We start from the raw sequence: 55,490 nt of genomic DNA on the forward strand, positions 1-55,490 counted from the left end.
ACAGATAGCTAATCTGCGAAACACCGAAAAACATTCGTGTATTCGTGGTAAAAATAAAACACAATGAAAAAATCATTTATACTCACAGCAACATTCCTTTTTGGAGCGCTCCTCTCCTGCTCCAACGACGAAAAAGCTGATGGCTACGGAAATTTTGAAGCTACTGAAATCACAATCTCTTCCGAAGCAAATGGAAAATTGGAGTTTTTAAATTTAGAGGAAGGGCAAATTTTAGAAAAAGGAGCACTCGTTGGACTTGTTGACACGCTGCAGTTTCATTTAAGTAAACAACAATTGCTTTCTTCAAAGGAAACGGTGGCATCAAAATCGGGTGGCGTTTGGTCGCAAGTGAGTGTTTTGAATCAGCAATTGCAAACTGCAAAAACGGAGCAACAGCGTGTTCAAAATATGTTTACTGAAAACGCCGCAACCCAGCGCCAATTGGATCAAGCCAACAACCAAGTGGATGTATTGAAAAGCCAAATTAAAAATGTGGAAACACAAAACTCTCCAATTGTAAATGAAGTGAAATCTATCGATGCTAAAGTGGCGCAAATTGAGGAACAGATATCAAAAAGCAATATTACAAACCCGATAAAAGGTACCGTTCTCACTCAATATGCTGAACCGGGAGAAATTGTTTCGTTTGGAAAACCACTTTATAAAATCGCCGATTTGGAAGAAATGACATTGCGAGTTTACGTGAGCGAAACACAGCTTCCAAATATTAAAATTGGGCAGCAAGTAACCGTAAAAATCGATTCCGGCGAAGAAATGAAAGATTTTCAGGGAACTATAAATTGGATTTCAGCTTCGGCAGAATTCACACCTAAAATAATTCAAACTAAAGAAGAACGGGTTAACCTCGTTTATGCCGTGAAAGTGACAGTAAAAAATGATGGTAACCTAAAAATAGGGATGCCTGCAGAAATGTGGATTTCTGAAAAGTAAAAAAACTAATAATATGGAAGAAAACACAGACAATTTAGATAACTATTTAGACAATCATTTTATACATAGAAGTAATTGGTTAAGAGCGGCTGTACTTGGAGCTAACGACGGTATTTTGTCTACCGCAAGTATTGCAATTGGGGTCGCCGCCGCGAGTGATTTACGAGATCCAATCGTATTGGCAACAGTTGCAGGATTAGTCGCTGGAGCCTTATCCATGGCCGCAGGTGAGTACGTTTCTGTAAGTTCCCAAACAGATATTGAAAAAGCAGATATAGATCGAGAGCGAATTGAGCTTGCCGAAATGCCAGAAATAGAGTTGCTGCGCTTAGCAGAGATTTATGAGAAAAGGGGCCTGAAAAAGGAAACTGCCTTAATCGTTGCAAAAGAATTTACAGAAAAAGATGCGTTGGCAGCCCATGTTAGAGATGAGTTGGGCATTAATGAAATAAGTCAGGCGGCACCCATACAGGCTGCACTAGCTTCTGGCGCCTCATTTATTGTTGGTGGGGTTCTTCCACTTATAGTTACGCTGTTTTTGCCTTTAAAAACTATGGAATATACCTTATATGGTTCCGCTATTTTTTTCCTAATAATTTTAGGGGTGGTAGCTGCCAAAACAGGTGGTTCAAGCATAGGGAAAGCAATACTTAGAATCACCTTTTGGGGGACAATAGCGATGGGTATTACCGCTTTAGTTGGGTATCTATTCGGAATAAATATTTAATAAACACAATTCGATATAACTTAATTTAAAACAAAGAAAATGAAAAAAATAATCTTAACAACAGCAATCGTTTCAGCTTTATTAATAGGCTGCAACGAAACCAAAACGAAAGAAGAAAGCACCGACATCGTTGAAACTACTGAAGGAATCCACGAACATGAAATGGAAGAGATGCCCGCCGAAATGCATTCAATGAACAATGCTTGGGTTAACGAAATAAAACTTAACAATGGTAACAAATGGCAAGCTAATATGGAAACAACTGATGGGGTTTACAAAATGCTTAGCATGATTAAATCCAGCGACCTAAAAGCCGTGGATGATTATCACAGTTTGGCTACAGAACTAAACGAGGTAAAAAACTTCGTTGTCAAAGAATGTACAATGAAAGGACCATCGCACGATAATTTACACGTTTTTCTACATCCGCTTATTGAGAAAATTGAGGCTTTAGGAAAAGTTTCAACTACAGACGAAGGTGCTGACGTTACCGCGAGCATCAAAGAAAATCTTGATGGATATTATAACTATTTTCAATAGATAATAATTTAAAAACTAATGAGCATTTCCCTCAGCAACATCAGCAAATCCTATAAAAAGGTAAAAGCGGTTCAGGACATTTCGTTCGAGGTGAAGCCGGGGGAACTCTTTGGACTCATCGGACCCGATGGCGCAGGAAAAACAACCATTTTCAGAATTTTGACCACGCTTTTAATTCCTGATAAAGGTACTGCTTCAGTGGCTGGGTTTGATGTTGTAAAAGACTATAAAGCTATCCGAAATTCCGTGGGGTATATGCCTGGAAGGTTTTCACTTTATCAAGATTTGACGGTGGAGGAAAACCTGGCGTTTTTCGCTACAATCTTCGGAACTACGATTCAAGAAAACTACGATTTAATCGAAGATATTTACGTTCAAATCGAACCTTTTAAAGACAGACGCGCGGGAAAACTTTCAGGTGGAATGAAGCAAAAACTCGCTCTTTGCTGCGCGTTGATTCACAAACCGAAAGTACTTTTTCTGGATGAACCCACTACGGGTGTAGATCCTGTTTCGCGAAAAGAGTTTTGGGAAATGCTAAAACGGTTGCAGAAAAAAGGAATAACCATTTTGGTTTCAACTCCGTATATGGATGAAGCCGCTTTATGCGATAGAATCGCGCTGATTCAAGATGGCGAAATATTGGACATTGACACACCCGAAGCAATTGTAAATAAATTCCCTAAAACCATTTACAATGTGGGGGCAAACAATATGTATAAATTGATAAAATCGCTTCAGAGTTATGAGCATTTGTACAGCGTATTTCCGTTCGGAGAATTTGTGCATTATACAGACAAAAGAGATTCTTTCGAAGCTGCCGATTTAAAATCCTATTTGGAAAAGTGCGGTTTAACTGATGTATACATAGAAACTACCCAGGCCAATATAGAGGATGCATTTATGGAATTAGCGAGATAATGAAAGAGGAAAACGTTATAGAAGTTGATCAATTAACCAAAACATTTGGTGATTTCACTGCTGTGAATACCATTAGTTTTGAAGTAAAAAAAGGTGAAATTTTTGGGTTTTTAGGAGCAAATGGCGCGGGTAAAACTACGGCGATGAAAATGCTGATAGGAATTTCCAAACCTACATCTGGCACAGCTAAAGTTGCAGGATTTGATGTTTATACTCAAACTGAATCTATCAAGAAAAACATAGGCTATATGAGCCAGAAATTTGCGCTTTATGACGATTTAACGGTAAAAGAAAACATCACTTTTTTTGGAGGCATTTATGGATTGTCTCGAGCAAAAATCAAAGAGAAAAGAGAGCAATTAGTTTCCGAATTGGGATTGGAGAATATTAGCAATAAGTTGGTGGGCTCCTTGCCGTTGGGTTGGAAACAAAAGTTATCGTTTTCAGTATCACTTTTACACGAGCCGAAGATTGTTTTTTTAGATGAACCCACTGGCGGCGTCGACCCAATTACCCGAAGACAGTTTTGGGAAATGATTTATAGAGCGGCAGACCAAGGCACCACTATTTTCGTAACCACGCATTATATGGACGAAGCCGAATATTGCGACCGAGTTTCCATAATGGTGGAAGGAAAAATTGAAGCTTTGGATACACCGAAAAAATTGAAAGAACAGTTCAACGTAGATTCGATGAACGATGTGTTTTTGAAATTGGCACGAAATATTGAATAATCCAGACCTGTCAGGTTTCAAAAACCTGACAGGTCTAAGCATACAACATGAAACGATTTAAAGGTTTTATAAAGAAGGAATTCTACCATATCTTCAGAGATAAGCGGTCGTTGTTTATACTTTTCGGTATGCCCATTGCCCAAATATTACTTTTCGGGTTTGCTATTACCAATGAAATAAATAATGTAGATATTGCGATTTTGGATCATTCAAAAGATGCCACGACTGAGGAAATAATCAATAAAATTTCAGCTTCAAAATATTTCACTATTGAACAAATAATTGCCCGTGAGGCAGATATAGAACCTGCTTTTAAAAAAGGAAAAATAAAGGCAGTATTGAATTTTGAAAAGGATTTCAGTAAAAATCTTATTAAAAATCAAAAAGCTACAATTCAAATAATAACCGACGCCACCAACCCAAACACCGCGAATTCGATAAGCAACTACATTAATTTAATACTTCAAAATTATCAGCAATCAAAAAATAAAGGGATTGTTGTGGAGTATCAGATAATTCCGCAAACACGGATGGTTTATAATGCAGAACTTAAAAGTGTTTTTATGTTTGTTCCGGGGGTAATGACCATTATTTTAATGTTGGTTTCGGCAATGATGACTTCAATATCCATCACTCGTGAAAAAGAATTAGGCACGATGGAAATTTTATTGGTATCACCCCTAAAACCATTCCACGTAATTATCGGAAAAGTGGTTCCGTATATTTTTCTATCGGTCATTAACGCTTCAGTTATAGTACTTCTGAGCATTTTCATATTTAAAATGCCAGTACAAGGCAGTCTATTTTTATTGGGTGCCGAAAGTGTTTTGTTTATAATCACTTCATTAACATTGGGGATTTTAATCTCAACAATCGCAGAAACACAACAGGCTGCAATGATGATTTCGTTAATGGGTTTAATGCTTCCGGTAATATTACTTTCTGGATTTATTTTTCCAATTTCTAGTATGCCGGTACCGCTTCAAATAATCAGTAACATTATTCCGGCAAAATGGTTTATTATCATTATAAAAGGCATTATGCTAAAAGGTGTTGGAATGGCTTATATCTGGAAGGAAACTTTAATCTTGGTTGTAATGACCATTTTATTTATTGGATTAAGTGTGAAAAAATATAAAATCCGTTTAGAATAATGAAGACTATCGGCTACATCATACAAAAGGAGTTCAAGCAAATCTTTAGAAATAAAGGGATGCTGCCTATTATATTTATCTTGCCTATAATTCAGTTGGTTATTCTATCAAATGCAGCTACTTATGAAGTGAAGAATATAAAGTTTGCATATTTAGATTACGATCACACCTCAACATCTCGCGCCTTGATTGAGCGGTTTAATGCCTCTACTTATTTCGTTGTTTTAACCGATTTTCCTTCGCAAGAAAAAGCAAGCGCTGCAATGCTAGCTGGCGAAGTTGATGTAGTACTGGAGATACCAAATCACTTTGAAAGAAATTTACTGAAAGAAAAAGCCACCGATTTATCTATAACCATTAATGCCATTGATGGCGCTGCAGCTGGCGTAGAAAGTGGTTATGTGAATCAGATTATACAAAGTTTTAATAAAGATGTAAAAATGACTATCATGGATACATCTAAAAAAATTGTACAACCCTTGACAATTGAGAGTATTCCTTCTTTTTGGTACAATACAACTTTAGATTATAAAACTTTTATGGTGCCGGGGATTTTAGTTTTACTAGTAACGATGATAACTCTATTTCTCTCGGGAATGAATATTGTTCGAGAAAAAGAAATAGGCACTTTGGAACAAATTAATGTAACGCCTATTCGCAAAAGCCAGTTTATTATCGGCAAATTATTTCCGTTTTGGGTAATAGGAATGGGTTTATTAACCATAGGACTAATACTTGCAAAAGTAATTTTTAATGTTCCAATGGTGGGCAGTTTAGTACTGCTGTATCTGTATACTTCTATTTATATTTTGGTAATTCTCGGGATGGGACTGCTAATTTCGAATTTTACAGATACCCAACAACAGGCCATGTTTATCGCATGGTTTTTTATAGTAATATTTATTTTAATGAGCGGCTTATTTACCCCAATAGAAAGTATGCCTAAATGGGCACAGATAGTTACGGAATTTAACCCTATAAAGTATTTTGTAGAGATTGTAAGGATGGTAATGCTTAAAGGCTCCGGATTTATGGATATTTTACCACAGCTGTGGAAAACACTGTTATATGCCGTTGTAATGAACGGACTGGCCGTATGGAGTTATAAAAAAGTAAATTAATGGAAAAAGAACCTAAATATTATTTAATTTAAAGCTCAAAAACCTACAGTGGTTATAATTTTGCCACTAGATTGAAGTCTATTTCAATCTCTTCTTTTATCACAATTAAACCAAACATTTTTTTAGGAGGTTCGAGATTAAAATCATTTATATCTAATTTTAGTTTGCCAACAAAACGATTTAATGGCGCAGAAAAAATGTCTATCAGGAAAGTGTATTCTTTTTTCGTTCCTGCAATGGTAATTAGGACATTCGCACTGGCTTTCTCACCGTTTTTCAAGGTTATTCCAGTTAATTCTATGGTGATATTTGGATACTCTTTGGTGTTGAGCAAGGAATGGAAGTCTTTGTTTATACCTCTATTGCCACAATCAAAACCGTTATTTTTTAAAGAAAGGACTGCATTCCTAAAAAGAATATTATTCCCGTTTCTATTAAACTCTACTTCTCTACATTCCTCTAAATAAAATGTGTTGAATTCACATCCAAACTCGCTAATGTTGGTATCTCCTTTTATAGAAAGTTCACTGCTCGCAAGGATTTTAAAGGTTTTTGAAACAAAATCATTTTGAGACCAACCATCAAGGCTGAGCATAAAAACCAAACTGTATAGTACAAAACGGTTCATAATTCATTAATTTATAAAGGTGGAGAAATTTTATTTCCTCCACCTTTGTTTATTGATGTTGACTTTTTAGAAACTTATTACAGCTTCAAATACAACTCCGTCAAATTTACCTCCATTTCTGATATCGTTTGCTAGGAAGCCGTCGTATTTCTGGTTTACATATTCAAGTTTGGCAAGAATATTTTTGGTCATAAACCATCCAGCAGAAAGGTTGAATCGTGTAATATCCACATCTGTTCCACCTATCATTTCTCCTTCAAGAAGGTTATAACGCCCACCTACATATAGATTTTCGTTGGTTCCGAAGCGATAGATAAGTTCAGCAGCGTATTGGTTGAAACTTCTTGTTTCTAGTTCTGCATCTGCTTTTCCAGAAGCCATTTCATAAGTTCCGAAGAATTCAAGTCCTTGGTATTTTACAAATGGATTTATCATAAATGATGTAAGTTCATTTTTTAATCCAGGATTGAATCTACCTGAAGTAAAATTACTTGAGGTTGAAGCCCCTTCTTCTTCCATTACAAGATAGTATCTTGAACCGGCTCTATCTGCACTGTATAAATATGCGTTTGCACTTTTATTGGTACGGTATAAAGACCCTGTAAGTCTAACTCTTAAATCATCATTAATATAATCGTCATACCCTATTTTAGCTATAATAGACGGATCTGTTTTTCCAGGGTTATTTACGCCTTGGTTTAATTTACCATTGGTAACTCCTAACATACCAATAAAGCCACTTTTAAAGTAATATACCTCTGCTCCTACTTCTGTAGTAAAAGCGTCCATAATTAGGTTTCCAACAAATGGATTATAAATTGCCTCCGCATTATCAGTTCTTCTGAAATGTGCATCACCATAGTTGTTTTCCATATGGCCTATTTTAACTCTAACATTTTGCATAAGGTCTTCCATAAAACCTTCACTTACAAAATCTAGTTTATCGATTTGGATATACCCTCCCTTAACATATGGTTCTGTGTGGTGACGTGAAGACAAATAGGTTCTTAAGTGCATAGATACACCATCGTACAATTGCACATCAAAGTCAAGGTTTGCTGTAGGTAGGTTAAAGTTATTACCTATTTCAATCAACGAAACTGGATCGCCATCGGCATTTACAGGTGTACCCGTACTTTCGTGGTCTATGCCCTGAAATTGAATTGCGAATGCTCCTCCTATGCGTACTTTCACCCCGTCAAAGGTAGTAGCCGTGTCTTTTTTGGCTTCAAATTGTTCAATTCCGCGTTGGTCTCGATACCTAAAGTTATCTAAATCGCGTGCTTCTTTTTCTTGTGCAATTGCCTGAAATCCAAACAGCAATATCATCGCTGTGCTGAAATAATTAATTAAATTTTTCATATTGTTAGTTTTAAATTTGGGTTAAAATTGTTATATATTATTTTGTAAAGTTTGATTCAAATTTGATGTCAAGGGCATCGCCGGTAGTAATTGTTCCAAAAATTGCCGTTGGCGGATCCACTCCAAAATCGGTCATTTTGATAGTTTTGCTTCCTGAAAGAGCTATTTCAGACTCCCCAATTTTCATATCAAAAGTGATTTCAATCGGTTTGGTTTTGCCAGCTATTGTTAGATTTCCAGTTGCAACTACATTACAGCTATTACTGGTAGAACAGTTAATGCGCTTCACCTTAGTTAGCTTAAAGGTTATTTGCTTGTACTTTCCTGTATTTAAAGCTTTATAAGTATTCTTGTCCATGGAGGATTTTCCACTTTTTAAACTTTCAGCCTTTACAGTAAAATCCAGTTGCTTTATTGCAATGAGTTTTCCGTTTTCAAAACTTGCTGCAAGCTTGCCTTGTTGGCTTTCTGCAGTTATCTGCCAATCGTGAATATTTGATGTGCCGTCTATTGTTAATGTGGAAGCAGCATTGTTTAATTGGTATGTTTGAGCCACAGAAATTTGCGAAGAAAAAGCCATTACTATTAGGCTTGCGGTTACTAATTTTAATTGATTGAGGGTTTTCATAATTTACTTTTTTAATTCCCTACAAAGATAAATTTTGGCTTCCTGTTGAATTATGACAATGGTCATTAAACACTAGTATTTACGGCGTATTTAGTATTATTTAATCAAAAGAAATTCAAGGAATTTTAGGTAGTATCGGGAACCCCTATTAACACTATAAAAGCTAATCTGAATGTTAAGAAAGAAAGATGGAAAGAGTGTATTTATAAATTGGGAATGTGGATAGTATAACCACAAAATTGCTCCCCTATTTTTTATATATAATATATAGGAGTAGAAGAAAAAACTAAGATGAAAAATTGAGAGGAAATAAATACGCAATTAATAATGCGAAAGCAGAGTTGGCTATACTGAAATCTCTTTAATGCTATAGAGTTTGGGAATACTAACTTTCCAACCATAAGTATCATGAAGCTTCACCCTTAAAGCATCCTGAGCACTAGCTTCGCCATGAATAAGAAATACCTCTTCAGGAGCGTTCTTCATGTTACTTGTCCAGTCTAATAAACCTTGTTGATCTGCGTGTGCCGAAAGACTTTCTATATGTTCTATTTCCGCTTTTACAGGATAAAATTTACCGAAGAATTTTAGTTCGTGCGCTCCTTCTAACATTTGTCTTCCGCGAGTTCCTTCGGCTTGGTAACCTACTAATAAAACTGTAGTGTTAGTTTTGTCTATTAGCTGTTTCAGATAAGTCAAAACTCTTCCACCAGTTACCATTCCACTTCCCGCAATAACTACTTTTGGCTGTGGATTATCTATGGTTTCCCAAGTTTCTTTATAGGAAGTAATAATATTCATGCGTTTATTCATCGCGTTGAAATCCTTCATTGGCAGCTTATGCCAATCCGGAAAATTCTGAAATACCGAAAGCACATTGTTACCCATCGGACTATCAATAAATATTGGAATATTTGGAATTTTGTTTTCGTTATACAGTTTCCAAAGTAGAAACATTAGTGTCTGCAAACGTTCCACTGCAAAAGAAGGAATAATTAAATTACCACGATTGTGGATGGTTTTGGTAATGAGTTCCACCAGTTTTTCTGAAACACTTTCCTGCGGATGTAGCTTATTGCCGTAAGTGCTTTCTATAAAAAGATAGTCAGCTCTTTCGGGTTTTTCTGGTGGGAAAAGCAATAAATCTTCCTCCCTACCAATATCTCCAGAAAACACAAATATTTTGCCATAAATATCAAGTTCTATAAAAGTGGCACCAATAATATGCCCGTTATATCGAAAACGATATTTTATGTTTTCCGTAAGTTCAATCCATTGGTTTTTTTCTTCAGCTTTAAAAAAACCCAGTGTAACCTCAGCTTCTTGTAAGCTATAAAATGGTTCGGTGGGTTTGTGTTTTGAATAGCCTTCTTCGTTGGCCTTTTCTGCTTCCTCTTCGTGAATTTTGGCACTGTCCAACAGAATAATTTTTGTGATTGCAAGCGTTGGCGCAGTACCAATAATTTTGCCGCGGAAACCTTGTTTTACCAATCGTGGTAAATAACCAGTATGATCTAAATGACCGTGCGTCAATAATACCACATCAATTTCAGCAACATCAATCGGCAGGTGTTCCCAGTTTTTTTCGCGGAGTTCCTTTAAACCTTGAAACATTCCACAATCTATCAAGAGATTTTTCTTGGGAGTTTCAATCAAAAATTTTGAACCAGTTACGGTGCCAGCAGCGCCCAGGAAATGGATTTTTATATTTGGCATAACTATTTTTTATTGCACAGAAGTTTAATTTCATCTAAAATCCGCTCTTTTCGTGTTTCGGAAATTCCCAAATGATCTAGGTAGAAAGCGTCATTTATTAATTGTTTACAAAGCACAACATCGCGGCTAAGTAGAAATTGCTTTTCGCGCTCACTAAGCAAAGTGGAAACGGTTACAGGATAAAGGCCCAAACGGTCTATGCGATCTCTAATTCCGTTATCTTTTGGAAGATCCCAACTTAAAAGATAAAGGTTTGCGCATTTTCCGTACGTTATGGCATCTTCGGTAAAACGGGTATTTGTAACAACCCAACCTTCGTTCGGTTTTTCAACATTATCATTTTCACCAAAATTATTGAGAATGTCTCTATAGCGCGAATGGATATACAATGGAATTTTCACATTGCAATTATTACCTTCATCACTGTGAAATTTGCATTCAGCCACAATATATTGGCCGTTTTTACGTGCAACTACATCTACTTCGTGGGTTACACATTTTCCTTGAAAAAACTGACCGGTTTTTACTTCATAACCGCTATAAAAAAGTAAGGCACCCACAAATTTTTCAAAAGGAAAACCTGTGGGGCCTAATTCATAAATTGCTTTTTTCAGCTTATATTTTGAAGCGTAACCTTTTTTCTTTTTTTTAAGAAGTGCAAAAGCACGATTGTAAATCTCTTTTGTTGAAATACCTTGATAAAGTTCATCGCGAACGTTGCTAGAAATTTCCTTCACCATTGATTCTTCCGCGCCACTTTTTCGAAGGGAGTTTTCTAATTTTTCAATTGAAAATTTTGCTTTTTCTCCAGAGTATTTTACAACTTCAATATTTGAACTGTTTTTAGCCATCAAAATTAATTTCTCAAATCGTGCATTGCTAGTAGCGGAACAGTAGTGTGCATACCAAGTTCTTTAACCAATGGATTTGAAAATATACTTCCAAAGAAGTTGTGTTTTTTATTAACGAAAGCAATCATTTCACTTTCTCGGCTCTGCACAAAGCAACGCACGCCATCTTGCAAATCTATATCGTAAAGTTTGTGATTGGTGAAATCTGCTCCACCCAGAATTCCTTCTAACAAGGCCTTATTAGCTAGCTGAGCATCACTTAATTTTTTGCCTTTTTGAACGTGCAGAATACGAATTGGTGCATTTGTTAATCGTGATATTTCAACCAAAGTTTCCAATTCTCTTTCTTTATAATGTGTTTTAAAACTGGTTGGAAAAACAATCTCATTCGGATCTTTATATAGCGTATTTGCAGGAATGGCAAGCACTGGGCAGTTTCTTATCTCCTCCATTGCATTAACGGAATTACTACCAAGAATTACAGTATTATCATCCGTTTCTCCGCGGGTTCCCATAATTACAAGTTTTATATCTTCCTTTTCAATGGTTTTTTTCAAAACGTCGAAGAAGGGACCAAATTCATTTTTAAAATTAAATTCGTGATTATCATTTTTATCATAAATATCCATCTGAAGTTTCAACATCTCCATTCTTTTTTCAGAATTTTCCTTAACCGTCATTTGTGTTTTCTCGGACGGTTTAGGAACTAAAAGATTATCTTTAGAATACCCAGAATGGTAATATGTATGTAAAATAATGAACTCACAAGATTCTCTTTTATAAAGCTCCATTGCGTATTTAATAGCATTGTAGGCGTTTTTCGAAAAATCTGTAGGGATCAGAATGCGTTTTTTCATCTTTTATATTTTTAATTATTGCTTAATTTTCTTTGTAAGCTACTAATTTTTAATGGGAATAACCAATGTGGGCACATGTGTATGTTTCCCTACCCTACTAACAACGGGTTCACGGAACAGTTGTTTTAGAAATGCGTGCTTGTGATAAACCAAGGCTAATAAATCTATATTTTCGTTATCTATAAAGCTGTGAAGTGTTTTAGAAATATTTGTCTTTTTCAGAACAAAGTGAAATTCAGTATCATATTCCGATAGGTCATTTTTATAGTGCTCCAGGTTTTGTTGTTGTTTAGCGTCCAATTCACTTTCGGCGCCAATGTGAACTAAATGTATGATGGAATTATACTGGCGTACCAAACGAACAATAGGTCGTAAATTCGATAACTGGTAAAAATCGTTGTAGTCTGACGCAAATGCAATTTTTGTTGGAATTACAAAATCCACCTCGCGCGGTACGATAAGCAACGGACAACCTTCCAGTGATTTTGTGATTGTAACAGTGGTACTTCCCACTAAAACATCTTCTGCTCCCGTGCGACCTTTACTACCCATTACTACAAGGTCTATACCTTCGGTAGAAACTAATTTATTTATAGTTTTTGCCAAGCTTGCAGGTGTAGAAATAACTTCGAAATTATGCGGAACCTTAGTACTGTCTAATTTAATTTTATGCATTAATTGAATCCCATCTTCTTCAGAATGACGATACAGTTTTTCGATTATATTATCTGAACGGCCAATATCTATACGGCTTGTAAGTTTACCTACTTCTTCCCCAAAAGAGTGTAGAATGGTTATGTGCAATGCTTCATCACTAAAAAGCTTTGTAACATAAAATAATGCCGCATACGCGTTTTTAGAGAAATCGGTTGGAACAAGAATTTTTTTCATATGTATAAAAAATTTAAGATAATTGAACTTGAAATACCCAAAATACTTATTTCAGTCGCGCTAAAATTTGAAGGTGAGAATTTCATATTTATGATTTTTAAAAGTTTTATCGGGGCAAATTTTGAAGTACTAAAAATGGAATATCAATCTGTAATCCTATTTTTTCGACAGTTGATTGATAAAGAATATTTTCCAAATATGAATGTCGAGTATTTATTAAAACCAGCATATCTATTGGGTTTTCAATAACAAAAGTGTTGATGGTGTTTGTAACATCGCTTTCTGCCGCTTGATGAAATTGAATCTGATTACCTTCAAAAGAAACTTTCAGAAAATCTTTATTATCCTGCTGGCGCAATGACAATGATGGAAATTTGGAGACGTAAAGAAAATCTACTTTGCACGCAAAGCATTTTGAAAAAGTGCTTACTAGTTTTAATTCGCGTCTTTTGTACGGTAATTGAAAGTCTGTTGAAAATAATATATTCTTCGGTTGCACATCGCCATAACCTGCTGGAATAGCAAGTACGGGGCATTTTACATATTTAATAACCTGAAGCGTATTGCTGCCAAAAGTGAGTTTTTTATCTGCAGTTTCACCCTTGGTGCCCATAACTACCACATCAATATTTTCTTTTTCAACCCAATCGTTGGTAGCATCTACTAACTGTCCGAACTCTGCAATTGTAAGAATTTTATGTTTCGGGTTTGGGGAAATTTCAACAATTTTAGCTCGAAATTCCTCCAAAGCTTCCTTTGCCCTCGCAAGCGTTTTTTGTTGAAGTTCTTCAAAGATTTCATTTGCTAATCGTGTTTTTGCGTCATACACTTCATCAGCAAAAGCGTGGAGTAGATAAATCTCTGCATGGTCATATTTAAATAGCTCCGAAGCGTATTTAATTGCGTTCAGTGAGTTTTCAGAGAAATCAGTTGGTACTAATATTTTTCGCATGGAGATTTATTTAAATTTAACTACGTAAAGATAACCAATAGAACACCCTTAAAATATGACAATTATCAATCAATAGCTTGATTTTTAGCGAATAATTAATAAAGAGCAACTTCAATATTTTGTAAATTGTACTAAAAAAATAATGAAGCCTTCTCCATTTACATACTTAGCCATAACCACGCTAATACTTGTTACGGTTGCAATTTTTGCCGCAATGGGTTTTCCCTTTTCTTTGGTGTTTTATCTCACAGTTATTGGTCAGGTATTTTTGGTGTTTTCAGTTGTAAAAGTTCTAAAAGACGATTATACTACAGACAAAACCTTTGAAGATTTTTATGAAGATTTTCCTATTGATCGGGAGGAAATGTTTCTATAATATTTTTCAAGCTAAGCGTATTCAATATTCAAATTGAAAAATTACTCGTGCAGTATTAAAAACGGCACTTCGTATGGAAAAGAGATTGATTTGTTTAGCTGTTTAAAAAGAAGTCGTTGTGTTAAATTTAAATTTTTTGCCACTAACGCTATCAAATCTATTTCCCAAGTTTCTACAAAATCTTGTACTCCGGATTCAATATTTTTATTTTCTAAAAAATGAAAACTGTGTTTAGCATCTTTGAAGAAATAGTGCAAAAACCCTTTATTATCGGTTTGCGATGCGGTCAATACAGCATTTTGAGAACGAATGTGAAGAATTCTAAGGGCTGCTTGTTGCAATTGTAGCATCTCTGATAGCCCGCTGGTCACTTTGCTGCGGTATATGCAGTTGTAATCTGTTAAAAACGCAATGTTATTTATTTTATTAAACCTTGCATTTTCAGGAATTACAAATACTGGGCATTTCACTTTAGTTATTACTGCGCTGGTATTACTGCCTATTTCGTTTCTATCAATTTTTGAAGCCCCTTTTGTTCCCATCAAAATATAATCAATCTCCTTTTCGTAAATATGTTTACGAATGGCCTCCACTAAAAGTAAATTTTCGTGAATACTATAAAATTGATGCTCGGGGTTTTTAGCCAACAGCAAGCAGGACTTTATTTCTTCCTGCATCATTGCAAATGGCCCTTTAATTATATGCTTTTCTGTTCCTGTTTCAAGCAACAAATCTGGCTCTTCATCTTTTTGTAACGAATCTTTCAGTGAAATGTGAAGCATATAAAAATTCACTGGTATATCTGCAAAATATTCCAACGCATAGCGAATTGCATTGTGTGAGTTATCGGAGAAATCCGTTGGAATTAATATATTCATCATTACATCAAAATCTTACCGACAAAAATATTTGTATACGTCGGTATAGGAAATGATATAAATCAGTTTAAGAAAGTTTGTCCTTAGATTATCGTTGAAAACAACTGTAAATGGTGAAAAATAAAAGATTATTCAATATTGCGTAGACTTTCCAAATCTATAATACGAATGTCGCGACCTTCAATTTCAATAATACCTTGCTTTTTAAAATCTGAAAGGGTCCGTATTAAACTTTCAGTAGCAATACCAGCAGTTGTGGCAAGGTCATTACGCGAAATTTTAAGCGGTGTATCGGGTCTTTTATTCATTACCTCCACAAACAGAAGAATGGTAGCAGCTGTTTTTTTACGAACAGAACTGTAAGCCATTTTCACCAATTGTAATTTTATGTCGGAAAGATTATCGGTTAACAAATTCATCAGTTCCAAAGAAATATCTTGACTTTTTTTCAAAATATCTTTTACATATTTCTTTGAAATGCCAACAACTTCCGTTTCTTCCACGGCTGTGGCAGTTTCATTATAGGGAATATTATCGTCAAAAGATGTAAAACCCAAAAAGTCGTCGGCTTTATAGAGACCAGTTATTAATTCTTTAGCGTTAGCATCCATTGTGTGTGTTTTCACAACACCTTTTAGGATGAGAAACATACTGTTTGAGTGATCGCCCTTTTGATAAACAGTTTCTCCTTTTTTATATTTTGCAGCTGTACCTTCATCGCAAAAATAATTTTTTAACTGATTAAGGTTCTGTGGATTTTCATCATCTTCAGCTGAAACTTGCGATTGATTATTTGAACGCATCGCCATAATAATCGCTCTAGCTAAACGGCTTTCCACGGCGCTTATCAACTCCTCTTCATCAAAAGGTTTGGTTAAGTAATCATCGGCACCCATATCCATTCCTTTTCGAATTTCTTTGTGCTCCGTTTTTGCAGATAGGAAAATGAAAGGAATATGCTTCGTTTTTTCTTCCGAAGAAACGCTTTCAAGTACTCCATAACCGTCAATTTCGGGCATCATGATATCGCAAATAATAATATTTGGAATTTCCTTTTTGGCTTTATCAATACCAATTCTTCCATTTGCTGCCGTGATTACACTATAACCGGAAAGCTCCAAAAGTTCAGCAGTATTCTCTCTTAATGCTATATCGTCTTCAATAAGAAGTATTGTTGTCATATTAATTTAAATTTTTATTTGTGGGGAACGTAATTGTAAACTTGCTCCCTTTGCCTATTTCACTTTCAAAAATAATTGTACCGCCCAAACTTTCTAAGTGGCTTTTTACAATATTTAAACCTATCCCTGTGCCTTGGGTGAGTAAAGCATTTTCTGCACGAAAATATCTATTGAAAATAAACTTCTGCTCCTTTTCTGGAATACCCATTCCTTCGTCTATAATTTCTATAGTAAGTAAATTATCTTTTGGAATTACAACCACATCAATTGTTGTAAATTCTCGGGAGTATTTTATAGCGTTATTTATTAAATTGGTAAGAGATAATTCTAAGATTTTTTCGTCAAAATGAACCGTAATATCGTCAACATTATTTGGATAGCCAATGCGTTGACCATCTTTTAATAACATGTTTGAATTATAGATTACCTCGTTAACTACTTTGCTCAACGGGAAAGTATCAAATTTATACGTGGCTTTACCCGATTCTAAGCGTTCTATGGATAAAAAGTCATTCAGAATATTATTTAAATACTTTACTTTACTATGAATGGTTTTTAAATGCTTCTCTCGTTTCTCCTGTTGATCGGTCTCCGTGTATTTACCCACAAGTGTAGCCGAAGTAAGAATGCCGCTTAAAGGTGTTTTAAACTCGTGCGAAACAAGCGATAGAAACTTTGTTTTCAACTCATTCAGTTCCCGTTCCTTTCGAAGCGATTCTGTTATTTTGTATTCTGCTTCTTTACGTTTTGTTACTTCTTCTTTTAACTCGTTAATAGTATTATTCAGCTCTTTGGTGCGGTCATTAATCTTTTGCTCCAAATACAAATTAAGCTCTAGAATTTCCTTCTCTTGGTTTTTACGAACAGAAATATCTGTTACAAGCGCCATTACATATTTGCTTCCGTATGCCTCAAATGGGTTAAGTCCTGCCTCTACAGGAAAAACACTACCATCCTTTCGCAAGCCATAAAGATCACGCCCATGTCCCATCTGTCGCGGGTCACTTTTTTCCAAAAATCCATCCACTTGTTTGTGATGATTTTTAACATAATCTTTCGGAATCAATACATCTAATTTCCTGCCGGTAAGTTCATTATGCTCATAGCCGAACATCATATCGGCAGCCTCATTAGACGTTACAATCTCTTGTTTCTCATTAACAATAACAATACCTTCAGAAATTGCTTCAGATAGAATCTTGAAAATATTCCCTTTTTTTTCCTCAAATACCTTCATTCCCCAAAAGTAAGGATTTAAAACAGTTTTCGAGAACTGATTTATGTCATAATATTTCAGAAAAATTCATCTTAGTTTTACATTATTAAAAATCATTAAAAATATAAGATCATGGGCACAGAGGATAAACCGCAATTGCTGTTTTACCAAAAGATGGGAGAGCTTTTTTATGCAATCGCAGCAGCCGATAAAGTAGTGCGAAAAGCAGAATACAGCACATTGAAAAATATTGTAGCAGAAGAGTGGAAAAATCTTGATGATTATGAAGATCCATTCCATACCGATGCCGCATACCAAATAGAAATTGTATTTGATTGGTTTGATTATGAGCAACTTGACGCCAATGAATGTTTTGAAAGTTTTGCCGATTACCACGCAGAAAATTCCCAGCTTTTTACAAAAGAAAGAAAAACGCTAATTTGGAAAACAGCAAACGCAATTGCAAATTCTTTTTCGGGTAAAAACAAAAGTGAGGTGATAATGCTCGCCAAATTGAAAATGCTTTTTGAAAATTAAAATAACTAAATAGACATTCCTTTTTTTCGCACTAATTCTTTCCCTATTTTTATGATTCAAAACCCAAAAAACATGAAATTTTTTCTGTCAATCGTATTTCTTTTCACATTAATCGCTTGTAAAAACGATCCTAAAAACGAAGAAATCGACACTTCTACTCCACTAAACAACCAAGAAGATATTGTAGATTCCTTAAGCGTTTCCGATAAGAATTTAGAACTGCAACAAAAAACACTCAACTTAAAACGAACCGAATTATTAGAGAAGAGAGATTCAAAAGTTGAACTGGAAAAACTCCTTATTTCGAAATCGTTTTTAAAAGAAGGTAATTGGTATACACTGGATTTTAAATATCCATATCTAAACGAAAAAATTAAGCCACAATTTGAAAATTTCAACGAATATATAAGCAAGTTTTACTTAGATGCCAAAGGTGTTGAAAAACAAATTTTGGAAGAAAAACGACTGTGCGATTCCTTAGGTATTCCGAAGCAAAACGAAAAGCGTACGGTAGATTATAAAATTTACAACCTCAACGATAGACTTATAAGCGTACTTTTTTACAAAGAAAATCAATACACTGGCGCAGCTCATGCAGCCTATACTTTTGACTGTCTAAATTTTAATTTAGAAACGGCTGCTTTTATGAAGTACGAAGATTTCTTTAACAATGGCACCGAAGAAGAGTTACGCGAAATATTAAATACGCTGTTAAAAAATAAAATAAATTCTGGCGAAATGTATTACGATTGTTGGGCTATTTCTGCCGACGATTTCTTTAACGCAAAAAACAACTTTGTTATTAACGACGATGTGGTAGAATACTATTTCGACGATTGTATTATCTGTCCTTCCTACACGGGTACGTATTCTATTCAAATTCCGTTGGAAATGTTGATGCCTGTTTTAAGAAAATATAAAAAGAACCCACTTCTTGGCTAAAACCTATTATTATGAAAAGCAATTTTAAAGAAATAATAAACTCCGAAACCCCAGTGTTAGTAGATTTCTTCGCAGATTGGTGCGGCCCGTGTAAAATGCTGGCGCCGATTCTAAAACAAGTAAAAGAAGAATTAGGCGAAAATGTGAAAATCGTAAAAATAGACGTTGATAAAAACCAACCGTTATCGGCGCAATATCAAGTGCGCGGTGTTCCTACAATGATTTTGTTTAAAGACGGAAAACAGCTTTGGCGACAGAGTGGTGTTCTGCAAAAAAACGAAATAGTTGCTATCATTAATCAACACAAAAATTGACGAAACTTAGTAGCTATATCGACCACACTTTATTAAAAGCTACTGCTACACCCGAGGACATTATAAAGCTTTGCAACGAAGCGAAAGAATATAACTTTTATGCGGTTTGCGTAAATAGCTGCTACGTTTTATTGGCTGCAAATGAATTAAAAAACAACGCTGTAAAAGTTGCAGCGGTTGTTGGTTTTTCACTTGGAGCAAACAGTTCTAACGCCAAAGTTTGCGAAGCAAAACAGTGCGTAAAAGACGGCGCAGACGAAATAGACATGGTGCTAAACATAGGTTTGCTAAAGGCAAAATCGTACAAATTAGTACGCGATGAAATTGCTGCGGTTAAAGCAGCAATAGGCAGCCGAACTTTAAAAGTAATTCTCGAAACCTGCTATTTAACCGACGTCGAAATAAAACTAGCCTGCCAAATAGCCGAAGATGCGGGCGCAGATTTTGTAAAAACCTCCACTGGTTTTGGAACAAACGGCGCTACGGCACACGCAGTAAAAATAATGGTTGACGAAGTAGGCAACACTTTAAAGATAAAAGCCTCCGGCGGAATAAAAGATACCGAAACTGCTAAAAAATATATTGAAATGGGCGTTAGCAGAATTGGCACTTCTTCAGGAATTGAGATTGTAACTTCCACAAAAAAAGATACAGATGAGCACACATATTGAAGCCAAAGCTGGAGAAATTGCAGAATCGGTTCTCCTTCCTGGCGACCCAATGCGCGCCAAGTGGATTGCAGAAACTTTTCTTGAAAACGCAAAATGTTATAACGACGTTCGCGGTATGTTGGGCTATACGGGCACTTTCCAAGGAAAACAAATCTCGGTGCAGGGAACTGGAATGGGCATTCCTTCGGCTCTAATTTATTGTCACGAGCTTATAAAGGATTATGGGGTAAAAAACCTAATTCGTGTGGGTTCTGCGGGTAGCTATCAAAAAGATATAAACTTGCGCGATATTGTTATTGCAATGGCAGCCTCCTCTACTTCGGGAATTAATAATACACGCTTTGTAAATTGCGACTACTCGCCTACTGCAGATTTTGATTTATTTATGAAAGCTTCAATGTATGCGAAGGAAAATAACATTCCTATAAAAGCTGGCAACGTACTTTCCAGCGATCAGTTTTATGAAGATGATTTCAATAGTTATAAAAAATGGGCAGATTTTGGCGTGCTTTGCGTAGAAATGGAAGCCGCTGGACTTTACACGATTGCAGCAAAATTTAATGTGAAAGCGTTAGCTATTTTAACTATTTCAGATTCTTTAGTAACTGGTGAAACCACTACTGCCGATGAACGTGAAGGAAGTTTTTCAAAAATGATTGAAATTGCGCTAAACACAGTAGTTTAGAAATAAAAAAGCAGGAACTCAAAATTGAAGCTCCTGCCTTTACGTTAATTGATGTCGATAGCAATTAACTATACTTTAAATGTGATTACTGGCAAATCTGAGTGGTTTACCACATCTTCCCCAATACTTCCACTGAAGAAATGAGCTAAGCCCTGACGCCCTTGTGTAGGCAACGAAATAATATCTGCATTGCTTACTTGGCTATAACCGAAAATTCCAGCTTCAACAGAATATTCATTGTATTGAACAACTTTGTTCAAGCATTCCAACGGATTTACTTCACCTGCGATTTTCAAGAAGTTGAGAATTCGTTTTTCAATTTCGCGTGTACTACGGAAATCGCCAGCAAGATTTATATAGAGCATTTGCATGTTAATACCCAAAGCAGCAAACAATTTTTGCGCGCGTCTGTACGGCCCAACTGAGTTCTCTAAAAAGTCGCAAGCAAAAACTCCAAATTCTGGATTAAATTTTTCGTGACGATGCTTAATTACTAGCACAGGAATTTCAGAAGTACGCACTACTTTTTCAGTGTTACTACCTACAAATACTTCCTTTAGGCCAGAACTTCCGTGAGATCCCATTACAATCAAATCTGCTTTAAAATCGATTGCTAAGTCGTTAATTTCACTGAAAATTTTATAATTGTGCACAGTTTCGGTAATCTTAATTCCCTCCAAATAATCTTTGTCTAGGAATTCCGCAAAAAGTTTTTCTGCCAATCGCATATAAAACATTGCCTCAAAAACCTCTTTGCTTTCATCTCGAGTTACAACAGAATCTGTTAGACCCATCATGTGTACCGCAATTATTTCGGCATTTTGCTTTTTGGCAATCGATGCGGCTACTTCTAAAGCGTATTCAGAATGTTCGGAAAAATCTACGGGTACTAATATTTTTTTCATCATTTTTTAATTTTAATGAGTTGTGAATTTTGCTTTGCGTTTTTTAAGCTGCTTTTCTAAATCGAAAACAGTTTCTTTTGCTGCCGCTTCAAAGGTTGCTTCTGTAGAAGTTGCAAAAATTTTGGGCCCGGGAAGGCTTAGTTCCATTTCGCAAATGTTGCCTTTTCCGTAAACATTATTCTCCATTTTAAAGCTAACATCGGCTCTAATTAGCCACTCATATTTTTCAGCAATTTTCTGAAGTTTTTGCTCCACATATTCATTCATCGCCTCACTCGTAGGCATCTTCACGTATTGAATGTTTATAGTCATAATACTTTTGATTGGTTAATAATTCAAATATATCCAGAATTTGTGAAATTTAAAATGATTAAAGTCATATTGCAATAGTATTGCAAGCATCGTTGTTTTAAACGCACAAAAAATCCCGCTTACAATTATTTGTAGCGGGATTTTTTTTAATTAATATGAAGTTAGTCAGCAGTTATGCACAACAACTCTCTCCTTCGTCTTTTACGCCAAGCTTTTTTAATATCTTCTCCATCAAACACCATTTTGTAAATGATGATTGTAGTAAGTTGACACCCACAAAACCTGTGAACCACAACCAATTTATATTTACATAAACAGCCAAAATAAGACTGATTATAATAAAAATTCCGGCAATTGCTCTAATATATCTGTTAATCATAATTTTTAATTTTTTGAATTATATACTTCGTTCTATTGGCACCACAACCGCATGAATGGGATTGTTAGTTTCTATTTCTTTATTAAATTTCGTAACCAAGTCGAAAAACACATCTATCTTTTCGTCTTCAGTGAAAGAGAAGAACATAATGCTTTCTGCTCCACTTTTTTGTGATGGAAACCAACTGGTATCCATCATAAATGAAGAAGTTCCGTTTTTATAGCCCTCAATTTCAGAACCACTAAAACTTTCAATTTCGGACTTTTTAAAAAGCTGCAGCATGTCCTTCTGAAATTCGTCTACAACAGTTACAATTAATAGTTTCATTGGGATATTTTTTAATGGTTATTATTATTTTTTATTGGCTCCTAATTATTCCTTTTTCAGTCTCAGATTCTTCCTCACATCTCACGTCTAAAATCATAAGTCTACTTAAAATTCTTCTTTTCTATCATATAATAAACCAACGGCACCACAAGCAATGTAAGTACTGTGGAAACAATAGTTCCGCCCATTAGCGAAATTGCCAATCCTTGGAAAATTGGATCGAAAAGAATTACGAAAGCACCAATTACAACCGTTCCTGCTGTTAACAAAATTGGGGTTGTTCGCACTGCTCCCGCTTCAATAACAGCTTGTTTTAATGGTACACCTTCATCGGTTCTAATGTTTACAAAATCAATTAAAAGCACTGAGTTTCGCACCATAATTCCCGCTAAAGCAATCATTCCAATAAATGAAGTTGCAGTAAAAAACGCACCCATAATCCAGTGACCGAGTACAATACCAATCAATGAAAGTGGAATTGCAACCATCATTACGATTGGCGCTCTAAAGTTCTGGAACCAGCCGACAATTAAGATGTATATGATTATAATTACTCCTAAAAATGCAATTCCCAAATCGCGGAATACTTCCAGCGTAATCTGCCATTCTCCATCCCATTTCACTGTAAAATCGTCTTCAAATTCTGGCTGCTGTAAATACAGTTCGTTCATTTCATATCCTGCTGGCAACTTAATTTCATTAAGCTTTTCTGTCATACCCAAAATAGCATAAACAGGGCTTTCAAGTTCTCCAGCCATATCTGCCAAAACATAAACCACCCGTTTTTGATTTTTGCGATAGATGCTTTTGGCGCTCGTACTTTCTTTAATATTCACCAAATCGCCTACCGATACCATATTGCCTTGTTTAGAGGCAATTTTCAATTGTGAAATATCTTGAATTGTAGATTTCTCCTTTTCATCTAAAGCAAGTAATATGCCTACTTGTACGGCTGCATTTTCATCGTAAAGATGTGTTACTGGTTTATCTGAAAGTGCCATATTCATTGTGTAAACAATCTGCTGCGGGGCTACTCCGTAACGCATCGCTTTCTCTTTGTCTATTACAAATTCATATTCCTTTTGGTCAGCTTCTACCATCCAATCTACATCTACAACATCTTGAGTTTCATTGAGAATATTTTCAACTTGTTTTGCTACAGCAATCTGTTGATCATAATCTGGTCCGTAAACTTCAGCTACAATGGTTGAAAGAACTGGGGGGCCTGGTGGAACTTCAACCAGTTTTATATTAGCTCCAAACTTCTTTCCAATTTCTTGAATATGCGGACGCATTTGTTTTGCTATGTCGTGACTTTGTGCGTCTCGATTTTCCTTGCCAACAAAATTCACTTGAATATCGGCCATATTGCTCCCTCCTCGAAGATCGTAATGGCGTACTAAACCGTTAAAAGTTATCGGTGCTGAAGTACCCACATAATTTTGATAATTCACTACGAGTGGTTGTGTAGAAAGATATTGCCCAACTTCACGGGCAACTACGGCTGTACGCTCCAAGGTTGTTCCTTCGGGCATATCGATCACCACTTGCATTTCGTTTTTATTATCGAAAGGAAGCATTTTTACTGCAACCGAGTTTGTGAAAAACAACATTACAGAACCTAAAAGCAATACTATGGTAGTTCCTAAGAACAACCAACGTGTTCTTTTGTTTTCAATTAAAGGAGTTTCAAATTTTGAATAAATTCGATAGATTAAAGTACTTTCCAAAGGCTTTTCGGGCTTCGGTGCTTTTCCTTTTTTATCTTTTTCACGCAAAAATATATAACCCAAATAAGGGGTAATTGTCAACGCTACGAACAATGATAATATCATCGCAATAGAAGCACCAATTGGCATTGGCGACATATATGGCCCCATCAATCCAGAAACAAATGCCATTGGCAATACGGAGGCAATTACAGTAAGAGTAGCCAAAATTGTTGGGTTACCCACTTCGTTTATTGCGTAAATAGCAGCTTGCTTAAACGGCAAACGTTTCATCTTGAAATGCCGGTGCATGTTTTCGGCAATAATAATGGAGTCATCGACGACAATTCCTGTAACAAAAACCAAAGCGAAAAGTGTGATTCTGTTCAACGTATAATCGAGCAGGTAGTAACTTAATAGCGTTAATGCAAAGGTAATTGGCACTGAAAGAAATACTACCAAGCCACCTCTCCAGCCCATTGCGAGCATTACAACTAAGGTTACCGCAATGATAGCACCCATAAGGTGCATTAATAATTCGGCAACTTTGTGAGAAGCGGTTTCGCCGTAATTACGAGTAATTTCCACGTGAACATCATCAGGAATAAGATTGCTTCTTAAATGATCTACTTTGTCGATAATTACATCTGCGATTTTCATTGCATCGGCACCTTTTCTTTTTGCTACTGAAATGGTAACTGCAGGATATTCGGAAGGGTAATTAGACACATTTTCACTAGCGCCTCCAAAGCCGAAAGACACATAATTACGTGGAATTTCGGGACCGTCAAAAATACTGGCAATCTGCTTTAAGTAAATGGGTTGATTTTGCTGAATGCCTACTACCAAGTTTTCAACATCGGCTGCAGATTTTAAGAAATTTCCAGTGGTAACCAAAAACTCGGTATCATTTTTATCAAAACTTCCAGAATTGAGCTGTTTGTTATTTGCCTTTATCATTTCGGCAACACTCAAAAAGTCCAATCCACTTGCAGCTAATTTGTTTTTATCTAATACAATGCGAACTTGTCTATTTCGCCCTCCAACTTTTTGTGTGGTGGAAACTTGATTCACCTTTTCAATTTCTTGGGTGAGTTCGTCTGCAATTTGTTTTAGTTGAAAATCATTATAAGTTTCGCTCCAAAGTGTAACACCCAACATCGGCACATCGTCGATAGCTCGCGGTTTAACAAGCGGCATGGTAACACCCGGAGGCATTTTGTCCATGTTCTTGTTCATTTCATTATAAAGTTTTACGAAAGAACGCTCAATGTCCTCACCCACATAAAACTGAACAATTACCATTGCACCTTCATTGGAAGAAGTAGAATACACATATTCCACCCCTGGAATGTTTGAAACTATCTTTTCCAAAGGTTTTACAACTCGCGATTCAACTTCGGTTGGGGATGCGCCGGGGTAACCCACAAATATGTCGGCCATAGCCACATTAATCTGCGGTTCTTCCTCGCGCGGTATTAAAAAAGAGCTCCACACACCTACGACCATAAACACGATCATCAACAGCACTGTAAGCTTTGAGCCTATAAATAACTTGGCAATTTTGCCTGCTAATCCGTCCTTCATGTTTATTGTTTAATGGTTATTTTCGCACCGTTGAAAAGTTTTTCATCGGCAGAAATAATATAATTTTCATCTGCATTTAAGCCAGAGAGCACTTCCACATTTTCGCCGAAAGTACGACCCAATCGCAACCAACGAAGTATTGCAGTATTACTTTCACTTACGGTGTAAATTCCGGTTAATTGTCCGCGTTTAACTAAAGCGTCTTGCGGCACCAAAACTGTAGTAGCATCAGTTGTTTTTTCTATCGGAAACTGCACCGTGGCATACATTCCCGAAAGAATGCTAGCATCAGTTTTATCTAAAACCACTTTTACCAAAAATTGGCCGCCAGTAGTATTCGCTGAAGTACTAACTTCGGTAACTGTTCCAGGCAATATTTTATCAGACGATTTTACAACTACTTGCACTTCTGTGCCCGATTTTATTTTCGAAATTTCACCTTCCGGAACTGAAGCAACCACTTCAAAATTTCCAGGGCCTTCCACAGAAATTAATGGCACACCGGGATTAGCCATATCACCTGCATCAATATTTTTACTGGTTATAACGCCATTAAAAGGCGCACGAAGATTTACATACGCAAATTGCGATTGCACTTCGTTTTTCATTTGTCGTGCGCCTTCTAATCTGGCTTTAGCCATTTCGAAACGGGCACGCTGATCGTCAAGTTCTTTTTGACTTGCACTGTTTTCTGCAAATAGATTTTGAAAACGTTGGTAATCTTTTTCCGCATTATTGAAAGCAGCTTGGGCTTCAGTAATTCCAGCAGTTGTCTGCGCTTGTTTTGCAGAAAGATCAGCATTGTTGATGCTTATTAAGAGTTGACCTTTCGAAACTTTATCGCCCACATTAACGTGAACTTTATCTACAAAGCCCATCATTCGGGTGCTGAGAGTCGCGCTATTTGCGGCTTCTATTTTTCCGCTTGCGGTTAAATAAGGCGTGTTGTTTTCCGAAGCTACAGAACTTACGGTAACAGAAACTGGTGGCGTTTTATCTATGATTTTTTCTTCGGAAGAATTATTACAGGCGGTAAAACTTAGAACTGCCGATAAAAGAAGAAGGGTATATATTTTTTTCATTACTGATTAGTTTTTTGTTAAAAATTGTAAGTAAGCCAAAGCGTAATTATGTTGAAAAATAGTATTGAAATATTCCAACTGCTTTTGCGAATATTGAGTCTCGGCCATTAGCAAATCGGTGGTTTTTTCTAAACCTTCCGTAAATCTGTTGATGCGAATTCTAAGCGCTTCTTTGGATTGTTCGAGTGATAATTTTGTTAAGTTCAAATTATTTTTCGCATCTTGAAGCATACGTTTCGCCTTGTTCAATTCTAACTGACTTTCGGCTTTGTATTGCTCTAATTCAAGATTCGCTTTGTTGAATTCTGCTTTGCTTTTTTGTGTTTTCCCGAAGCGTTTTGAACCTTCAAAAAGACTCCATGATAATGATGCTCCCACCAAATATCCGCTCGCATCAGCCTGAAAAATTTGATCGTCGTAAAGTTCGTAGCTTCCGAAAGCGTTCAGCCTTGGCAAAAACGTCATTTTATCTGCTTTGTAATTTTGTTTGTAAGCTTCGGCAGCAAACTCCATTGCTTGAATATCTGCCCTTGAATTTGAAAGGTTTTCAAATGAATTTAATTCTGATAAAACCATAAGTGAATCTGTTGGCTTCAAAACCCCAGAAACCTCTTCATTCATAAGCAAAGCAAGATATTCCGAAGCATTTATAATATTGCTTTTTGCGTATTGCAACTGATTTTCAACTTCAGTAACACGTACTTGTACTGCCAAAACATCGCTTTGTTGCAGATAACCTTGTTTAAAACTATTATTCGCCAAACGCAGATTTTCATTAGCAGATTTGTAGGCGGTTTCTATAACCTCAACACTTTTATAAGCTAGTTGCAATTGCATATATGCTTTTTCAGTTTCAAGGGTAATATAGTCGCCCGTGCGCGCCAATTGCATCTGAGATGCGTTCCACTTTGCTCTCGCAGCTTTCCGCTGAAAAATTCCATCGACGTTTATAATTGGTTGCTGCACTTCAATTTTTGTAGTGAACATTTGAATCTGTGAAGGGTTATTCAGATTATTTGGGTCAAAATCTGCTTGGGTAACTATTTCTTCATTCAATTTAAAACCAAAAGCCATCAACGGATTGGTGGTCGTCATTCCGGTATGCGAAGCAGTAATGTTCGGCAGAAAGACGGCATTTGTTTGGTTAAAATCACCTTTTGCAGAAAGTACTTGCTGCTCGCCAATCTTTAATTTATTATTTTGTTGAATCACCTTTTCCAGCACTTCTGCTTTGGTAATAGGTACCGTTTGCTGCGCAAATACCATTGCGGGCAACAATCCAATAAGTGTAAGTATGTTTTTAATCTTCATTGCTACATTAAATTTGACGCAAAAATACATTAGATAATAAGGCTAGTCAGTAACTAATGTTACCAAAGCCACGCTTATAAGTTACTTAAAAAAAAGCACCTCTTTCGAGATGCTTTTTACTAACCAAATAAATCGGCAACCTTTAGGAGCATACCAACCAAGAAACGCTCCTAAATACTTTAAAACCCTTGGTCACATTTTTATATATCGCTATGTTTCCTTTAAAAATTAATCATTGGAACCACGTACTATTCTTGAAATTATCCCTTTATCATTTGTGAATTCTGCAATTAATATTCCTCCTATATGCAATACAATAAATGCTATTAGATAATAAATACCAAGTACATGAATTTCCTCCATTGGTTCTTTCAAAGTTTTTGGTCCCCAAACTATTATAAGTCCTGTAACCAAAGAAACTACAACACATACATAAAAAATGATGTACGTCCATTTCTGGAATTTTTGTTTTATAGTTAAGTCTTTTGTTAATGGATTTTGAAATTTCATACTTCCGAAAAAAGGAAGCAGAAAACGTAAACTGAATAAACCAGTTAAAACATATCCCAAATAAATATGCCAGTCCCACATGGGCTTTCTAATCTGTTTAGCTAAAACGATGAGTTCTTCGCGAGTTAACGATTGATCAGTCCCTGCTAGATAAGTTTGGATAATATCTGCCATATTATTTTTATTCATCCAAGTTAATCTCAGAAAAATAGTAATCAATAAAAGCAGGAAACTAACCGCAATTGCCCAGTGGATAATTCTATAGATTTTGGAATAGTTTACAATTTCCATGGTGTATCTATAAACTATTAATAACCTTAGTCAATTGCTTTTTAACGTCTTTTGCAATTTCTCCTAAGGAATCATTTTCCACTGCTCCCATTGAAGCTGTTGGATCTACTGCCGAAACCTCAATCATCCCTGGTTCGCGTTCCTGAACAATTACGTTGCAGGGTAACATGGTTCCAATTTTGTTTTCAGCTTGTAGCGCTTGGTGCGCCATATGCGGGTTGCAGGCACCAAGAATAGTGTAATTGTAAAAATCTGCGTCCAACTTCTTTTTCAAGGTTGCTTTAATATCAATTTCGGTTAATACGCCAAAACCTTCTTCTTTTAAAGCCGCTGTTGTTTTTTCAATAGCATCTTGAAAAGTTGTGTTTTTTAATGTAGTGCTGATATAGTATTTCATAACTTCTTTATTTTTGGATGAATAACTTGAAACAAATTTAAGAATGTTAATTGAATACTACTGTAACATAGATTACATATAGCATAAATTATCGACTGCGTTTTTCACCTATTTAGTCTCTTTGTAACTTATGTTACATTCTAATGCTACAATTTTATTAAATTTGCCTTCAATGAACTCGAAGAACCTAATAGTCTTTTTTCTGACTGGCCTTTTTATAATGAATCTTATGGCTGCACAATCTGGTGCCTTGCTACAAGTTTTAACAGGAAAAGAGGTTACTGTTGTTCATCCTTTTTGTAAAAAATCAAAAAGTAATTCTAAAACAGGCGATGCACTAAAAATTGACAACACTTCTGTAAATTCTGCTCAAATTCAAGCAATTTGCTCAACTGTTTTCGACATTAAAACCGCTTACTTTTCATTTATTTCTGTTGAAGACAACTATAAGGTTTACACTTTTTCAGAAATTCTACATTCAAATCTTTTTGCAGAACGCTTAGAAATTCCTCCTCGGGTTTAACATTTCTCTTTAGTTAAATCGAAATTGGTCAATTCAATAGAATTCAAGTGTGAATTCGGTTGTTTTAGACTAGTAAATCACACACTATTTTTTAAATTTTTTAATTATGACACCAAATATAACGGTGAGCAAGCGTTCTGTACAGCTGCTCCGTATTATGGTGAGCGCAATTTTTTTGACTGCCGGATTTAGCCATCTGGTAAATGTTGAAAAAACCGTTCAACGAATTGAAATGGCACAATTTAAGGAGTTTGCGAACTTTTTCGGAAATCTCGAATTACTAGTAATCCTTTCTGGAATTGTAATGCTAACAGCTGGTTTTAGCTTTTTAATAGGTTTTAAAACACGTTGGTCTGCCATTGTATTACTTCTTATTCTTTTACCAATTACAATCACTATTCAAGTTGGGCAAATAGCAAGTCTAGGCCCATTATTTAAAAATATCGCCATCGCTGGAGGGCTGTTATTTTTTATTCTAAACGATATAAAAACTTTTAAAAAAAACACATTATGAAAACAATATTTTCAACTTTAATACTATCAATTTTTCTAGTTTTAGGAAATACACAACAATCATTTTCGCAAGAAAGTAAAACGCAAAATTATGTGGTGCTCACTAAAAAAGTAGCACAACTAAAACCAATTCTACTTGCTGCCAAAGATTTAGCAGCGGAAGACGGAGCGAACTTTGGCAAATTTGAAATCATTGTCTGCGGAAAAGAAATAGGCGATTTAACCGATGCTGAAAAAATGCAACCCCACTTAGCCGAAGCAGAGAAAGTAGGCGCCAATATTGTTGCGTGTGGCTTTTCGCTTAAGAAATTTAAGGTAGATAATACAAAGCTTCCCAAAGATATGGAGATAGTGGACAATGGAATTCTGCACAATTTTGAACTTCAGAAAAAAGGCTATTATAGCTTATCACTTTAAGAAATAGATTAAATAGAAAACTTATAATAACATAATAAAACAATGATTATGAACAAAAAACTTAAAAAAACGATCATAGAATACGGCATTTTTGCCGTGGTGGTTCTCGGAATATATTTCTCGGGATTACATACCGAAATTATAGGATTTGCACAACGCGGTTTACTTGCAACTGGTGCAATGAATCCAGATGTAGAACAAATTCAGGAAAACGCTGAAACAAACGAAGTTGCTGCCACCAAAGCAGATTTCAGTATGGAGTTGGTAAATTCTAAAGGCGAAAAGGCAACATTAGAGCAATATCGCGGTAAAGTAATATTTATCAATTTTTGGGCTACTTGGTGTCCGCCTTGTGTTGCCGAAATGCCTGGAATAAACGATATGTACAACGATATTGATAAAGATAAAATTGAAGTGCTAATGGTTTCTTTCGACCAAAAATTTGATAAAGCAATTCAATATAAAACCAAAAACAATTTCGATTTTGAAGTTTATGCTCCAGCGGCTGCAATTCCAGCTATGTACGAATCGCAGAGTATTCCGACCACTTATGTAATAAGTTCCAGAGGCGAATTGGTTTTTACCCACAAAGGTATGGCAGATTATAACCGCCAAGATTTTAAAGATTTTTTGAAAAGTCTTTAAAGTTTAGTCTCGACGAAAATTGCAAAAACCATCTTCTGTTTTGAAGATGGTTTTTTAGTTTTAGAATGAGTGTGCAGTAATTAAGGTATTTTACATATCATAAATACATTCTGCAGTTACAAATATCATGATAGACCATTTATTCCAGCTATTTAGAGCTCTGGTGTAATCTGAATCCAAATCTGATTTATTCAGAGTTATTGTTCTTTTAATGGTTCCGCCATCATTAAATTCTGAGTTCGATAATATTAATTTTTCACCGCCTCTGAAATAAATTTTAATTCCGTTGTAAGCTTTTACTCTTGTATCAATACCACCATTTACAGGTTCAATTTGGGCTTCTACCGTTATAGTTGTAGTGGTTTCAGATATTCTACAAATGCGTTTTCTAATTCCAGCTTCTGATGAACCTGTTCCGTCAGAAACATTGCTGAGACATTCCGTTTTATAATAATCCCACTCTGTACAATCGCTTTTCTGTTGCGATGTCACGGTATAGCTAGCCGTGATTAATAGTACTACTAAAAGTAATTTTTCCATAATTTATTATTTAAAGGTTAATTCAAAAATAAATTATATAGAAACTCGCGCCAATACCCACAATTAGGTATATATCACTTTTTAATTTGCTAACTGTACCGAAAACTGCAACTGCCTATTAATTTTCTGGTGTAATCATTATATGCGAACGATGTGTGCCAGCATCCATTAACCACGGCATTCCCGGAGCTTGGGGTTTTGTTGGAAGCCCTGTGCTTTCGCCAGTCATATACGGCTTGTAGATTACGTAACGTATTTTGCTGTTTTGGAGTTCGCCAGTTTCTGGGTTGTAGTCTGCTTCTTCGCCAGCCAAAATATAAACCATCGATGGTTCTGCCGGCATTGGCAAAGTGCCAGTCTTTATTTCGCTTTTTCTAATTTCACGCTTTGCTTCATTAGATTTTCCTTCAGCGGCCAAAGCTCTACCTCGTGCCATAAAAGGCTCTAATTCGGCGCCGTAACAGGCTACGCTTATTCCTTCTTTATTAGGGTCGTCTGCCAAACAAATCATGCTGTTGGTGCCTTCTCTTAAAGTAATAAGTTTTCCTTCGGGATTATAACCAAGCACGGTTGCATCATCGCGGTACATCTCGGGTGCGGCTAGCATTGCGGTTTTAATCTGTATGTTTTTCGGCAAAATTTCACTTTGTGAAAATGCTGAAAACGCAAATGCAAAAACGAAGACAAATAGTAATTTTTTCATAGTTAAGCTTTTTAAAAATTGAAAGTTTAAGATACGGATTTTTGGGAGATTTAAAGTGCGTTTCGAGAGTCGTGAAATTGCATTCAACAAATCATCAACAAACGGTGTTGTCCATTATTTTCTTTTGGGGCACGATGAAGACAAGGAGGAACTTTGCTTTCAGGATGATCAATCGCTAACCGCCATAAATGCCCAATACCTAAGCTAATGGGTTGTGCTTGCGGTAAAGCTTGATAGTGAAGATCAAAGAAATATTCCTCTAAAAAGTCTTCAAAACCAGCCTCCGCCCCGCCATACAGTTTTTTGAGTTCCGCGCGTATTTCGGGGATTAGCACTTTTTGCTGCCCTTGCGCATTGGGCAATATGTCGCTGGGCGCACCGTAATAGGTACATAAAAAAGTATCGGTAGGGATGGGAGACCGATCTACATGCCACGAATACACATCTGTCGGGAAAAAAGGAAAAGCATCATCTCTGTCGTAGTATTTAATTACATTCAACGTTGGCGAGGCACCGTGCTCTTTCAGTAGTTTTAAGTCGTTTAAAAGTATTTCGCGAGCTAGTTGCCCTTGCTTATTTAATTGTAGCGCACGCAGCTCTTCTTGATCAAGTGTTGCTATATTTTCGTTTAGTGCTACTTGTTTAACAATCTCAGAAAAGTCGCCCGTTAGTTTTCGCTTCCAACAAATTGCATTTATTTCTCCTTTAAAAGGCGTAGAAACCAAGTCGTGAAAATTTGTAACCTGATGAATTTGATTTGAAGTTTTAGAGAAATCTAGCATGCGGCAAAGATAGCGTAATTGGGTAATGGTTTTTAATAGCTAATCTAGCAATTTGCAACGATAACGCGCGGATTTCGCGGATGCCTTAAATGTTTTGAAACTAGCTTTTGGCGGGACACGGGCAAGACGCCCCGCACCCGCTTGGAATTACAGCCTATTAAGCCACTTTAAATTCATCGAAGTATTTTTGAATTAAACTATATAATACTTCCCTGTTTATTGGTTTGGAAATAAAATCGTTACATCCCTCTTCAATTATCTTTAATTTATCGTCTGAGAGCACAGAAGCTGTTTGGGCTATTATAATAACGTCTTTGTTAAATTGACGGATTTGTCGAGTTGCATCAAACCCGTTTAGCTTAGGCATTTGGATGTCCATAAAAATTAAATCGATGTCAGGATTATTTTTAGCTAAAGCTACAGCCTCAACGCCTGTTTTTGCAACAAGAATTTTCGAGCTGTAATCTTTTACTAGAGCAGATAAAAGCATTGATGATATTTTGTCGTCTTCGGCAATTAATATTTTAAGTCTATACGATTTAGGACTTTGATTATTTGCAGCCTTATTTGAATAGACTAAATTTTTAACTTGGAAATTTTCTAATTGATCAAACTTATAATACGGAATGGTAAAATAAAATATTGCGCCTTTCCCTTCTTCACTTTCTACCCAAATTTTGCCACCAAGCATTTTCACATATGCTTTAGAAATGGCCAAACCCAGCCCTGCTCCTTCATTGGCTAGCACTTCTGAATTATCAGCCTGCACAAAACGTTGAAATATTGCATGATGTTTACTTTTGGCGATCCCAACACCGGTATCCTTCACATAAAATTCCAATTCACTTGGCTCGCTTTCTGTTTTTACAACATAGCCCAGTTCAATAGTACCTTTTTCAGTATATTTTATAGCGTTCTTAACAAGATTTGTAAGTATGGAATAGATTTTTTCGCTGTCAGATTTTATAAAAGCGTCATTCCCTAATAAGGCAGTTTTAATTGAAAACAGCATACCTTTCTTTTTAACTTCGGGAGTAAAAAAGGTTTGAATAAACTCCACTTGCCTATTGATATTAGTTTCCTTTATACTAAGATCTATCAGTCCCGATTCAATTTTTGAAATGCTTATTATATCGTTGATGATATTGAGCATGCGTTTACCACTTGTAGTAATAATACCTATATATTTTTGCTGCAGTTCACCTTTAAGTTCGGGTTCTTTCAGCAAATCGGCAAAACCGAGAATACCGTTCATAGGTGTTCTTATTTCGTGACTCATATTGGCTAAAAAGGCTGTTTTTAACAAGTCGCTGTGCTCTGCCTTTTCCTTTGCCAGGATTAATTCTTCGGCACGTTTTTCTTTCTCATGATTTTGAAAGATAAGTTCTCTGTTTGCTATTATTAACTCTGCGGCGCGTTTGGCCTTTTCTTCGTTTTGATAAACAAGTTCTTTATTGGCGATAATTAATTCGGCGGCGCGTTCTGATTTTTCCCTATTTTGGAAGACAAGCTCAATATTTGCTACAACCAACTCTGCGGCGCGCTTAGCTTTTTCTTGGTTTTGAAAAACGAGTTCTTTGTTTGCTATAATCAATTCGGCGGCACGTTTGGCCTTTTCTTCATTTTGATAAATATGTTCTTTATTGGCGATAATCAATTCGGCGGCGCGTTTTGATTTTTCCTTATTTTGGAAGACAAGTTCAATATTTGCAACCACTAACTCGGCCGCGCGTTTGGCCTTTTCTTCATTTTGAAAAACGAGTTCTTTATTGGCGATAATCAATTCGGCTGCGCGTTTCGATTTTTCATTATTTTGAAAAACAAGTTCAATATTTGCTATAACCAGCTCTGCTGCGCGCTGGGCTTTTTCTTCATTTAAGAATTTAAGCTCCAAATTGGCTATTATTAATTGGGCGGCTCGTTTTGCCTTTTCTTCGTTTTGCAAAGAAACGCCTTGAATAGCAATTTTTAATTCTTGCTCGAGACGCGTACGCCTTTTAGGTTCAATGTCTTTTATAGAACTTAAGAACTCTTGCTGTAATTCCACTAACTCCTTCCTAATTTCCTTTCTCGACTTATCCTGCTCGCTCATAACTATATTATTTTTTGGGGAGCTATTTTTAATAGTATAATTTGATTATGAAATGCTCTATTCTTTTTAACCATTTTTATTCTGTGCTATTGAAAATTATAGATTTGTTTTATGAGCTGAATTTTCTAAATCAGCACTAATAGTTGTAATTATTGATATAAAACCACTCTTTTAGAAGTAATTTATACGGGATGTATTTAATTGATATTTAAGCTATTGTCGCGCTTAATCTGAAGGCAAATTGTGCAGTGACAATTGGTCTGCAACCCATTCCATTTATTAAATTTAACCGAAGGTCTCACGGTTTATATAGCTGACAAAGATGTAGAAGCAGTCTTTGCCTGTCCTGAAGTGAACAAGAGAATTCTAATAATTTTTTGAACCTTAATAATTATAATACTATCCATATTGAATTTTAAAACCTGACCCCAATAAATCAAAAATATGGGCCAATATACTCTAACAGATGTATTTCGGGTAACGCAAATACTTATATTTTTAACAAAATACGTTATTTTTCAGACACTTAGAAAGTAATTATAATTAATTAACAGGAAAATTGATATTTAAAGTGCTTTTCTGAATTCTTGGTGATATTCTGAAAATAACCCCACAGGTTTTGAAAACCTATGGGGTTATATAACATATTTGGACGTGACATAAGCTCAGGGTGAATAGTGTATTTATAAAGTTTCACAAACATTTAATATATACTTTGAAATAAGCCGTATTAAAATGATTAAATTTTCATTCAAAAAAATAAATGTTATGATAACTCCAAAAGAACAAGCACCAGGATTAGAAATTAATTTAGTAGGCGGAGACACTTGGAAACTTTCAAGTCAAAAACCAGAAAACTTCACGATGATGGTTTTTTACAGGGGATTACACTGCCCTGTTTGTAAAAGTTATACTGAAGAATTACAAAACCTAACGACAAAATTTGAAGCAATTGGCGTGAACATTATTGCTTTAAGTATGGATACGGAGAAGCGCGCTAAAATATCGAAAATCGAATGGGATGTTGACGATATTCCTATTGGTTATGGACTTTCTGAGGCAGAAGCCAAAGCTTGGGGTTTATATCTAAGCAAAGGCGTAAAAGATGGCGAACCCGAACTGTTTTCGGAACCTGGCCTGTTTTTAATTCGACCAAATAATGAGGTCTATTATGTAGCTCTTAATTCTGAACCTTTTGGGCGCCCTCATTTGCGTTCTTTTATTAAATCTATAGAATATATTATAGATAACAAATATCCTGCGAGAGGGGAAGTAAATTATAGAAAGTAAAAATAAACTTCAGGAGTCATTAGTGTTTATTTACTTGTCCTGAGTATAGACGAAGGGAGTTGTTATTGCGAGCAAAGTGAGGCAACTTCATGAGGCTACTTTGTCCCAGGTTTAAACTTATTCTTGTTTTGGAGCTGGGTTTATTGCCGGGGTGAATTATTGAATGGACACGGGTGAGACGCCTAAGCCATTGGGATTGCAAAACATTTAGCCTGTTTGCGCTAGTTATTGAATCTTTTCATCATCTCAAGTTCAGTAGTTGCCATATTTGCAATTAAAGAATATCCTTTTGGAATGGACACACTATTACTTAATAGTTCCTTAAGTTTGTCAAGTGCTTCTTGTGCCTTTATCAGGTCATTATTCAAAAGCCAATATTCCCCTAAATATAAATAACCGTAAAGTTTCTCTATGTCGTCCTTATCGGAGGCGAGTAATTCATCTAATAGTGGTTTAACTTTCTCATCATTTTCGAAATTGTCATCAAAAAGATACATTCCTATTAAGGAATATGAATTGCTTTCTCGATTTTCTTTTTCTGCTTCTTTTGAGTACAAATCTTTTCGATAAACCAATTTCCCTTGATCTATTTTATACCATCTATAGATAGATTGTCCTGAATCCACTTCTTCTTCAAAAACGCGACTCTTGTTATTAAAATTGGTAGCAAGAACCAAAATGTCTCCCAGCTTTTCTGTATTACCAATGAATTTAAAGGCTAAGCGAGCAGCCGGGCCAGTTGGCTGCTCTATCATAACCAATACCCTTTGATCTTTTGTAACTGAATAATATGCATTGTGCAAAATTGAGAACATTTCATCATCACTTAGCTGCTTGTATAAATCCGTCATATAAAAGGCATCTGCAAATGTTTGATGCACAAAATAAAATTTATCTATCCCTAATTGATTTTCTGAAAAGAGTTTCCCTTTTTCATAGGTAATTTGGCTTTGCGCAAATGAATTGAAGGATATAATTAGCAAGCTTAACGTTACAAGTAAATTTTTCATAGATTTTAGTGACTAATTTTTATTTTAATGAGATTACGTTATTGTATTTTTTTTTGTGATTGGAGCAATTGTTACCCCTTCGTCTTTTTTAAATCTTTATTCATTTTTATTACTACAATTTAGTCGGAATAAAATCAAGTTTGAATTTGTTTCCTCAACACTATCTATTCGCGCAAATTTCAATTCTTTAAGCAGATTGGTAGAACTTTGGTTGTCCTTATGTGTATATGCATCAATTGTTTTTAGACCAAGTGTTTGAACTGAATATTCAATTATTTTTTTTGCTGCCTCTGTCATAATACCTTTTCCTTGATGCTCCGTTAAAAGTTCATATCCAATTTCGCATTTTTTCAGCTCTTCTGAAACATCAAAAAGACAAATTGTACCTAGAAGTTTATCGTTTTCTTTTTGCGCAATTGCCCAATAAGTAAAGCTATTGGTTTTTATCTTCTCAATAAAATCCAATGCGTCTTTCAATGTTTTACATGGCTGTCTGTCAAGATATTTGTTTATTAAAGTGTCTGAACGAAGTAGAAATATTTCCTGAACATCGCTGTCTAATAATTGTCGGAGAATCAACCTTTCAGTTGTTAATATAGGGAAGGTTTTCAAATTTCTATGTTGCATTATGGCTTATACTATTTTTAACTGATTTTGCTCTTAGCCTTACTGCTAACGGTTACGTAAATTGAAGGTTGCGTGTTTGTGTGCGAGGATTTTCCAAAAAAATCAGAGGCAGCAAAACAGCAACGACCATTGGTTAAGTATTAACACAGCAATTAGTTTTATGCGGTGTTGGTGGTTCGTTTTTTATGAGTCATATTAAAAATACAATTTATATTTTAGGAAGTTTATAGCTAACAAACAAATTATAATTCTTTTACTTTATCATTCAAAAATACTTCCGATTTTTTGTGGATATCATAGGCTTTTTCATACAAGCCTTTCAAACTTTCATATTTACCATTTTTAACTCCATTTTCAATCTCAATTAAAATATTTTTTAAAGATTCAATTCCCATATAATCAGTCTGAGGTTTAATCGAGTGTGCATTTATTGCCAAAAGTTCGTATTTGTTGAAGTTCACCATTTCTAATTAAGCCTATTGCAATAGAAGGTATTTTATGTTTTTGAAGTAATTTTTCTATTTCTACGTCATTGTCAAAAAGTTTGAGTGCATAATCAGCGTTAAACTTGGGACCGTATTCTTTGTCTACGGCATGATGGTCATAACTTATAATTCTCTTGGCTTTCCATTCACCGTTAACTAAAATCCAAGTAGTAATAAATTTTGCTTTTCCGGTAATATAGATTTCCTTATTAGGTTCTTTAATGTAGAATTTATGATCTCCGGTTTGCACAGCGCCATACAACACCCCATTATTTTCTAAGGGAAATACCTCAAGGGTTTCATCTACTAATTTCCGGATGGGTTTGTAATTAGAATCACCACAGATATTCTGGGAGAAGACTTCATAAAATTGCGCTAAATCTTGTGCGCCTCCTTTGTCGTGAAGAAACTCCAAATCTTCATGAAGCACCTGTTTTAGTGCTTCGAAATTGCACTTATTAAAGCCTTCAATAAACGTAAGGCTATCGGCTTTTTTAAGCGCTATAAATAAGGCTGAAGTTTTTTCTACTTGTGCTAAACCAAGGTTAGATGTAATAACGAATAGTAATGCGAAAATTAATTTGTGCGATTTCATTTGTAGTTTCGATTAAAATATGGAAAGCACAAATCTCTTTAGGATTTTGAAAAAAACAACATAATATTACACGACAATAATGCGACAATGAGCTGACAATATTTATAAAATACTGAAGTTTAGCTTAATACAAAGCTTTTGTTTTTTGTCTAACGCTATAGTGTTTCTAATAATTATAAACACATTAAGCACCACAAAAGTGATCATTGAAATTAATACAAGCTGTTTTGTAACTCCAAACCACCTGCTAATAAATGGCGTTAATCCAATTGTGAAAAAAGCAACGATGGTATATAAAATTTGAAGTGAAACTATTTGCTTGGTTATTTCATTTTCTTGTTTTCGAACCTTCATAATTACCCAAGGAAGCAAAATATTGATTGGCGGAAAAATTACGCCTAAAACCGAAGAGAGATTAATTAGTTTTACGAGCTGGTAGTTTATAGTATCATTTTCTACACTCGGTTCGTTTTCTTTTAAATCATCTTCAGAAACCGCCAATGCCTTTGCCAAAAGTCTTAACGAATGTCCTTTTAGTTCTGCACCTTTTTCAATTCGCTGAATAGTTCGTGCAGACACTCCTGCCCTTGCTGCCAACTCCTCTTGCGTGAGATTTAGTTTTTCTCGGTGGTATAAAATTTTATTCAATTTTTAAATGTTTCTTTAGTATAGTAGTTGGTTACGCCTTGCTAAGTCTATTTCTAAAAATTCAGTAGAAAAATGTTTGCTAGCCTTTATGTGGTTCGAATAAATGTTGGGTACAATTCTTAGCATTATTAATATATTGTTCGTTTTATTATTTTCGTTCTGTTTCGTTAAAAATTTGAGAGAACACACAGCTACTTATAGTCATTGTTGGCAAACGATTTTAATTAATTGTAAAAGTTTCATCTGTATTAAAATTGTCAAATTATCATTTTGAATACTCTATATAACTAACAATAAACCACCCAGGCAGTAAATTTTCATTAACACTACAATCTTGAAATTCTAATTTTAAAATTCCTATTGAACGTTCATTTTCCCACTCTATTAATTTGTTTTTTGGTTTGTTTTCTAAAACAGATTTTTTTCCTTCAGCGTACCTATCACTAATTATTTTTTCCAATTCTGAAAATAATTTAGAATAAGTTTCGAGTTCACCACATTCTTTTTCAACTAATTCTTGCAGTTTTTTCTTGTCAAAGAGGGTATTATCGTCAACCTTGTTTAAAAAATCCCATTTATAAGAGGTATACTTTATTTCTCGAGAATTTTTATCATAGTAATATTCAACATTGGCAGGTAGGTTTATAGGTAAAACTCTTGAAATTTGTTTTGGATTATTTAGTTCGTATTTATCTACAAATGGATAAAGTTCAGGAGATAATACTATCGTCGCATAATTTTCTCCAATTTTTGAATTAATACTTGTTTCAAATTCGATTGCATCTTCAATTGAATTTCCAGTAAAAATTAGACTCTCCTTTTGTGACTCCTGTGAACAGGAATAAAAAATTGAAATGAAACTAAAAATAATAGTAATAACTTTATTCATAATTAGTGTTTTTCTGTAATGTTTTGCTAACGTTTATTTTTAAAAATAGTGCGGAATGCTGTGCGAGAGTTTTCAGCTGGAAAATCAACAACTAGTAAACGCGCAACTAACTATTGTTCTAGCTATAACTAACAACTTTTTATTCCGTTCTAAATTTCGCCCATAGTTTTGAAAACTTACTTTTTAAATCGTTTTCGTCTTCTTCCCATTCTTCTCCAGTAATTTCAAAATTCTCTTGAATTCCCAGGGGCATATCATTTCCAGTCTTTTTTTCATAAACATTCGTTGGCACATAACTCAAACCTTCCCAATCGCCACCATTTGTTTCATTGAGTTCTGCAAGTGTTTCAATATTTTGAATTGCACTTTCAAATATGGATTTGCCTTGCCCAATTAACCACCCTCGAAAATCAGAGAAACAGTCATCAGAGCATCCTCCATTTATTATATATGCAGCAGCCCAAAAATCCCAATTATAAATTTCTCCTCTTAATGTTCTAAAGGTATTGTCAAATTCCAAAACTTCGTTTGCTGTAAGTTTCAGCAATTCTTTTTCAAGTTGAGCTTGTTGTTTTTCATAATCTCCAGAGCTTTCAGATTTTGTAATCTCAATAATTTTCCAAAACTTTTCAGATTCCATTATTTCTTTAGAATCTGAAATTGATTCTGTAGTTTCTCCATTTTGAAATTTAAAAAACGCTTTAAAGCTTTTAGCAAAACCAAAATGATAAATAGCCATTGAATAGACAGAAGTCATAACTAATAAAGGGACTTTATTTACGATGGGTGTATCTAAAGTTCCTAAACCAACTAATGCACCTAAAAGCGCAATTGAAAATAAAACTATTGAAACAACTTTCGCCCAATTCTTTCCTTTATAAACCATTATTAAAAGTGCGATAGTCAATGAAAATCTTATTATTTGTTGGATAAGCTTTAGTGACTCAATTTCTGATCTTACGGAATGATAAAAATATATTGTGTGAATGGAAACTAACAAAATACTTATTGAAATTAGTATTGTTCTATTTTTTCCAATATTAGCTAATTCGTTCATTTTTTGGTTTAATTATGGCTGACGGTTAGTATATGAAGAGCGTGCGATATCTGATTATACTAAGGTTTCTATAAGTTTCGGTTTAGGTAAAAATAGAATATTTTTTAAGAATATTATTTTTTTAAAATAAAGGTAAAAATCATTGTGTCGCAACTAGTATTTATGTTAACCAGATTAGATTTTGTTGTAACTTTGATTGAATATTAACTAATATTCTGCTTATAGTTTAATTGATTATATACATATCTCTTTTGTACAAACAAGAACTAATTACTGATGCAATTTTAAAAACTTAAAATAATGAGAAATATATTGGTCACTTTTTTGTTGATTTTATTTACTATGAGCAGCCAAAACATAGATGCTCAAACATTAACTGAAAAAGAAACGATAGAAAAAATATGCAAAAACAAGTGGTTTCTTCGCAGGTATGAGTCTAAAACTCAATTTTATACTGTTCCGAAAGAATATCAAGGTACTTATATGGCTTTTTCACCCAGTGGAAAAGTATATTACTACAAAAAAGGAGAGAATGAAGCCACCAAAACGAGATACGATTATAAAATTTCTAATGGGAAAATAGCAATCATGTCTCACGAAGGCACGCAAGAAGTTTTCGATTTTGAATATCGTGGTTACAATATTTATTTTCTAATTAGAAGTGGAGATTATGCGGGAATAAGATATGTTTGGGAAGTAGCCGAAGAAAATTTACAAATACCAGAAAGCACTGTAACGACCTCTACCACTGCATCTACCACAGATAACTCCGAGTATAAATTTAACAATGTAGATGATTTGGCGACGGCATTGAACAAAGGTATTAGATCTGCTAGAATCAACTTTCAAGACCCATCTTATTCTTTTAATATTACGGGAACCACCAGTTATACCTATTCTTCAATAGAATTTTTTACCCAAGACAACCAAATGTTTATAAAAATGAACATTCCCCAAAATGGAACTTGCAATTATGGTCAGAAAGAAACAAAGGCTATTCTAACCGGACAATATGGAACAGGTGGAAATAGATTTTATATCGCGTTTAAATATAAATATTCTTGTAATTCTGAAACCTACGAAACCATTTACGCCAATTTTTATATGAAAAACAAAGCACATTTTGAAGCAACCCAAGAAGCGGCTAAAAGATTATTAAAGTAGGCGTTTTGTTGTTCAGCGAAGAAGCGACCAAGTGCGTTTCGGAGCAATGCAAAGCCGTTAGTTTATATTTTTCGCTTAGTTAAATCTAGGTTATTTGTTAGAGAGATCATTGCTTTGCAAAACAAAGTAATGGTTTTTATTTTGAATAAGCGCCTGAAGAATATGTCAGCTCATAACTATGTGTGTAGATTTCGAATACAATTCCAAATGGATCTTCAACATAGCACATTTTGAAAGGCTTGTTATTCGGATAGTATTCCCGGATTGGCATTCTTTGTTTTCCTCCATAAAACAGTATTTTATCAATGAGTTCTTCAATATTTGGGTCTTGTACACAAAAATGAAATAGACCCGTATTGAAAGGATTAAATTCTGGCGCTTCTTTAATTCCATTCGGAAAAGAAAATAATTCAATTCCAATGCCGTCTGAAGTTGATAAATGAGCAATTTCGAATTCCTCCCAATCCTCTCCAAAAACATCAATGCACATTTGTCCAATTGCAGTTTCCTTTTCCTTTTTAACCTTTGAAGGCTTCATAATTATATACCAGCCCATTATTTCTGAATAGAATTTTACTGCTTCTTTTATATTCGGGACTGTTAATCCGATATGCGAAAATGATTTTGGATAATTTTTATTTGTTGTCATGAGTTATATTTTAAAATGCAAAATTAAACTATATTTGCCTAATCGGCAATAACTTACTAAAAAGTAGTATAGTTACCAAAACGAGTAAAATTATGATAATCAATAATATAAAGTTGATATTTTGAATAAAGATAACAGTTGTCCATTACACTACACAATGAATTTAATAGGCACTAAATGGAAACCTTTAATTCTATTTCATTTATTGGAAGGCGATTTGCGTTCAGGAATATTACAAAAGAAAATTCTAGGGATTTCAAATAAAATGTTTACCCAAACAGTAAGAGATTTAGAAAAAGATGGCCTTATTTCTAGAAAAGTTTATCCTGTAGTTCCACCTAAAGTGGAATACAGTTTAAGCACTAGAGGGAAATCGCTTGAGGATATTTTAAGAAGCTTAGATAAATGGGGTTTGGAAGATTTTCAGAATTAATCTAATGGAACAATGTCCGTTTTAATTGCATACATCGTTGTTATGTATGGAAAACTGCGTGTTTGTGTGCCGGATTTTCCGAAGGAAAATCAGACGTAGTAAAATTGCAACGACCTTTGCTTAAGCCCAAAATTGAACAATTATTTTTAAACATTGTTCCCAAACGGTTTTTACATTCCGACGTAATCAGCTTCTTTAATTTCTAAATTTCCAAGTTGGCTTTTATTTATTGTAATTGAATACCAAACTCTCCATTGATTGTCCGTATCAGGAACAACCAAATCCGATGTCAAGTAAATGGTGTTACCTACAATGCTATCAATTTCGGTTGAGAAAAGGTTGCATTCTGCGTAAAATTCGGGAATCAGTGCTTTTTTAAAGTCAGTTCTGTCAATTCTCTTTTGGTTAACAATTGAGTCGGTCCAAAGTTTAAAATCGGTTACCATTGTATGAGAATGATCTAAATATACTTGTTCTTTTCCTTGACTTAAATTTCTAACTATTAAACTGTCATTTAAACTAAAAGTTTTCAATTCCAATTTATGCTTTTTGTTGTGAATTTTGAATTTTTTTTGGTCAGAAATTGTGTCGAGTATTAATTCCCAATAGTTGTAAATTACATCTTGCTTTTTTGCAATTTCGATATCATTATTTTCCGTTTCTGCGCTAATTTCAGATTGAGTTTTCTCAGACTTATTTCGGCCGCAACTCGACAAATTTGAAAATATAAATATTAAAATCAGAAGTTGTTTCATTTGTTCGGTTTTCAGCTGTGCATAGTATTTCTTTTTGCGTGCGTAGCTCTCCACAAAATAGTTAATCCAATTAATGATAAAATACTTCCGCCAATTAGAAATGAAATGCTATAATTTTCACTAAACAATCCAGAAAAATAATTCAGATAATTATTTAATAATCCTTTCACAAAAACTCCGCTAGGAAAGAGAGAAAATACAATTACAAATGTCAATATGGAATTTATAATATTGATTTTGTTTTTCCAGTTTATTATTCCAATGATTAGAATTCCAAGAATAAAAGCTCCAAAAGTCCAATAACCACGAACAATAAAAAACTCACTTGCTTTTAAGGATGTTAATGAATAATATTTATCCAAATCATCATTCATTATCGCATTAAATTTTTCTCCTTGAGATGCTAAATACAACCTTTGAATTCCGTTGATTAAGAAAAAAAGAGCAAGAGTTTCAAATAAAATTAAACTTAAATAAATTTTCTTTATCATCGTTTTTACATTATGCACAATGGTCCCGTATAACTGTCAGTTACAGGATTAAAGTTACTCTTCTTCGGATAAGCACAGATATTAGAAATTGATACCAGCCCAACAAAGTCTTACTGGCGGAGTGGATTCAAGAGCAGTCCAATTTGCCGACACGAGCACGGCGAACTATCAACGCTAATCGAGCGAGCGAGATTCACGAGTACTTATAATTAAAATATTCAAGTACGAGTAAATTGAGGTTATGTATTATAGCTAACATTTTTTTTTACAGCGTATAACTCAATCCAAGTTGAAGAACTGAACTTCTGTTGTTATCTCTTTCAGTAATTCCGTAGTTATATCTAATTCCAATTCTGAAATTTTCTTTGAAACTATAACCCGCACCTACATTCATAGCAATTTCGAATTTGTCATAATCTCCATTTCCAAAATTAAAATCATCGTCATTATCTGATACATCTTGGTTAACAACATATCCAAGTTGCGGCCCAATTTCCAGATCAAAGTTGTCGTTCAAATAATAATCAATCATAATTGGCACTAGAATTAAGCTTTCTTTAATCTCCGCTTTAAAGCTGTTCCCAAAAGAAGGGTTATTTGGATCGCCTATATTAATATTTTCGGAATATTCTATTTCCGCATTTTGTGTAGAAAAAAGTAATTCAGGTTTTAGCCTTAAATTATCTGTTAACTCAATACTTAAAAATCCGCCAAGATGAAATCCAATTTTGGAATTTGCTTCTGCCGGAATATTAGCATCGATAATTAAACTGGAATAATTCAACCCTGCTTTTAATCCGAATTCGATTGATTCATTTTGGGATACCGCATTGAAGTTTATTAGCAGAGTCATTATTCCGATTAGTAATGTGGTTTTTTTCATTTTTTTATTTTGTTTTTAAATTGTTTGCAACGCTTATTTTCATGAGCTGTAACGTGTATCGGCACGAACCTCTCCAGATATAAACTGGTTTTTAAAATCTGCAGTCCCGAAACTTCGGGATTCCAAGTTGGCGATGTGTTAACTGCTGGTTTTTATCAATTCAGTTTTTTAAGTTCGCTATCAATCTGCATATGTATTTGCTCCAATTGTTCGGCATATATATCTGTATCCTCTTTAATTGCCTTTCTGAATAACTCAAATGCTTGAATTCTAAGTTCAGAATATTTTAATAAAATTTCGTTTTGTTTAATTAGTTCGGAAGGTAAATCTTCGAAATGATTTGTTTTATTAATAATCTCAATATTTTCCTTCCATTTTGGAATCGTTTTTTCATCCAATTCTTTAAGTAATGAATACTTGGTTCCCGTATTTAAATTATCGTAAAAGACTAAAGTTTCATTTTCGTTTTTTGAAAATCGATCAAATTCTGTGTCATATTTATCATATAATTCGTTATCTGTGGAGAGATATGCATAGCCAAATATTCCAATTCCGAGAATTATTAACGCAATAAATCCTATTCCAGCCGTTCTCCAACCAGAAAAAAATGTATTATTATTTTCTTTATGAGCTTTAAGAATATCGCCTTGTTTCCACTCCACGATTCCCCAAATAATTCCGGTGTAGATAAGTGGTATAATTTGTTGAGGAATTTTGTCAATTATATTTTCAGGAATCATAAATAGCCCGCCAAAAAGGACTACCGTAGAAACTACTCCTAGTATCAAAGCATTTCGACCTTCAGTAGGTTTATCTATTGCTTTATAATTCTCTCCAATTAAATATCCTGCAGCAAGCGGTCCTCCTAAAAATGTTGCTCCACCTATTGCTTTGGAGGAATACAGCTTTATGCCTTTTGTATTGTTTTCTGTTTTCAATTCTGTTTCAATCATTTTTTTCTGCTTGTAAGTTACGGTTATGTGCATCGTGCGTATTCCGAAGGGTATGCACTATAACCTTATTGTAAGCCGTTATTTTTTTGTCATATAATAAAATTCACGATCTAAGTCGTGCTTCATTCTCCTGGTGCTTCTCCTCATTATAAAGTATGGTATTCCAAACATAAATGCAGCGTGAATAAAAATAAATGGTAGGGCAAATCCAGCTCCATTTCCTTCAAAATTATCAGCCATAAAAAATGCTCCAATAAAGATGGTATAAAAGACAATTACGAATAAATAAAAGGGAATCATCATTCCACTAAATCCATTGATTTCAGTCTCAATTACTAACTTTTCACTTTTCTGTCTATAAGTTCCAGTTGCTACTGCGAAGTTCATATGTGTGTCAAACAATTTTCTTCTTCTTTTTATCTTGAATAGGTCATATCCAACTTGTCCTTTGTATTCATTCTTGCTTGACGAAAAAACATCAAAAGTATCAGAAAAAATTCCTGTACCTCCTTCATCTACGTGCTTCTTGAAATTTGAAATAAATTCACTTTTCTGAATTTCAATTTCGGTTGTCAAATGTTCAAGCAGACTTATTTTTATTAAAAATTCCTTCACGTTCTATTTTTAATGGATTACGACTCGTATAACCGTCAGTTACGGGTTAAATTAACGTTTGTCGGCTAAAGACCGACGGTAGCAATTACGCGTGGATTCGGACGCAGTCGAATCCGCCGTAATTGCAGTTATGCTTTGTTGTAAGTAGTTTTTTATTTAAATCAAATACAAGATAACTGAAGTCAGAATAACAAAAATGATTATAATCTTTATCAGTTCTTTTTTCTTGTCAGACTTAAATTTTTTTCGAATGTCACTTTTTACTTTCTCCAATTCAGATTCCGATAGTTTTGGGAAATCGAATTCAGCTTTAACATCAGAACTTTTATAGCTTGTACTATTTCTGTCTGACCTTGCTTGTCTTTTTTGATTTCGTTCTATCTTTCTTGCTAAAGTCGCTTTAAACTGCGACAAACTTCCGTCAGCCATTTTTTCTTTCCGTTACTAGTTCGGTAAATTTATTCAGTTCTATTTTTCTTGGTTTGGTCAAATTACTTACAACATGCATATATATCCCATAACTATTACGCATATCACACACATATGCGCTGTAATTTATATTTATTATTATTTTATATAATTATGCCTTTCAAACCACTAGCAAGCCAAAGCCGATGTCTAAAACTAATAAAGAAATTAGTTTTTTTACCTTATTTGTTTGTTGTAAAACGTTTTATTCCGCTGTCCAATTCCAATTATCTAGTATCAGCGTAATAATCACATCGTTCCACATCTCATAATTAGTAAGATTTGGTAAAATCGGTATTATACTTGTCGATAATAATTCGTCACGTCCCACAATAAACATACGTGCATCATAAGTCATAGTTTTATCAAAGGGATTTTTCACAGTCAGCATCATCATTTCGCTTTTTCTGTCTTTAACTTTTTGTTTAAAATCAATTGTAATCGTTTTTTTAGGAAATTCAATTTTCTCAACCGTTTTCATTGATATTATACTATCATTTTCAATTTCTACTTCGATATTTATTTTTTCTGAAGGGAAAATTTGAAGTATGTTGTCTTTAACAAAATATGGTGATTTTTGGATTTCTTGCTTATAATAATTAATGCTATCAACCGCTAATTCTAGAGTAAAAGGTTCTCTAATCGGTTTTTCGTTTTGTGCAAAGGATATACCGATTGAAATCAAAATTAATAGAATTGTCAGTTTTATTTTCACGATTAGTTTTTTTTAAATGTAATACAACTGTTCGGTTATGACACTATGGATTCAGCACTTACTGCCCTATTTGCTTTAGCCATTGTTTGCATACGTTTTTATGTATTTATAACATAAGTCTTAGAAATTGAATCGTGCCAACCTCTATCCGATAATAAAAAAGAGAGCGCATCAAATGGAATCAATCTGCAAAGATTGCGAATAAGTAAAGTCTTGAAATCTGGTTTATTCCCATTATAGTCAATAACCTTAGTCCCTGTTATAAATTTTCCTGGTGTTTTGCCAAAAGCATATTCAAAAAGCAAATGATACAAGACGTATAGGACAAAAAAATATAATATGAACCAATCAGAACCATCTTCAGGCATTATTCCAAACCAGCCATCAAGAACCATTGCATTCAAAAAAATAACAAAGTAGAATCCTATCGTATCAATAAAATTGTTTCCAAAACGAGTTCCCTTACTTGCGTAATCAATTATTAATTCATTATTCATTTCTAATATTTTTAATGTATGCTAATGATAAGTGTAAAATGCGTTTCAATTTATTTTACCACATTGTTAGCTTTCATTTTTTATTGTAGTATTATTAGGTTGATTCATTATCAAATTATATGCTAACTGCAATAGGCTTTCTTTTTCTTTTATAGATAATGAAACATCTAATTGTGCTAAACCAATCAATCTGCGCATAATTTCAATACCCGTTATTTGAGCTAAGAGTTCAGTATCTATGTCTTTGGGGTATTTTTCCGCAATGATGGAAAAAACCATTTTGTTTTGTTGTATTAAAATAGAATGAGCGGCAAGTACACCAAGATCAAACTCAGGAAAACCTAAAAAGCTAAATTCTGGGTCGATAATATAAATATGATTGTTTTTTGTAACCCAACTACCAGGGTAATAATCACCGTGCAATAAAGTTGTTCCATCAGATAAATATTTACTTCCTATTTCTTTAATTTTTTCTTTCAATAGTGCGTCTTTTTTGTAGGGTGTAGAAAGTGCTTCTAACCCTGGTTGGATGTCATTTAAAGAAAAACCATTATTTGTTATAAAGGGAAGTTCAAAAATATGTTGATAGTTCAATGCACGTAACTCTTTATTTTTTGGGTAAGCTTTAGGCGCTTTTGAATTATGAATATGGGCAGCAATAGTAATCAGTAATTCCAGTTGGCTTAATCCAATATCATCACACTTATATAAACTAGTCATGTCTTCACAGTCACCTAAATCTTCTAAAATCAATAAGTAATTTTCAGGATTATATTTTAAGACTTTAGGGAAGTGTTTGTTTAGTAGCTCATTATTTGAAATAGTCTTGTAAAATTGATATTCGACACCAATACGATTTATTGGAGCTTCTATATTTTTATATTTTTGAACAAATGGGCGAGATTGTTTTAAAATAAACGAACGTAAATTAGTTTCAATACGCAACACCACATTCATATTGCCTTCGCCAGGTTTGCTTACTTTGAATATGTATTCACTTTCATTATTAAAGAAACCAATTTTTTGCAGTAGTTTTCTTATTTCTTCTAAAGGCGTTTGTTGGTCAATAAACATAAAAATAGCTGGTTATAAGTTGTTTAATATACTCCAAAAATCCTTGGTCATTTTATCTGCATCTATATTTGTGTGTATGCCTATTTTACGTTGCGTATTTTCAGGAGGAGTTAAAAAATATTCTACTGTAGAGAATTCTGGTTGTGCTAAAGCTTCAATAATTGCAACATCCCACATAGTCCATTTTTCCTTTTCTGGGTCATCTTTAGTCCACCAACGATCATACGTTTCCCACCTATTTATTAAATAACTAGCAATGCCTTCTTTGTTTTTTAAATGCATATCTACTTCTTGTTTTGTAAATACTAATTTTTGACTAGTTGTAGCCGTCATTACATTAAGGTCAAGCATTTTAGTATTCAATAAAACTTCTACGGCAATAGGGTCATTTCCTGAATTGAGTTCTTTTTTATTATAAACATTTGTAGCTGGAGTATGCCAAAAACCAAGATAATGCACTTTTATTTTAGGAATTATTGAAGGATCTTCTAAAATGGCAGAAGCTACATTAGTGCATGAGCCTAAAATAACGACATTTAATTTTTGATTGCTTTTCATTTTATGTGCTGCTTCAATAATAAAACGAGAAGCTTCGGAAGAAACAGCTTGGCCATACTCGTTTAAAGGAGTGTTGCTTCCCAACGGAAGTGAAATTCCTTTCACATTCATTAATCGAATAATTTCTTCATTAATTTGTTGGCTTTCATTAACTGTGTTTTCCGAAGCCAATGGAGAGGTATGGAATTGAGCCGAACTTATAGCTAATAAATTGAATTTAGGTTCTAATATGGCTCTAACAATGGCATATACATCATCAACTTCATTTGCTGTATCAGCATCAATAATTAAATCTAAGAGTTGGGTAGTATCCTTTGGATTTATAGCAACCGACCAAGAAATGAAAAGACCACAAATAAAGAAAAGACTGATTTTTGCGGTAATATTTAGAGATAAATATTTCATTTTAGGAAGTTAGTTTTTTAGGGACTTTAAACTCTGTAGTTATTAATTATATTTTCAATAATTGTAAAATATAATTAGAATATGAGTAGGGAAAATCTATATATCATTACAGATTTTGGATTCATTTTTTTAAATAAAAGCTAACGGCCCGTATAACCGTCAGTAACGGGATTAATGTTACTATTTTTCAGGATAAGCATTGACGGTAGCAATTGCGACTAGTCCAACAAAATATTTCTAGCGGGGTGGATTCAGACCCAGTGTAATCATCCAACACGAGCGCCGCGAACTGGCGAAACTATTGCGGTTATGTTGTGTTGCCAATAGTTTTTTTCATTCGGTTTAATTCAGAGGTTAAATCACTCCAAGGTTCAGCGTTGAGATATAGTTTTTTGCTTACAGTACCATTAGTTCCATTATATTTAAATGTCAGATTGTGAGATTTAAATATTGAATTTTGGTTATAAAGTATATCAATAAGTTGTGATTCAGGAATCCTGAATTCTTCTTTTTGCGTTATAATTGAGTAAGTCTCAAAAATGTATAATCCGTCGTTCTTTTTAATATTAGTCAACAATTTTGCATTTTGTGCAATTCCGATAAAAAGAATAAAGGCTAACATTCCAATTAGAATAATATCAGAATCCACAAAGAGGTAAATTCCGATTAACCATACTGTTCCAATTGTCAATTGAACTATTTTCTGATATCTATATATTTTTATCAATCCTATTCCTTTTTTAAATCACCTCTAACGTGCTTGTAAATAAATAGTTGCGTGTTTGCGCGCGAGGATTTTCCGAAGAAAAATTAAACGTAGTAAACGTGCAACAGCCTTGTGTTTAGCCTAAAATAAACATTTTTTTAAATACGTAGTCAGCACCAATTTTTCTTTCTTTCGTTAATTGGTTTGTTTTATTCTGCAAGAACATTCGTGATTCTCGTTAATGTATTTAATTGATTCTATGCAGAGTTCTTTTAAAACCGAAATATTGATGTCAGAAAGTTTTTTTACATAAATACAGGCTTTCCCCATTTTGAATTTACCGAGTTCGGCTAATAATAATTTACTTCTTTCCGTATCAGAATAAACGTAGAGCGAGAATGCTGCTTTTCTAGGTGAAAATCCAAGAACTGGCGCATCGCCTTCATGTCCGCTAGCATATTTGTAATGGTAGTTGTCGAATCCGATAATTGTCGGTCCCCACATTTTAGGTTCAGCACTAGACCATTCCTGCATCAATTCGATTAAACGAAAACTGTCAGCTTTTTTCTGCTCATTGTCAACATATGAGTTTATGAAATCTGTTACATTTTCCCCAGTGTAAGTTGTCTTTGTTGTTGCCATAATTCCAATTTTGATTATTGCCTTAAAATCTTTTCCATCTTTCTACCTTTCGCCAATTCATCAATGAGCTTTTCCATACGTCTGCATTGTTTATACAATTCAAATTCATCCTCTATTTCTTCAATTCGATAACCACAAACCACTCCTTTAATCAAGTGTGCGTTAGGATGTATTTTAGCTTTTTGAAAAAATGTTCTAAAAGTTACTTTCTCTTCAATAAATGCTTGTAATTTACCTTCATCAAATCCAGTTAACCATTCTATTACTTGGTTTAGTTCTTCCTTGGTTCTTCCGTTTTTCACCAATCTATTCAGGTAAAGTGGATAAATAGATGCAAATATCATATTAGCGACTTTTTCATTTTTTTCAGCAGTAACTTTCATCTTATTTGTTTTTGAATTAATTGGTGCCAACGGTCCCTCATAACCGTCAGTTACGGGATTAAAGTTACTATTTTTCAGGATAAGCATCGACGGTAACAATTACGACCTGCCCGACAAAGTCTTTCTGGCGGGGTGGATTCGGACATAGTCGAAATGGCGACACGAGCGCAGCGAACTGGCGAAGCAAAGCGAGCGAGCGAGATTCACGAGCACCTATAATTAAAATATATAAGTACGAGTAAATTGCGGTTATGCTTCGTTACTACCAATTTTTCCTCAGTTTTTCTTCAATCAAATAATTTTCAGTTGCACTAATTACTTTTTTGAAAGATACTTTTTCAATTCCGTTACTGTCTTTCATAAATCTCAAAGTTGCCTTATAATCAGATATTTTCAAGTCACTTTTTAAATCGAGATCAATGAAATAACTTGTAAACTTACCTAAACTATCATTTTCTATTCGGTATTCCGCCAAAGGTCCATCAGATATTTTGAAGGAACTAGGTATTGGAGAAATCCGCACAGTTTTTTTTCCGATTCTAATATTTATGTTTTCAATTTTATGGTTTACATTATAGTCCCCTAAAGAACGAATTCTAGAAGGATCACATAGAAAGTGATAATTCCTGACGATTGAACTTTGATTATTTCTGAGAAAATTAGAAATATTAGACATTATTATACTGTCCTTTCTGTATTCTTTTTCTGAAGAAGTTAGTTCAAAACTGACAGATTTAATATCATTCTTGCATCCAAATAATAAGCTTAAAATTATTAAAATTTGCAGATGTGATTTAATTCTCAAATGTATTTTTTAGATTGTGCCTAACAATAGGATATGGAAAGTTGCGTGTTTACTTACGAGGATTTTCCGAAGGAAAAGCAGACGTAATAAACTTGCAACAACCTTTGATTAAGCCCAAAATAGAGCAATTATGCTTTTATATTGTGTGCCGTTTTCCGGTTACAAATTTTGTTTGTTAATTTCAGTTTCTATTGTTGAGGAATTTAACCCTTTTATTATTAGCCAAAGCGGAAGAATTAGTTGAATTAATCCTGTGGGCAGAAGCATATTCATACTTATACTATGTCCGAAAATTGAAAATAATTCTTCAATGAACATAAGAACTATTGCTATTATTCCAAAAATGGTAATTATTCTTGGGACAAGCTTAGATACGTACAATATGTAGTACAAAACAAAAACTGGAAAGCAAGAAATTAATAGATAAAGATAGTGTGTCCACCAATGTTTTTGATATACGAGAGTCTCTAATATTTTCGAAGAACTTTCATTTCCATTTATCACAAATTCTTTACTTAATTCTAACATAGATATCACACTAACATTATCAATCATAAGGGTGATAAAATTTAGAATGCAAAGTGCAAGGTATAAATATGCTAAGCTTATACTATATCTTTTAAAAATCGGTAACAGCATTGTTGCAACAACTATAGTTGCTATTCCGCTAAAAATTCCGAGTACAACTGAACCTATGATTTGAGTTGAGTTTTCGGATGCGGTTGTAAGATAATTGTCTGAAAAAAGCACAGAGCCTTGTAAAAATTGAAATATTACGACGCCTGAAATAAAAATGAACAATAATAATACGCCAGCAATTCTACCGACTTTTTGA

General features: G+C 34.4%; 67 protein-coding genes (1 of these 67 cut by a window edge). 20 read left to right on the forward strand and 47 right to left on the reverse strand.

Annotated elements, in window-relative coordinates; all coding sequences use genetic code 11:
- The first annotated feature begins 63 nt into the window (after positions 1-63).
- The 7 genes from AC3RVF_RS04295 to AC3RVF_RS04325 are packed head-to-tail and all read left to right on the forward strand — an operon-like array spanning position 64 to position 6,148.
- A complete protein-coding gene (locus AC3RVF_RS04295; RefSeq protein ID WP_489692839.1) occupies positions 64-951 on the forward strand; it encodes an HlyD family secretion protein in 888 nt (295 codons plus the stop codon).
- 13 nt (positions 952-964) lie between these two features.
- A complete protein-coding gene (locus tag AC3RVF_RS04300; protein ID WP_489690940.1) occupies positions 965-1,678 on the forward strand; it encodes a VIT1/CCC1 transporter family protein in 714 nt (237 codons plus the stop codon).
- 39 nt (positions 1,679-1,717) lie between these two features.
- A complete protein-coding gene (locus tag AC3RVF_RS04305) occupies positions 1,718-2,218 on the forward strand; it encodes a hypothetical protein (protein WP_489690939.1) in 501 nt (166 codons plus the stop codon).
- An 18-nt stretch (positions 2,219-2,236) separates the two neighbouring features.
- Complete coding sequence (locus AC3RVF_RS04310) at positions 2,237-3,139, forward strand: ABC transporter ATP-binding protein (RefSeq protein WP_489692840.1); 903 nt, start codon at positions 2,237-2,239, stop codon at positions 3,137-3,139.
- Positions 3,139-3,873 (forward strand): ABC transporter ATP-binding protein, encoded by a 735-nt coding sequence (locus AC3RVF_RS04315; protein ID WP_489692841.1) that lies wholly within the window; start codon positions 3,139-3,141, stop codon positions 3,871-3,873. The genes AC3RVF_RS04310 and AC3RVF_RS04315 overlap by 1 nt, the downstream gene beginning before the upstream one ends.
- A 47-nt stretch (positions 3,874-3,920) precedes the next feature.
- The gene (locus AC3RVF_RS04320; protein WP_489692842.1) at positions 3,921-5,027 is read left to right on the forward strand and encodes an ABC transporter permease; all 1,107 of its coding nucleotides are present in this window, start codon (positions 3,921-3,923) and stop codon (positions 5,025-5,027) included.
- Positions 5,027-6,148: an ABC transporter permease gene (locus tag AC3RVF_RS04325; protein WP_489690935.1), complete on the forward strand. Its 1,122-nt coding sequence runs from the start codon at positions 5,027-5,029 to the stop codon at positions 6,146-6,148. Before AC3RVF_RS04320 ends, AC3RVF_RS04325 begins: the two co-directional genes overlap by 1 nt.
- Positions 6,149-6,200: 52 nt before the next feature.
- On the opposite strand, the gene AC3RVF_RS04330 is transcribed toward AC3RVF_RS04325, so the two are convergent.
- The 8 genes from AC3RVF_RS04330 to AC3RVF_RS04365 form a co-directional block, all read right to left on the reverse strand.
- Positions 6,201-6,776 (reverse strand): YceI family protein, encoded by a 576-nt coding sequence (locus AC3RVF_RS04330; RefSeq protein ID WP_489690934.1) that lies wholly within the window; start codon positions 6,774-6,776, stop codon positions 6,201-6,203.
- 66 nt (positions 6,777-6,842) lie between these two features.
- Positions 6,843-8,138 (reverse strand): hypothetical protein, encoded by a 1,296-nt coding sequence (locus AC3RVF_RS04335; RefSeq protein WP_489692843.1) that lies wholly within the window; start codon positions 8,136-8,138, stop codon positions 6,843-6,845.
- Between the two features lie 37 nt (positions 8,139-8,175).
- Positions 8,176-8,766: a YceI family protein gene (locus AC3RVF_RS04340; protein ID WP_489692844.1), complete on the reverse strand. Its 591-nt coding sequence runs from the start codon at positions 8,764-8,766 to the stop codon at positions 8,176-8,178.
- 345 nt (positions 8,767-9,111) lie between these two features.
- Positions 9,112-10,482 carry an MBL fold metallo-hydrolase RNA specificity domain-containing protein gene (locus tag AC3RVF_RS04345; protein ID WP_489690931.1) on the reverse strand — a complete coding sequence of 457 codons (1,371 nt, stop codon included), beginning with the start codon at positions 10,480-10,482 and terminating at the stop codon, positions 9,112-9,114.
- A 2-nt stretch (positions 10,483-10,484) separates the two neighbouring features.
- Positions 10,485-11,333 (reverse strand): ATP cone domain-containing protein, encoded by an 849-nt coding sequence (locus AC3RVF_RS04350; RefSeq protein ID WP_489690930.1) that lies wholly within the window; start codon positions 11,331-11,333, stop codon positions 10,485-10,487.
- 5 nt (positions 11,334-11,338) lie between these two features.
- Positions 11,339-12,190 carry a universal stress protein gene (locus AC3RVF_RS04355; protein ID WP_489692845.1) on the reverse strand — a complete coding sequence of 284 codons (852 nt, stop codon included), beginning with the start codon at positions 12,188-12,190 and terminating at the stop codon, positions 11,339-11,341.
- Positions 12,191-12,232: 42 nt separating this feature from the next.
- Complete coding sequence (locus tag AC3RVF_RS04360) at positions 12,233-13,081, reverse strand: universal stress protein (RefSeq protein WP_489692846.1); 849 nt, start codon at positions 13,079-13,081, stop codon at positions 12,233-12,235.
- Positions 13,082-13,187: 106 nt separating this feature from the next.
- A complete protein-coding gene (locus AC3RVF_RS04365; protein ID WP_489692847.1) occupies positions 13,188-14,033 on the reverse strand; it encodes a universal stress protein in 846 nt (281 codons plus the stop codon).
- Positions 14,034-14,175: 142 nt separating this feature from the next.
- Between AC3RVF_RS04365 and AC3RVF_RS04370 the strand changes: the two genes are divergently transcribed.
- Positions 14,176-14,409, forward strand: a complete 234-nt coding sequence (locus tag AC3RVF_RS04370) for a hypothetical protein (RefSeq protein WP_489690926.1) — start codon at positions 14,176-14,178, stop codon at positions 14,407-14,409.
- A 41-nt stretch (positions 14,410-14,450) separates the two neighbouring features.
- Here AC3RVF_RS04370 and AC3RVF_RS04375 read toward each other — a convergent pair whose 3' ends face one another.
- The 3 genes from AC3RVF_RS04375 to AC3RVF_RS04385 all read right to left on the reverse strand — a co-directional run bounded on the left by AC3RVF_RS04375 (position 14,451) and on the right by AC3RVF_RS04385 (position 17,705).
- Positions 14,451-15,290, reverse strand: a complete 840-nt coding sequence (locus tag AC3RVF_RS04375) for a universal stress protein (RefSeq protein ID WP_489690925.1) — start codon at positions 15,288-15,290, stop codon at positions 14,451-14,453.
- A 125-nt stretch (positions 15,291-15,415) separates the two neighbouring features.
- A complete protein-coding gene (locus tag AC3RVF_RS04380) occupies positions 15,416-16,468 on the reverse strand; it encodes a response regulator (RefSeq protein ID WP_489690924.1) in 1,053 nt (350 codons plus the stop codon).
- A gap of 1 nt (position 16,469) precedes the next feature.
- Positions 16,470-17,705 (reverse strand): PAS domain-containing sensor histidine kinase, encoded by a 1,236-nt coding sequence (locus AC3RVF_RS04385; RefSeq protein WP_489690923.1) that lies wholly within the window; start codon positions 17,703-17,705, stop codon positions 16,470-16,472.
- Positions 17,706-17,816: 111 nt separating this feature from the next.
- Here AC3RVF_RS04385 and AC3RVF_RS04390 point away from each other — a divergent pair, with 111 nt between their 5' ends.
- The 5 genes from AC3RVF_RS04390 (at position 17,817) to deoD (ending at position 20,833) form a co-directional block, all read left to right on the forward strand.
- A complete protein-coding gene (locus tag AC3RVF_RS04390) occupies positions 17,817-18,221 on the forward strand; it encodes a hypothetical protein (protein ID WP_489690922.1) in 405 nt (134 codons plus the stop codon).
- Positions 18,222-18,293: 72 nt separating this feature from the next.
- Positions 18,294-19,163 carry a DUF3298 and DUF4163 domain-containing protein gene (locus AC3RVF_RS04395; RefSeq protein WP_489692848.1) on the forward strand — a complete coding sequence of 290 codons (870 nt, stop codon included), beginning with the start codon at positions 18,294-18,296 and terminating at the stop codon, positions 19,161-19,163.
- Between the two features lie 11 nt (positions 19,164-19,174).
- Complete coding sequence (gene trxA / locus AC3RVF_RS04400; protein ID WP_489690920.1) at positions 19,175-19,477, forward strand: thioredoxin; 303 nt, start codon at positions 19,175-19,177, stop codon at positions 19,475-19,477.
- On the forward strand, positions 19,474-20,148 hold the full coding sequence (deoC, locus tag AC3RVF_RS04405) for a deoxyribose-phosphate aldolase (RefSeq protein ID WP_489692849.1): 675 nt from the start codon (positions 19,474-19,476) through the stop codon (positions 20,146-20,148). Before trxA ends, deoC begins: the two co-directional genes overlap by 4 nt.
- On the forward strand, positions 20,132-20,833 hold the full coding sequence (gene deoD / locus AC3RVF_RS04410) for a purine-nucleoside phosphorylase (protein WP_489690918.1): 702 nt from the start codon (positions 20,132-20,134) through the stop codon (positions 20,831-20,833). Before deoC ends, deoD begins: the two co-directional genes overlap by 17 nt.
- A 68-nt stretch (positions 20,834-20,901) precedes the next feature.
- On the opposite strand, the gene AC3RVF_RS04415 is transcribed toward deoD, so the two are convergent.
- The 9 genes from AC3RVF_RS04415 to AC3RVF_RS04455 all read right to left on the reverse strand — a co-directional run bounded on the left by AC3RVF_RS04415 (position 20,902) and on the right by AC3RVF_RS04455 (position 29,643).
- Positions 20,902-21,741: a universal stress protein gene (locus AC3RVF_RS04415; protein WP_489692850.1), complete on the reverse strand. Its 840-nt coding sequence runs from the start codon at positions 21,739-21,741 to the stop codon at positions 20,902-20,904.
- A gap of 9 nt (positions 21,742-21,750) precedes the next feature.
- Entirely contained in the window at positions 21,751-22,050 is a 300-nt protein-coding gene (gene hpf / locus AC3RVF_RS04420; RefSeq protein WP_489692851.1) for a ribosome hibernation-promoting factor, HPF/YfiA family, read from the reverse strand.
- 172 nt (positions 22,051-22,222) lie between these two features.
- Positions 22,223-22,429: a YgaP family membrane protein gene (locus tag AC3RVF_RS04425; protein WP_489690915.1), complete on the reverse strand. Its 207-nt coding sequence runs from the start codon at positions 22,427-22,429 to the stop codon at positions 22,223-22,225.
- Positions 22,430-22,447: 18 nt separating this feature from the next.
- Positions 22,448-22,756, reverse strand: a complete 309-nt coding sequence (locus AC3RVF_RS04430; protein ID WP_489690914.1) for a hypothetical protein — start codon at positions 22,754-22,756, stop codon at positions 22,448-22,450.
- A 101-nt stretch (positions 22,757-22,857) separates the two neighbouring features.
- Positions 22,858-26,052, reverse strand: a complete 3,195-nt coding sequence (locus AC3RVF_RS04435; RefSeq protein WP_489692852.1) for an efflux RND transporter permease subunit — start codon at positions 26,050-26,052, stop codon at positions 22,858-22,860.
- Positions 26,053-26,054: 2 nt separating this feature from the next.
- Entirely contained in the window at positions 26,055-27,134 is a 1,080-nt protein-coding gene (locus tag AC3RVF_RS04440; protein WP_489692853.1) for an efflux RND transporter periplasmic adaptor subunit, read from the reverse strand.
- Positions 27,135-27,140: 6 nt separating this feature from the next.
- On the reverse strand, positions 27,141-28,445 hold the full coding sequence (locus tag AC3RVF_RS04445; RefSeq protein WP_489692854.1) for a TolC family protein: 1,305 nt from the start codon (positions 28,443-28,445) through the stop codon (positions 27,141-27,143).
- A 228-nt stretch (positions 28,446-28,673) separates the two neighbouring features.
- The gene (locus AC3RVF_RS04450; RefSeq protein ID WP_489690910.1) at positions 28,674-29,246 is read right to left on the reverse strand and encodes a cytochrome b/b6 domain-containing protein; all 573 of its coding nucleotides are present in this window, start codon (positions 29,244-29,246) and stop codon (positions 28,674-28,676) included.
- A 7-nt stretch (positions 29,247-29,253) separates the two neighbouring features.
- A complete protein-coding gene (locus AC3RVF_RS04455) occupies positions 29,254-29,643 on the reverse strand; it encodes a DUF302 domain-containing protein (RefSeq protein ID WP_489690909.1) in 390 nt (129 codons plus the stop codon).
- 172 nt (positions 29,644-29,815) lie between these two features.
- Between AC3RVF_RS04455 and AC3RVF_RS04460 the strand changes: the two genes are divergently transcribed.
- The 4 genes from AC3RVF_RS04460 (at position 29,816) to AC3RVF_RS04475 (ending at position 31,741) form a co-directional block, all read left to right on the forward strand.
- Entirely contained in the window at positions 29,816-30,166 is a 351-nt protein-coding gene (locus tag AC3RVF_RS04460) for a hypothetical protein (RefSeq protein ID WP_489692855.1), read from the forward strand.
- Positions 30,167-30,272: 106 nt separating this feature from the next.
- The gene (locus AC3RVF_RS04465) at positions 30,273-30,680 is read left to right on the forward strand and encodes a DoxX family protein (RefSeq protein WP_489692856.1); all 408 of its coding nucleotides are present in this window, start codon (positions 30,273-30,275) and stop codon (positions 30,678-30,680) included.
- Positions 30,677-31,096 (forward strand): DsrE family protein, encoded by a 420-nt coding sequence (locus AC3RVF_RS04470; RefSeq protein ID WP_489692857.1) that lies wholly within the window; start codon positions 30,677-30,679, stop codon positions 31,094-31,096. Before AC3RVF_RS04465 ends, AC3RVF_RS04470 begins: the two co-directional genes overlap by 4 nt.
- Positions 31,097-31,144: 48 nt before the next feature.
- Positions 31,145-31,741 (forward strand): TlpA family protein disulfide reductase, encoded by a 597-nt coding sequence (locus AC3RVF_RS04475; protein ID WP_489692858.1) that lies wholly within the window; start codon positions 31,145-31,147, stop codon positions 31,739-31,741.
- A gap of 90 nt (positions 31,742-31,831) precedes the next feature.
- On the opposite strand, the gene AC3RVF_RS04480 is transcribed toward AC3RVF_RS04475, so the two are convergent.
- From AC3RVF_RS04480 to AC3RVF_RS04495, 4 genes are all read right to left on the reverse strand, one after another.
- Complete coding sequence (locus AC3RVF_RS04480; protein WP_489692859.1) at positions 31,832-32,281, reverse strand: hypothetical protein; 450 nt, start codon at positions 32,279-32,281, stop codon at positions 31,832-31,834.
- Between the two features lie 118 nt (positions 32,282-32,399).
- Positions 32,400-32,984, reverse strand: coding sequence for a hypothetical protein (locus AC3RVF_RS04485; protein ID WP_489692860.1), 585 nt, complete (start codon positions 32,982-32,984; stop codon positions 32,400-32,402).
- An 83-nt stretch (positions 32,985-33,067) separates the two neighbouring features.
- Positions 33,068-33,766 (reverse strand): DUF1826 domain-containing protein, encoded by a 699-nt coding sequence (locus tag AC3RVF_RS04490; RefSeq protein ID WP_489692861.1) that lies wholly within the window; start codon positions 33,764-33,766, stop codon positions 33,068-33,070.
- Positions 33,767-33,923: 157 nt separating this feature from the next.
- Complete coding sequence (locus AC3RVF_RS04495) at positions 33,924-35,858, reverse strand: ATP-binding protein (protein ID WP_489690901.1); 1,935 nt, start codon at positions 35,856-35,858, stop codon at positions 33,924-33,926.
- Positions 35,859-36,626: 768 nt separating this feature from the next.
- On the opposite strand from AC3RVF_RS04495, the gene AC3RVF_RS04500 reads away from it, so the two are divergent.
- Positions 36,627-37,148: a redoxin domain-containing protein gene (locus tag AC3RVF_RS04500; RefSeq protein ID WP_489692862.1), complete on the forward strand. Its 522-nt coding sequence runs from the start codon at positions 36,627-36,629 to the stop codon at positions 37,146-37,148.
- Positions 37,149-37,369: 221 nt separating this feature from the next.
- Here the strand turns inward: AC3RVF_RS04500 and AC3RVF_RS04505 are convergent, their stop codons facing one another.
- The 7 genes from AC3RVF_RS04505 to AC3RVF_RS04535 form a co-directional block, all read right to left on the reverse strand.
- The gene (locus tag AC3RVF_RS04505) at positions 37,370-38,158 is read right to left on the reverse strand and encodes a hypothetical protein (RefSeq protein WP_489692863.1); all 789 of its coding nucleotides are present in this window, start codon (positions 38,156-38,158) and stop codon (positions 37,370-37,372) included.
- A gap of 96 nt (positions 38,159-38,254) precedes the next feature.
- On the reverse strand, positions 38,255-38,785 hold the full coding sequence (locus AC3RVF_RS04510; protein ID WP_489692864.1) for a GNAT family N-acetyltransferase: 531 nt from the start codon (positions 38,783-38,785) through the stop codon (positions 38,255-38,257).
- Between the two features lie 242 nt (positions 38,786-39,027).
- Positions 39,028-39,180 (reverse strand): hypothetical protein, encoded by a 153-nt coding sequence (locus tag AC3RVF_RS04515; RefSeq protein WP_489692865.1) that lies wholly within the window; start codon positions 39,178-39,180, stop codon positions 39,028-39,030.
- A 16-nt stretch (positions 39,181-39,196) separates the two neighbouring features.
- Positions 39,197-39,865, reverse strand: coding sequence for a nuclear transport factor 2 family protein (locus tag AC3RVF_RS04520; RefSeq protein WP_489692866.1), 669 nt, complete (start codon positions 39,863-39,865; stop codon positions 39,197-39,199).
- Positions 39,866-39,967: 102 nt separating this feature from the next.
- Positions 39,968-40,513, reverse strand: a complete 546-nt coding sequence (locus AC3RVF_RS04525; RefSeq protein ID WP_489690891.1) for a helix-turn-helix domain-containing protein — start codon at positions 40,511-40,513, stop codon at positions 39,968-39,970.
- A gap of 265 nt (positions 40,514-40,778) precedes the next feature.
- Positions 40,779-41,402: a hypothetical protein gene (locus AC3RVF_RS04530; RefSeq protein ID WP_489690890.1), complete on the reverse strand. Its 624-nt coding sequence runs from the start codon at positions 41,400-41,402 to the stop codon at positions 40,779-40,781.
- Positions 41,403-41,541: 139 nt separating this feature from the next.
- Entirely contained in the window at positions 41,542-42,459 is a 918-nt protein-coding gene (locus AC3RVF_RS04535) for a DUF4240 domain-containing protein (RefSeq protein WP_489690889.1), read from the reverse strand.
- A 300-nt stretch (positions 42,460-42,759) separates the two neighbouring features.
- Here AC3RVF_RS04535 and AC3RVF_RS04540 point away from each other — a divergent pair, with 300 nt between their 5' ends.
- The gene (locus AC3RVF_RS04540; protein ID WP_489692867.1) at positions 42,760-43,623 is read left to right on the forward strand and encodes a hypothetical protein; all 864 of its coding nucleotides are present in this window, start codon (positions 42,760-42,762) and stop codon (positions 43,621-43,623) included.
- 136 nt (positions 43,624-43,759) lie between these two features.
- Here the strand turns inward: AC3RVF_RS04540 and AC3RVF_RS04545 are convergent, their stop codons facing one another.
- Positions 43,760-44,272 carry a VOC family protein gene (locus AC3RVF_RS04545; RefSeq protein WP_489690887.1) on the reverse strand — a complete coding sequence of 171 codons (513 nt, stop codon included), beginning with the start codon at positions 44,270-44,272 and terminating at the stop codon, positions 43,760-43,762.
- Between the two features lie 157 nt (positions 44,273-44,429).
- Between AC3RVF_RS04545 and AC3RVF_RS04550 the strand changes: the two genes are divergently transcribed.
- Positions 44,430-44,705, forward strand: a complete 276-nt coding sequence (locus AC3RVF_RS04550; RefSeq protein WP_489692964.1) for a winged helix-turn-helix transcriptional regulator — start codon at positions 44,430-44,432, stop codon at positions 44,703-44,705.
- 170 nt (positions 44,706-44,875) lie between these two features.
- Here the strand turns inward: AC3RVF_RS04550 and AC3RVF_RS04555 are convergent, their stop codons facing one another.
- From AC3RVF_RS04555 to AC3RVF_RS04625, 15 genes are all read right to left on the reverse strand, one after another.
- Positions 44,876-45,460, reverse strand: a complete 585-nt coding sequence (locus AC3RVF_RS04555) for a hypothetical protein (protein ID WP_489692868.1) — start codon at positions 45,458-45,460, stop codon at positions 44,876-44,878.
- 11 nt (positions 45,461-45,471) lie between these two features.
- Positions 45,472-45,951 carry a hypothetical protein gene (locus AC3RVF_RS04560; protein WP_489692869.1) on the reverse strand — a complete coding sequence of 160 codons (480 nt, stop codon included), beginning with the start codon at positions 45,949-45,951 and terminating at the stop codon, positions 45,472-45,474.
- A gap of 265 nt (positions 45,952-46,216) precedes the next feature.
- The gene (locus tag AC3RVF_RS04565) at positions 46,217-46,834 is read right to left on the reverse strand and encodes a porin family protein (RefSeq protein ID WP_489692870.1); all 618 of its coding nucleotides are present in this window, start codon (positions 46,832-46,834) and stop codon (positions 46,217-46,219) included.
- A 155-nt stretch (positions 46,835-46,989) separates the two neighbouring features.
- On the reverse strand, positions 46,990-47,787 hold the full coding sequence (locus tag AC3RVF_RS04570; protein ID WP_489692871.1) for a hypothetical protein: 798 nt from the start codon (positions 47,785-47,787) through the stop codon (positions 46,990-46,992).
- 78 nt (positions 47,788-47,865) lie between these two features.
- Entirely contained in the window at positions 47,866-48,402 is a 537-nt protein-coding gene (locus tag AC3RVF_RS04575) for a hypothetical protein (RefSeq protein ID WP_489692872.1), read from the reverse strand.
- A gap of 156 nt (positions 48,403-48,558) precedes the next feature.
- Complete coding sequence (locus AC3RVF_RS04580) at positions 48,559-48,831, reverse strand: hypothetical protein (protein ID WP_489692873.1); 273 nt, start codon at positions 48,829-48,831, stop codon at positions 48,559-48,561.
- 244 nt (positions 48,832-49,075) lie between these two features.
- A complete protein-coding gene (locus tag AC3RVF_RS04585) occupies positions 49,076-49,585 on the reverse strand; it encodes a hypothetical protein (RefSeq protein WP_489692874.1) in 510 nt (169 codons plus the stop codon).
- 98 nt (positions 49,586-49,683) lie between these two features.
- Complete coding sequence (locus tag AC3RVF_RS04590; protein ID WP_489692875.1) at positions 49,684-50,082, reverse strand: RDD family protein; 399 nt, start codon at positions 50,080-50,082, stop codon at positions 49,684-49,686.
- Between the two features lie 66 nt (positions 50,083-50,148).
- The gene (locus AC3RVF_RS04595; protein WP_489692876.1) at positions 50,149-51,156 is read right to left on the reverse strand and encodes a phosphotransferase; all 1,008 of its coding nucleotides are present in this window, start codon (positions 51,154-51,156) and stop codon (positions 50,149-50,151) included.
- A gap of 12 nt (positions 51,157-51,168) precedes the next feature.
- Positions 51,169-52,119 carry a nucleoside hydrolase gene (locus AC3RVF_RS04600; RefSeq protein ID WP_489692877.1) on the reverse strand — a complete coding sequence of 317 codons (951 nt, stop codon included), beginning with the start codon at positions 52,117-52,119 and terminating at the stop codon, positions 51,169-51,171.
- A gap of 307 nt (positions 52,120-52,426) precedes the next feature.
- The gene (locus tag AC3RVF_RS04605; RefSeq protein WP_489692878.1) at positions 52,427-52,810 is read right to left on the reverse strand and encodes a hypothetical protein; all 384 of its coding nucleotides are present in this window, start codon (positions 52,808-52,810) and stop codon (positions 52,427-52,429) included.
- A 210-nt stretch (positions 52,811-53,020) separates the two neighbouring features.
- Positions 53,021-53,467, reverse strand: coding sequence for a DUF1801 domain-containing protein (locus tag AC3RVF_RS04610; protein ID WP_489692879.1), 447 nt, complete (start codon positions 53,465-53,467; stop codon positions 53,021-53,023).
- A gap of 14 nt (positions 53,468-53,481) precedes the next feature.
- Positions 53,482-53,850 (reverse strand): DUF2200 domain-containing protein, encoded by a 369-nt coding sequence (locus tag AC3RVF_RS04615; protein WP_489692880.1) that lies wholly within the window; start codon positions 53,848-53,850, stop codon positions 53,482-53,484.
- A gap of 262 nt (positions 53,851-54,112) precedes the next feature.
- Positions 54,113-54,655 carry a hypothetical protein gene (locus AC3RVF_RS04620; protein ID WP_489692881.1) on the reverse strand — a complete coding sequence of 181 codons (543 nt, stop codon included), beginning with the start codon at positions 54,653-54,655 and terminating at the stop codon, positions 54,113-54,115.
- Between the two features lie 159 nt (positions 54,656-54,814).
- Positions 54,815-55,490, reverse strand: partial view of a DUF4386 domain-containing protein gene (locus AC3RVF_RS04625; RefSeq protein WP_489692882.1) — the 3' portion only. It continues 11 nt past the right edge of the window; only the last 676 of its 687 coding nucleotides appear in the window; its start codon lies beyond the right edge, outside the window; the stop codon is at positions 54,815-54,817.

The organism is Aequorivita sp. IT1183 (assembly GCF_058068265.1).

Bases quoted from the DNA above. Each gene is read 5' to 3' on its own strand.
- AC3RVF_RS04395 (WP_489692848.1), top strand. From the start codon at position 18,294: ATGAAATTTTTTCTGTCAATCGTATTTCTTTTCACATTAATCGCTTGT.
- AC3RVF_RS04385 (WP_489690923.1), bottom strand. From the start codon at position 17,705: ATGAAGGTATTTGAGGAAAAAAAAGGGAATATTTTCAAGATTCTATCT.
- AC3RVF_RS04415 (WP_489692850.1), bottom strand. From the start codon at position 21,741: ATGATGAAAAAAATATTAGTACCCGTAGATTTTTCCGAACATTCTGAA.
- AC3RVF_RS04485 (WP_489692860.1), bottom strand. From the start codon at position 32,984: ATGAAAAAATTACTATTTGTCTTCGTTTTTGCATTTGCGTTTTCAGCA.
- AC3RVF_RS04365 (WP_489692847.1), bottom strand. From the start codon at position 14,033: ATGCGAAAAATATTAGTACCAACTGATTTCTCTGAAAACTCACTGAAC.
- AC3RVF_RS04320 (WP_489692842.1), top strand. From the start codon at position 3,921: ATGAAACGATTTAAAGGTTTTATAAAGAAGGAATTCTACCATATCTTC.
- AC3RVF_RS04495 (WP_489690901.1), bottom strand. From the start codon at position 35,858: ATGAGCGAGCAGGATAAGTCGAGAAAGGAAATTAGGAAGGAGTTAGTG.
- AC3RVF_RS04545 (WP_489690887.1), bottom strand. From the start codon at position 44,272: ATGACAACAAATAAAAATTATCCAAAATCATTTTCGCATATCGGATTA.
- AC3RVF_RS04380 (WP_489690924.1), bottom strand. From the start codon at position 16,468: ATGACAACAATACTTCTTATTGAAGACGATATAGCATTAAGAGAGAAT.
- AC3RVF_RS04445 (WP_489692854.1), bottom strand. From the start codon at position 28,445: ATGAAGATTAAAAACATACTTACACTTATTGGATTGTTGCCCGCAATG.
- AC3RVF_RS04595 (WP_489692876.1), bottom strand. From the start codon at position 51,156: ATGTTTATTGACCAACAAACGCCTTTAGAAGAAATAAGAAAACTACTG.
- AC3RVF_RS04480 (WP_489692859.1), bottom strand. From the start codon at position 32,281: ATGGAAAAATTACTTTTAGTAGTACTATTAATCACGGCTAGCTATACC.
- AC3RVF_RS04425 (WP_489690915.1), bottom strand. From the start codon at position 22,429: ATGATTAACAGATATATTAGAGCAATTGCCGGAATTTTTATTATAATC.
- AC3RVF_RS04475 (WP_489692858.1), top strand. From the start codon at position 31,145: ATGAACAAAAAACTTAAAAAAACGATCATAGAATACGGCATTTTTGCC.
- AC3RVF_RS04600 (WP_489692877.1), bottom strand. From the start codon at position 52,119: ATGAAATATTTATCTCTAAATATTACCGCAAAAATCAGTCTTTTCTTT.
- AC3RVF_RS04550 (WP_489692964.1), top strand. From the start codon at position 44,430: ATGAATTTAATAGGCACTAAATGGAAACCTTTAATTCTATTTCATTTA.
- AC3RVF_RS04375 (WP_489690925.1), bottom strand. From the start codon at position 15,290: ATGATGAATATATTAATTCCAACGGATTTCTCCGATAACTCACACAAT.
- AC3RVF_RS04565 (WP_489692870.1), bottom strand. From the start codon at position 46,834: ATGAAAAAAACCACATTACTAATCGGAATAATGACTCTGCTAATAAAC.
- AC3RVF_RS04335 (WP_489692843.1), bottom strand. From the start codon at position 8,138: ATGAAAAATTTAATTAATTATTTCAGCACAGCGATGATATTGCTGTTT.
- AC3RVF_RS04305 (WP_489690939.1), top strand. From the start codon at position 1,718: ATGAAAAAAATAATCTTAACAACAGCAATCGTTTCAGCTTTATTAATA.
- AC3RVF_RS04465 (WP_489692856.1), top strand. From the start codon at position 30,273: ATGACACCAAATATAACGGTGAGCAAGCGTTCTGTACAGCTGCTCCGT.
- AC3RVF_RS04430 (WP_489690914.1), bottom strand. From the start codon at position 22,756: ATGAAACTATTAATTGTAACTGTTGTAGACGAATTTCAGAAGGACATG.
- AC3RVF_RS04580 (WP_489692873.1), bottom strand. From the start codon at position 48,831: ATGGCTGACGGAAGTTTGTCGCAGTTTAAAGCGACTTTAGCAAGAAAG.
- AC3RVF_RS04530 (WP_489690890.1), bottom strand. From the start codon at position 41,402: ATGAATAAAGTTATTACTATTATTTTTAGTTTCATTTCAATTTTTTAT.
- trxA (WP_489690920.1), top strand. From the start codon at position 19,175: ATGAAAAGCAATTTTAAAGAAATAATAAACTCCGAAACCCCAGTGTTA.
- AC3RVF_RS04435 (WP_489692852.1), bottom strand. From the start codon at position 26,052: ATGAAGGACGGATTAGCAGGCAAAATTGCCAAGTTATTTATAGGCTCA.
- AC3RVF_RS04390 (WP_489690922.1), top strand. From the start codon at position 17,817: ATGGGCACAGAGGATAAACCGCAATTGCTGTTTTACCAAAAGATGGGA.
- AC3RVF_RS04345 (WP_489690931.1), bottom strand. From the start codon at position 10,482: ATGCCAAATATAAAAATCCATTTCCTGGGCGCTGCTGGCACCGTAACT.
- AC3RVF_RS04510 (WP_489692864.1), bottom strand. From the start codon at position 38,785: ATGCAACATAGAAATTTGAAAACCTTCCCTATATTAACAACTGAAAGG.
- AC3RVF_RS04520 (WP_489692866.1), bottom strand. From the start codon at position 39,865: ATGAAATCGCACAAATTAATTTTCGCATTACTATTCGTTATTACATCT.
- AC3RVF_RS04440 (WP_489692853.1), bottom strand. From the start codon at position 27,134: ATGAAAAAAATATATACCCTTCTTCTTTTATCGGCAGTTCTAAGTTTT.
- AC3RVF_RS04340 (WP_489692844.1), bottom strand. From the start codon at position 8,766: ATGAAAACCCTCAATCAATTAAAATTAGTAACCGCAAGCCTAATAGTA.
- AC3RVF_RS04300 (WP_489690940.1), top strand. From the start codon at position 965: ATGGAAGAAAACACAGACAATTTAGATAACTATTTAGACAATCATTTT.
- AC3RVF_RS04330 (WP_489690934.1), bottom strand. From the start codon at position 6,776: ATGAACCGTTTTGTACTATACAGTTTGGTTTTTATGCTCAGCCTTGAT.
- AC3RVF_RS04540 (WP_489692867.1), top strand. From the start codon at position 42,760: ATGAGAAATATATTGGTCACTTTTTTGTTGATTTTATTTACTATGAGC.
- AC3RVF_RS04610 (WP_489692879.1), bottom strand. From the start codon at position 53,467: ATGGCAACAACAAAGACAACTTACACTGGGGAAAATGTAACAGATTTC.
- AC3RVF_RS04500 (WP_489692862.1), top strand. From the start codon at position 36,627: ATGATAACTCCAAAAGAACAAGCACCAGGATTAGAAATTAATTTAGTA.
- AC3RVF_RS04450 (WP_489690910.1), bottom strand. From the start codon at position 29,246: ATGGAAATTGTAAACTATTCCAAAATCTATAGAATTATCCACTGGGCA.
- AC3RVF_RS04570 (WP_489692871.1), bottom strand. From the start codon at position 47,787: ATGATTGAAACAGAATTGAAAACAGAAAACAATACAAAAGGCATAAAG.
- AC3RVF_RS04505 (WP_489692863.1), bottom strand. From the start codon at position 38,158: ATGAAAAATTTACTTGTAACGTTAAGCTTGCTAATTATATCCTTCAAT.
- AC3RVF_RS04515 (WP_489692865.1), bottom strand. From the start codon at position 39,180: ATGGGAATTGAATCTTTAAAAAATATTTTAATTGAGATTGAAAATGGA.
- AC3RVF_RS04310 (WP_489692840.1), top strand. From the start codon at position 2,237: ATGAGCATTTCCCTCAGCAACATCAGCAAATCCTATAAAAAGGTAAAA.
- AC3RVF_RS04370 (WP_489690926.1), top strand. From the start codon at position 14,176: ATGAAGCCTTCTCCATTTACATACTTAGCCATAACCACGCTAATACTT.
- hpf (WP_489692851.1), bottom strand. From the start codon at position 22,050: ATGACTATAAACATTCAATACGTGAAGATGCCTACGAGTGAGGCGATG.
- AC3RVF_RS04355 (WP_489692845.1), bottom strand. From the start codon at position 12,190: ATGAAAAAACGCATTCTGATCCCTACAGATTTTTCGAAAAACGCCTAC.
- deoD (WP_489690918.1), top strand. From the start codon at position 20,132: ATGAGCACACATATTGAAGCCAAAGCTGGAGAAATTGCAGAATCGGTT.
- AC3RVF_RS04460 (WP_489692855.1), top strand. From the start codon at position 29,816: ATGAACTCGAAGAACCTAATAGTCTTTTTTCTGACTGGCCTTTTTATA.
- AC3RVF_RS04590 (WP_489692875.1), bottom strand. From the start codon at position 50,082: ATGAATAATGAATTAATAATTGATTACGCAAGTAAGGGAACTCGTTTT.
- AC3RVF_RS04490 (WP_489692861.1), bottom strand. From the start codon at position 33,766: ATGCTAGATTTCTCTAAAACTTCAAATCAAATTCATCAGGTTACAAAT.
- AC3RVF_RS04470 (WP_489692857.1), top strand. From the start codon at position 30,677: ATGAAAACAATATTTTCAACTTTAATACTATCAATTTTTCTAGTTTTA.
- AC3RVF_RS04325 (WP_489690935.1), top strand. From the start codon at position 5,027: ATGAAGACTATCGGCTACATCATACAAAAGGAGTTCAAGCAAATCTTT.
- AC3RVF_RS04295 (WP_489692839.1), top strand. From the start codon at position 64: ATGAAAAAATCATTTATACTCACAGCAACATTCCTTTTTGGAGCGCTC.
- AC3RVF_RS04555 (WP_489692868.1), bottom strand. From the start codon at position 45,460: ATGAAACAACTTCTGATTTTAATATTTATATTTTCAAATTTGTCGAGT.
- AC3RVF_RS04455 (WP_489690909.1), bottom strand. From the start codon at position 29,643: ATGAAATACTATATCAGCACTACATTAAAAAACACAACTTTTCAAGAT.
- AC3RVF_RS04560 (WP_489692869.1), bottom strand. From the start codon at position 45,951: ATGATAAAGAAAATTTATTTAAGTTTAATTTTATTTGAAACTCTTGCT.
- AC3RVF_RS04350 (WP_489690930.1), bottom strand. From the start codon at position 11,333: ATGGCTAAAAACAGTTCAAATATTGAAGTTGTAAAATACTCTGGAGAA.
- AC3RVF_RS04360 (WP_489692846.1), bottom strand. From the start codon at position 13,081: ATGAAAAAAATTCTTGTTCCAACCGATTTCTCTAAAAACGCGTATGCG.
- AC3RVF_RS04535 (WP_489690889.1), bottom strand. From the start codon at position 42,459: ATGAACGAATTAGCTAATATTGGAAAAAATAGAACAATACTAATTTCA.
- AC3RVF_RS04315 (WP_489692841.1), top strand. From the start codon at position 3,139: ATGAAAGAGGAAAACGTTATAGAAGTTGATCAATTAACCAAAACATTT.
- AC3RVF_RS04615 (WP_489692880.1), bottom strand. From the start codon at position 53,850: ATGAAAGTTACTGCTGAAAAAAATGAAAAAGTCGCTAATATGATATTT.